General features: G+C 69.2%; 36 protein-coding genes and 1 pseudogene. 18 read left to right on the plus strand and 19 right to left on the minus strand.

Annotated features, from left to right (window positions below; all coding sequences use genetic code 11):
- Position 1: 1 nt before the first annotated feature.
- Complete coding sequence (locus tag AC07RM_RS35000; RefSeq protein ID WP_495337411.1) at positions 2–1,456, plus strand: esterase-like activity of phytase family protein; 1,455 nt, start codon at positions 2–4, stop codon at positions 1,454–1,456.
- 19 nt (positions 1,457–1,475) lie between these two features.
- Here AC07RM_RS35000 and AC07RM_RS35005 read toward each other — a convergent pair whose 3' ends face one another.
- The 12 genes from AC07RM_RS35005 to AC07RM_RS35060 form a co-directional block, all read right to left on the minus strand.
- On the minus strand, positions 1,476–2,399 hold the full coding sequence (locus tag AC07RM_RS35005; protein WP_495337412.1) for an SDR family oxidoreductase: 924 nt from the start codon (positions 2,397–2,399) through the stop codon (positions 1,476–1,478).
- Positions 2,400–2,445: 46 nt separating this feature from the next.
- Positions 2,446–3,333 carry a helix-turn-helix transcriptional regulator gene (locus tag AC07RM_RS35010; protein WP_495337413.1) on the minus strand — a complete coding sequence of 296 codons (888 nt, stop codon included), beginning with the start codon at positions 3,331–3,333 and terminating at the stop codon, positions 2,446–2,448.
- A gap of 47 nt (positions 3,334–3,380) precedes the next feature.
- Positions 3,381–4,388, minus strand: a complete 1,008-nt coding sequence (locus tag AC07RM_RS35015; protein WP_495337414.1) for a Bug family tripartite tricarboxylate transporter substrate binding protein — start codon at positions 4,386–4,388, stop codon at positions 3,381–3,383.
- 78 nt (positions 4,389–4,466) lie between these two features.
- The gene (locus tag AC07RM_RS35020; RefSeq protein ID WP_398499247.1) at positions 4,467–5,480 is read right to left on the minus strand and encodes a branched-chain amino acid ABC transporter permease; all 1,014 of its coding nucleotides are present in this window, start codon (positions 5,478–5,480) and stop codon (positions 4,467–4,469) included.
- 5 nt (positions 5,481–5,485) lie between these two features.
- The gene (locus AC07RM_RS35025) at positions 5,486–6,349 is read right to left on the minus strand and encodes a branched-chain amino acid ABC transporter permease (RefSeq protein ID WP_490877348.1); all 864 of its coding nucleotides are present in this window, start codon (positions 6,347–6,349) and stop codon (positions 5,486–5,488) included.
- Positions 6,342–7,061: an ABC transporter ATP-binding protein gene (locus AC07RM_RS35030; protein ID WP_495337415.1), complete on the minus strand. Its 720-nt coding sequence runs from the start codon at positions 7,059–7,061 to the stop codon at positions 6,342–6,344. The genes AC07RM_RS35025 and AC07RM_RS35030 overlap by 8 nt, the downstream gene beginning before the upstream one ends.
- The gene (locus tag AC07RM_RS35035; protein ID WP_495337416.1) at positions 7,058–7,777 is read right to left on the minus strand and encodes an ABC transporter ATP-binding protein; all 720 of its coding nucleotides are present in this window, start codon (positions 7,775–7,777) and stop codon (positions 7,058–7,060) included. Before AC07RM_RS35035 ends, AC07RM_RS35030 begins: the two co-directional genes overlap by 4 nt.
- Positions 7,778–7,782: 5 nt before the next feature.
- The gene (locus AC07RM_RS35040) at positions 7,783–9,036 is read right to left on the minus strand and encodes an ABC transporter substrate-binding protein (protein WP_495337417.1); all 1,254 of its coding nucleotides are present in this window, start codon (positions 9,034–9,036) and stop codon (positions 7,783–7,785) included.
- A 45-nt stretch (positions 9,037–9,081) separates the two neighbouring features.
- Positions 9,082–10,545 (minus strand): aldehyde dehydrogenase family protein, encoded by a 1,464-nt coding sequence (locus tag AC07RM_RS35045; protein ID WP_495337434.1) that lies wholly within the window; start codon positions 10,543–10,545, stop codon positions 9,082–9,084.
- Positions 10,546–10,625: 80 nt separating this feature from the next.
- Complete coding sequence (locus AC07RM_RS35050; RefSeq protein ID WP_495337418.1) at positions 10,626–11,633, minus strand: hydroxyquinol 1,2-dioxygenase; 1,008 nt, start codon at positions 11,631–11,633, stop codon at positions 10,626–10,628.
- A 25-nt stretch (positions 11,634–11,658) separates the two neighbouring features.
- Entirely contained in the window at positions 11,659–12,198 is a 540-nt protein-coding gene (locus AC07RM_RS35055; RefSeq protein ID WP_296797714.1) for a cupin domain-containing protein, read from the minus strand.
- A gap of 130 nt (positions 12,199–12,328) precedes the next feature.
- Positions 12,329–13,273 carry a LysR family transcriptional regulator gene (locus tag AC07RM_RS35060; protein ID WP_093347648.1) on the minus strand — a complete coding sequence of 315 codons (945 nt, stop codon included), beginning with the start codon at positions 13,271–13,273 and terminating at the stop codon, positions 12,329–12,331.
- Positions 13,274–13,409: 136 nt separating this feature from the next.
- On the opposite strand from AC07RM_RS35060, the gene AC07RM_RS35065 reads away from it, so the two are divergent.
- From AC07RM_RS35065 to AC07RM_RS35145, 17 genes are all read left to right on the plus strand, one after another.
- Positions 13,410–14,957, plus strand: coding sequence for an amino acid permease (locus tag AC07RM_RS35065; RefSeq protein ID WP_495322661.1), 1,548 nt, complete (start codon positions 13,410–13,412; stop codon positions 14,955–14,957).
- Positions 14,958–15,115: 158 nt separating this feature from the next.
- The gene (locus AC07RM_RS35070) at positions 15,116–16,261 is read left to right on the plus strand and encodes a YybH family protein (protein ID WP_495337419.1); all 1,146 of its coding nucleotides are present in this window, start codon (positions 15,116–15,118) and stop codon (positions 16,259–16,261) included.
- A 101-nt stretch (positions 16,262–16,362) separates the two neighbouring features.
- Positions 16,363–17,799 (plus strand): L,D-transpeptidase family protein, encoded by a 1,437-nt coding sequence (locus AC07RM_RS35075; RefSeq protein WP_495337420.1) that lies wholly within the window; start codon positions 16,363–16,365, stop codon positions 17,797–17,799.
- Between the two features lie 412 nt (positions 17,800–18,211).
- Complete coding sequence (locus tag AC07RM_RS35080; RefSeq protein ID WP_495322664.1) at positions 18,212–18,403, plus strand: Flp family type IVb pilin; 192 nt, start codon at positions 18,212–18,214, stop codon at positions 18,401–18,403.
- A 12-nt stretch (positions 18,404–18,415) separates the two neighbouring features.
- The gene (locus AC07RM_RS35085) at positions 18,416–18,928 is read left to right on the plus strand and encodes an A24 family peptidase (protein ID WP_495322665.1); all 513 of its coding nucleotides are present in this window, start codon (positions 18,416–18,418) and stop codon (positions 18,926–18,928) included.
- Positions 18,929–18,994: 66 nt separating this feature from the next.
- Entirely contained in the window at positions 18,995–19,978 is a 984-nt protein-coding gene (gene cpaB, locus AC07RM_RS35090) for a Flp pilus assembly protein CpaB (protein WP_495337421.1), read from the plus strand.
- Between the two features lie 124 nt (positions 19,979–20,102).
- Entirely contained in the window at positions 20,103–21,389 is a 1,287-nt protein-coding gene (locus tag AC07RM_RS35095) for a type II and III secretion system protein family protein (protein WP_495337435.1), read from the plus strand.
- 35 nt (positions 21,390–21,424) lie between these two features.
- Entirely contained in the window at positions 21,425–22,708 is a 1,284-nt protein-coding gene (locus AC07RM_RS35100) for a CpaE/TadZ family protein (protein ID WP_495337422.1), read from the plus strand.
- Positions 22,709–22,715: 7 nt separating this feature from the next.
- A complete protein-coding gene (locus AC07RM_RS35105; RefSeq protein WP_495322668.1) occupies positions 22,716–24,032 on the plus strand; it encodes a TadA family conjugal transfer-associated ATPase in 1,317 nt (438 codons plus the stop codon).
- Positions 24,025–25,035, plus strand: coding sequence for a type II secretion system F family protein (locus AC07RM_RS35110; protein WP_495337423.1), 1,011 nt, complete (start codon positions 24,025–24,027; stop codon positions 25,033–25,035). The genes AC07RM_RS35105 and AC07RM_RS35110 overlap by 8 nt, the downstream gene beginning before the upstream one ends.
- A complete protein-coding gene (locus AC07RM_RS35115) occupies positions 25,032–25,991 on the plus strand; it encodes a type II secretion system F family protein (RefSeq protein ID WP_495337424.1) in 960 nt (319 codons plus the stop codon). The genes AC07RM_RS35110 and AC07RM_RS35115 overlap by 4 nt, the downstream gene beginning before the upstream one ends.
- The gene (locus AC07RM_RS35120) at positions 25,988–27,022 is read left to right on the plus strand and encodes a hypothetical protein (protein ID WP_495337425.1); all 1,035 of its coding nucleotides are present in this window, start codon (positions 25,988–25,990) and stop codon (positions 27,020–27,022) included. The genes AC07RM_RS35115 and AC07RM_RS35120 overlap by 4 nt, the downstream gene beginning before the upstream one ends.
- On the plus strand, positions 27,019–27,483 hold the full coding sequence (locus tag AC07RM_RS35125; RefSeq protein WP_495337426.1) for a DUF3613 domain-containing protein: 465 nt from the start codon (positions 27,019–27,021) through the stop codon (positions 27,481–27,483). The genes AC07RM_RS35120 and AC07RM_RS35125 overlap by 4 nt, the downstream gene beginning before the upstream one ends.
- 37 nt (positions 27,484–27,520) lie before the next feature.
- Positions 27,521–28,015 (plus strand): TadE/TadG family type IV pilus assembly protein, encoded by a 495-nt coding sequence (locus AC07RM_RS35130; protein WP_495322673.1) that lies wholly within the window; start codon positions 27,521–27,523, stop codon positions 28,013–28,015.
- Entirely contained in the window at positions 28,012–28,506 is a 495-nt protein-coding gene (locus AC07RM_RS35135) for a TadE/TadG family type IV pilus assembly protein (protein WP_495337427.1), read from the plus strand. The genes AC07RM_RS35130 and AC07RM_RS35135 overlap by 4 nt, the downstream gene beginning before the upstream one ends.
- 8 nt (positions 28,507–28,514) lie before the next feature.
- Positions 28,515–30,650 (plus strand): TadG family pilus assembly protein, encoded by a 2,136-nt coding sequence (locus AC07RM_RS35140; protein WP_495337428.1) that lies wholly within the window; start codon positions 28,515–28,517, stop codon positions 30,648–30,650.
- A 48-nt stretch (positions 30,651–30,698) separates the two neighbouring features.
- Positions 30,699–32,138, plus strand: coding sequence for a sigma 54-interacting transcriptional regulator (locus AC07RM_RS35145; protein WP_208511241.1), 1,440 nt, complete (start codon positions 30,699–30,701; stop codon positions 32,136–32,138).
- 63 nt (positions 32,139–32,201) lie between these two features.
- Here AC07RM_RS35145 and AC07RM_RS35150 read toward each other — a convergent pair whose 3' ends face one another.
- The 7 genes and pseudogenes from AC07RM_RS35150 to AC07RM_RS35180 form a co-directional block, all read right to left on the minus strand.
- Positions 32,202–33,770 carry a TolC family protein gene (locus AC07RM_RS35150; protein WP_495337429.1) on the minus strand — a complete coding sequence of 523 codons (1,569 nt, stop codon included), beginning with the start codon at positions 33,768–33,770 and terminating at the stop codon, positions 32,202–32,204.
- Complete coding sequence (locus tag AC07RM_RS35155) at positions 33,767–35,083, minus strand: HlyD family type I secretion periplasmic adaptor subunit (protein ID WP_093347724.1); 1,317 nt, start codon at positions 35,081–35,083, stop codon at positions 33,767–33,769. The genes AC07RM_RS35150 and AC07RM_RS35155 overlap by 4 nt, the downstream gene beginning before the upstream one ends.
- A gap of 81 nt (positions 35,084–35,164) precedes the next feature.
- Positions 35,165–36,982 carry a peptidase domain-containing ABC transporter gene (locus AC07RM_RS35160; RefSeq protein WP_208511239.1) on the minus strand — a complete coding sequence of 606 codons (1,818 nt, stop codon included), beginning with the start codon at positions 36,980–36,982 and terminating at the stop codon, positions 35,165–35,167.
- An 83-nt stretch (positions 36,983–37,065) separates the two neighbouring features.
- Positions 37,066–37,368, minus strand: a complete 303-nt coding sequence (locus tag AC07RM_RS35165; protein WP_495337430.1) for a hypothetical protein — start codon at positions 37,366–37,368, stop codon at positions 37,066–37,068.
- Positions 37,365–40,478 carry a glutamate ligase domain-containing protein gene (locus AC07RM_RS35170; RefSeq protein WP_495337431.1) on the minus strand — a complete coding sequence of 1,038 codons (3,114 nt, stop codon included), beginning with the start codon at positions 40,476–40,478 and terminating at the stop codon, positions 37,365–37,367. Before AC07RM_RS35170 ends, AC07RM_RS35165 begins: the two co-directional genes overlap by 4 nt.
- Positions 40,479–40,580: 102 nt before the next feature.
- A complete protein-coding gene (gene pal / locus AC07RM_RS35175) occupies positions 40,581–41,087 on the minus strand; it encodes a peptidoglycan-associated lipoprotein Pal (RefSeq protein ID WP_398497638.1) in 507 nt (168 codons plus the stop codon).
- A gap of 88 nt (positions 41,088–41,175) precedes the next feature.
- Positions 41,176–42,105, minus strand: a pseudogene (locus AC07RM_RS35180) (hypothetical protein); the annotation flags it as partial.

Raw genomic sequence — 42,105 nt, forward strand, 5'->3', positions numbered from 1 at the left:
CATGTCCATCACGTCCGGCCGCTTCGCGCGGTCCGTCCTGTCGCGCCATCTCGCCGCGGCCCTGTCCACGATCGCGCTGCTCGCCGCCTGCGGTGGCGGCGATGGCGGCGGCATCGCCTTCCCGGTGCTGCCGCCCGCGCCGGCACCGGCCCCCGCGCCACCGACCCCGCCGCCCGTGGCCGAAGGCAAGGGCCTGCCGCACCAGCTCACGGGCTGGGCCTCGCTGTCCGACACGGCACGCTGGAGCGGCCCGACCTCGGGCCAGTTCATCACCGCCGCGCTCGGCGTGGCGCCGCCCTTCGTCAACGGCCAGCCGATCCCGGGCTTCTCGGCACTGCTGAAGAACGACGACGGCAGCTGGACCGCCCTGCCCGACAACGGCTATGGCAGCAAGGGCAACTCGGCCGACTTCGTGATCGGCTTCTACAACGTGAGCATCGCGTTGCGCACCACGGCCGACGGCAGCAGCCGCCCCGGCGCGATCACGGTCAACCGCCACGTGGCCTTCAACGATGCCAAGGGCTTCCTCAAGGACGGCAAGGGCGTGGACCTGAAGATCACGGCCGACTTCGCCAACTACCAGACGCTGTCGGGCAACACCCTGGTCGACAGCGGCATCGCGGTCGATGCGCGCATCCGCGGCGGCCGGCTGCTCACGGGCTTCGACCTCGACGTGGAATCGATCGCGCGCGCACCCGACGGCAGCTACTTCGTCGGCGAGGAGTTCGGCCCCTACATCCTGCATTTCGACAAGGACGGCACGCTGATGGCCGACCCGGTGCCGCATCCCTTCCTGCGCAGCCCCTCGCACCCCGAGGTGATGGCCGGCACCGTCAGCGCCACTTCGCTGTCGAGCCGCGGCTTCGAGAGCCTGGCCTTCAACGCCGACCGCAGCCGGCTCTACGCCGTGCCCGAGGCCGCGCCCTCGCTGGCGTCGCTGCGCCCGGTGGCCGACGACGAGCGCTACCTGAACTTCTTCGAGTTCGATCCGGCCGCGATGCTCTACACCGGCAAGACCCTGGTCTACAGGAAGGACGGGCCGGCCAAGGACAATCAGATCGTGATCGGCGACATGACGAACGTCGGCGGCAGCCGCTTCGTGCTGATCGAGCGCGACAGCCTGTTCGGCACCAAGGCGGTGGTCAAGCGCCTCTACCTCGTCGACCTCAACGTGAAGGATGCCGACGGCGCGCTCAAGAAGACGCTGCTGGTGGACCTGCTCGACATCGCCGACCCGAAGGGCATCGGCGGCCCGCTGCCCAACGTGGCGGCCGGCCGCTTCAGCATGCCCTTCGACTCGATCGAGAGCGTGGAGGTGGTGGACGCGCACACGCTCGCGGTGGCGATCGATTCGAACTTCCCGACCGAGGACGGACGCCTGCCGGGCAACCCCGACGACACCGAGGTGATCACGATCCGCTTCGACCAGGCGCTGTTCGACCGCGCCGCGAAGTGAGCCGAGGGACGGCGGCGTCTCAGGCGCCGCCGTCCTCCATCTCGAAGGGCGCGACCTGGCGGCCGTCGATGTCGGTGAAGCCGTACTCGCGCGCGAGGTCGCCCACGCGCAACGCGCGGCCGGTCTTGTGCATCACGTTCGCGTCGCCGGCCAGCGCCACGATGGCACGCCCGATGTAGCGCGGCGACTCGGTGCGCGCGAGCGCGGGACGCTCGTGCCAGTGCGCCTCGTCGGTCTGGTGGCCGGCCAGCACGAACTCGGTGCGCATCCAGCCCGGCGACACCGCCACCGAGGCCACGCCGTGCGCGCGCAGGTCCTGCGCCATGCCGAAGGCCAGCCGCGTCATCGCGGCCTTGGCGAGGTCGTAGAACAGGCTGCCGCGCAGGTAGCGGTCGCGGTCCCAGAAGGTGGTGGTGGCGATCAGGCCGTGGCCCTGGCGCACCAGCAGCGGCGCGGCGCAGCGGCTGGCCACGAGATGGTTGCGCACGCCGCGGTCGAACATGGCCTCCCAGTTCGACAGCGGATGCTCCCAGAACGGCGCCTCGAACACGCCGTTGAAGCTCTCGTGGCCGCCCCAGGCGTTGTTGACCAGCAGGTCGAGCCGGCCGGCCTCGCGCTCGACGCGCGCGAACAGCGCCTGCACCTGCGCTTCGTCGGCATGGTCGCAGCGCACCGCCACGCCCTGGCCGCCGAGGCGCGTGACCTCCTCGGCCGTGTCCTCGATGCTGCCGGGCACGCGCTGCATGCCGGACAGCGCGAGGATCTGGCCGTAGCTGTCCGCGGGCTCGGCGCGCGTGCTGCGGCCCGTGACGTAGACGGTGGCGCCGGCCGCGCCGAGTTCGAGCGCGATGCCGCGCCCCGCGCCGCGGCTCGCGCCCGTGACCACGGCCACGCGGCCTTGCAGGGAGGGCAGTGCATTCGCACCCGTGGGCTGGTCGGTCATCGTTCGGCTCGCTGAAAAGGAAAGAAGCGCCGAAGGTAGCGCCGCCTCACGCCGGCGTCTTGGAAGAACCCGCAATCGCGCGGCCCAGGAACTCGGTGGGCGTGACGCCGCACAGCGCGCGGAACTCGTTGACCATGTGCGACTGGTCGTAGAAGCCGCTGTCGACCGCGACCTCGGCCCAGGCCGGCATCGGCGTGGCACGCAGCGCGCGCAGGCAGCCATGCATGCGCGCGAGCCGGCGCCAGGCGCGCGGCGAGAGGCCGACCTGCGCGTGGAACAGCTGCTGCAGCCGGCGCTCGCCCAGGCCCACCGCCTCGGCCACCTCGCGCAGCGGACGCCGGCCGGCCGAGGCCGCGATCAGCTGCGCGGCCTGCAGCGCGCCCGGATGCAGGCCCAGCCTCGCCTGCGCGCGGCCGTCGGCCTCGGCGAGGCGGCGGCACAGCGCGGCATCGAGCAGCGCGACGCGCGCGGCATCGCTGGGGGCGTCGGCCATGCGTTCGAGCAGTTGCGCACCGGCGCCGCGCCAGAGTTCGTCGAGATGCAGCACGCGGCCCGCGAGCTCGCCCGCGGGCAGGCCGAGCAGCAGGGCCGCGGCACCGGGCCGCAGGGTGATCGACAGGCCTTCCATGCGCTTGCGCAGCCGCACCAGCACGGCCTCGGCCGAGGCGCCGATGGCCTCGACGGCCAGCCCCTCGGCGCCATTGGCCGAGGGCGCATCGCCGAGGTTGAAGACCAGCCGCGCGGCACCATCGGGCAGCACGCGCTCGAGCACCTCCTCGCCCTCGGCGAAGCGCTCGCGGTACACGAGGATGTGGGCGACATGCGGGCGCAGCGGCGCGCTGGCGGCGAAGGAGCGCACGGTGCCGCCGGGCGCGTCCATCGGCGGCCCGAGCAGGGGGCCGTCGTCGAGGTGGAGGAAAAGGCGCTCGCTCATGCCGGGTCGGTCCGGGAAAGGACCGGCCAGCATGCCACAGGCGCGGCTCAACCCTCGGCGTGGATGCCCTTCATCAGGATCACGCCGCCCAGCCGCGCAGTGTCGGCGCGCATGCGGCGCGCCAGCGCGTCGGGCGAGCCCGGCTGGGCCTGCCAGCCGGTCTTGAGCAGCGCCTCGCGCACCTCGTCCGTGCTGATCACCTCGACCAACGCGGCATTGAGCCTGGCCAGCGCGGTCTTGTTCATGCCCGCGGGCGCGGCCAGCGCGGTCCAGATCTCGAGGTCGGCGCCGCGCACGTCGGCATCGCGGATGGTCGGCAGCTCGGGCACCAGCGGGCTGCGCTCGGGCGAGGTCACGCCGATGGCCTTGAGCTTGCCCGAACGCACGTGCGGCATCGCGAGCGCGGGCGGCAGCAGCGCGAGCTGGATCTCGCCCGCGAGCAGGCCCGCGATCACCTGCGGATTGCCGGTGTAGGGCTTGTGCTGCGCGGTGATGGCCGAGCGGCTCTTGAGCAGCTCCATGCCCAGGTGGCCCACCGTGCCCACGCCCGGCGTGCCGTACTTGCCGCCGCTGCCGAGGTTGCGCACCCACAGCAGGTGGTCGGCCGCGGTCTTGCCGGTGGCATTGCCCGACACGGCCAGCACCAGAGGCGCGGTGCCGACCATGCCGACCGGCGCGAAGTCCTTCTCGGGGTCGAAGGGGAGCTTGGGATTGAGCAGCTTCGCGATCGTGAGGTTGCCGTTGATCAGCGCGCCGATGGTGTGGTCGTCGGTGGCCTTGGCGACCTGGTCGGCCACGATGTTGCCGCTCTCGCCGGGCTTGTTCTCCACCAGCACCGGCTGGCGCAGCAGCTTCGCGAGCGGCTCGGCGATGGCGCGCGCCAGCAGGTCGGGCGAGGCGCCGGTCGGGAAGCCGACCAGCAGTTTCACGGGCTTGGTGGGCCAGGCGGCTTCGCCGGCGCGTGGCTTGTCCTGGGCCCAGGCACCCTGGGGAAGGAGGGAGGCGGCCAGCGCTGCGGCGCCACCCTCGAGCAGGCGGCGTTTGGTGATCGTCACGGGAGGAACTCCGGATGTAAGCGGCGGAGCAACAATTGTAAACAGATCGTTACATGAATGCTGCGGCGCAACGCGAAATCACGGTTCCCTGGCGACCAGCCTGCGTTGCGTGGGAAACAGCGACCAGCCCCAGCGCTGTTGCGCGAAGCCCCACAGCCCCTGCTTGAAGAACAGCGTGGCCACGATCGCGAGCAGCCCGAGTCCCAGCAGGTACCAGGTGCCGTAGTCGCTGAGGAACTTGTTGAGCGCCCAGAAGACGAGCGCGCCGACCAGCGGCCCTTCGATGCGGCCGATGCCGCCGATCACCACCATGAAGATCGCGAACGCGCTCCAGTTGACGCTGAAGGCCGCGTCGGGGCTGATGCGCAGGTTGCCGACGAAGTACAGCGCGCCCGCGAGCCCCGCGCCGAAGGCAGCGACGCCGTACACGGCGAGCTTCATGCGCGCCACCGGCACGCCCTGCGACTCGGCCGCCACCTCGTTGTCGCGGATCGCCAGCAGTGCCAGGCCGCGCTTGCTGCGCAGGAACAGGTAGACCAGCGCCACCGCCGCCACCACGCAGCCCAGCGCCATCCAGTAGGTGACGCTCTCGCGCGTGGCCTTGTCGATGCCGCGCAGCGCCGTCAGCGTGGTGCCCGAGCCGCCGCCCACCGCCGACACGTTGGCGAAGCTCAGCCGGAACACCTCGGCGATGACCCAGGTGCCGATCGCGAAGTAGCCGCCCGAGAGCCGGAACGCGATGAAGGACACCGGAATCGCGACCAGCCCCGCGGCCAGCGCGCCGAGCGGGATCGCGACGAAGGGGTTGAGCCCCGCGAAGTTGCCGAGCACCAGCATCGCGTAGCCGCCGAAGCCGAAGAAGGCCTGCTGCCCGATGCTGACCATGCCGCCATAGCCCGCGAGCAGGTTCCACATCATCGCGAAGATGAAGTAGCAGGCGATCTCGACGAACTCGCGCATCCAGCTCGACTCGCCCCACAAGGGCAGGCTGGCGGCGACGAGCACCAGCACGATGCCGACGACGAGGGCGCCGCGGCTGGCGGCGGTGGCGCGCTCGACCGCGACGAAGGAAGGGGTGGCGGGGGTCGTCATCGGCGTCATCCGCGTGTCTTGGGAAGCAGGCCCTGCGGCCGGAACACGAGCACCGCGAGGAACACGATGTGCCCGAACCAGATGCCCCAGCCCGGATCGAGGCGGAAGCCGACTTGCTGCGCGATGCCGAGGATCATGGCGCCGGCCAGCGTGCCCCAGAACGAGCCCATGCCGCCGATGATCACGGCCTCGAAGGCGAACAGCAGCAGCAGCGGGCCGTCCGAGGGCGACACCGTGGTGCGCATGCCCTGCAGCGCGCCCGCCACCGCGATCAGCACGAAGGCGATGGCGGTCGCGAAGGCATAGACCTTCTTCGCATCGAGCCCCATGAGCTCGGCGATCTCGCGGTCGTCCGACACGGCGCGGAACGACCGGCCCAGCGCGGTGTGGGCGAACAGCCATTGCAGCGCGCCGGTGGCCGCGAGCGCCACGGCCAGCACGATCAGCGGCAGCACGCCGAGCGACAGCGATTCGCCGAGCGCCAGGCCGCGCGTGCCGAGGCCGCCGGTCTCGATGGCGCGCGGGTCGGCCGAGAACAGCTCGAGCAGCAGGTTCTGGATCACGATCGACAGGCCGAAGGTGACGACCAGCGAGGGCAGCGGGTCCTTGCCCAGCGTGCCGTTGAGCACCCAGCGCTGCAGCGCGTAGCCGAAGCCGAAGGCCACGGGCAGCACCGCGAGCGCGACCAGCCACGGCGCCGCAGCGCCGGCCAGCGACACGCCCGCGATCACCGCGAAGGCGCCGAGGATGATGAAGTCGCCCTGCGCCGTGTTCGTGAGCCGCATGACGCCGAACATCAGCGACTGGCCGAGCGCGAACAGCGTGTAGAGGCCGCCGAGCAGCACGCCCTGGAGCAGGGTCTCAAGCATGGGCCGCCTCGATGCCGAAATAGGCCTGTGCGATCCGTTCGCGCGTGAGATCGGCCGACAGGCCCTCGAGCGACACGCGGCCCTCCTGGAAGCAGTAGACGCGCCGCGAGACCTGGCGCGCCATCGTCACGTCCTGCTCGACGATCACCACCGTCATGCCCTCGGCCGTGATGCCGGGCATGGCCGCGTAGATCTCGCGGATGACGACCGGCGCGAGGCCCAGCGAGAGTTCGTCGCACAGCAGCACGTCGGGGTTGCTCATGAGCGCGCGGCCCAGCGCCACCATCTGCTGCTGGCCGCCCGACAGCGAGGTGCCGGGCTGGCGGCGCTTCTCGGCCAGGATGGGGAACAGCGCATAGAGCCGCTGCAGGTTCCACGGGCCCGGACGCCGGGCGGTGGCGCCCATCAGCAGGTTCTCTTCCACGCTGAGGCTGGGAAACAGCCGGCGGCCCTCGGGCACCAGCGCAAGGCCGCGCCGCACGATCTCGCCGGGCGGCAGGCCGCCGATGGGCTCGCCCCTGAAACGGATCGCCTCGCGCGGCGCGCGCACCAGGCCCGTGAGGCTCTTGAGGAAGGTCGACTTGCCCGCGCCGTTGGCGCCGATGATCGCGACGAGTTCGCCGGCGGCGAGCGCGAAGTCGATGCCGAACAGGGCCTGGGCATCGCCATAGAAGGCCTGCAGCCCATGGGTGCTGAGCAATGGCGCGCTCATGCCTCCATCCCCATGTACACGCGCCGCACCTCCGGATCGTTCATCACCGCGCGCGGTTCGCCCTCGGCCAGCTTCTGCCCGAAGTTGATGACGAACAGCCGGTCGGCCAGCGACAGCAGCGCATGCACCACGTGCTCGATCCAGATCATGGTCACGCCGCGCGCCTTGATGCGCCGCAGCTCGCCCACCAGCACCGCGGCCTCGGGCTCGGTGAGCCCGCCCGCGATCTCGTCGAGCAGCAGCAGCCGCGGCTTGGTCGCGAGGGCGCGCGCGAGTTCGAGCCGCTTGCGGTCGAGCAGCCGCAGCCCGCCGGCCGGCGCGTTCGCCTGCGCCATCAGCCCGGTCTGCGCCAGCACCTCGTGCGCGGTGTGCCAGGCCTCGCGCTCGGTCTGCTGCCCGCCGAAGCAGGCCGCGGTCACGAGGTTCTCGAACACGCTCATGTTCCCGAAGGGCTGCGGCACCTGGTAGCTGCGGCCGATGCCGGCGCGGCAGCGCTGGTGCGGACGCAGCCGCGTCACGTCGCGGCCGTCGTAGTCGACCCGGCCCGCGTCGGCGCGCACGTCGCCCGAGATCAGGTTGAACAGCGTGGTCTTGCCCGCCCCATTGGGGCCGAGGATGCCCAGCGTCTCGCCCTCGGCCACCGCGAGCGTGATGCCGTCGGTGACCTTGAGCGCGCCGTAGGACTTGCTCACGCCATGCAATGCCAGCAGCGCCATGGCGGTCAGAGCGCGCGCAGCTTGCCGCCGGTGGGAATGGCCGGCGCGGCCTCGTTGTTCACGATGGTGAGTTCCACCTTGTACTTCGTTCCCTTGCCCCACTGGCCGAGCACCAGCGGCGTCTTGCTGACGTTCCTGAACGGCCCCTGGCCGCCCCACTTGACCGGGCCGACCACCGACTGGATCGAGGTCGCGGCGACGGCATCGCGCACGTCGGCGGCCTTGAGCGACTTCGCGCGGCCCAGCGCGTTGGCCGCCACCTCGAACAGCGCATGCGCGAAGCCGATCGGCTGCGTCCACTGCTTCTTCGTGCCGGTCTCGTAGGCCTCGGCCAGCGCCTTCGCGCTCTGCTTCGTGAGGCTCGACGCGAAGGGATGCGAGGGGCTCCACCAGACCTCGGTCGAGAGGCCGTCGCCGAGCTCGCCCAGCGCCTCGATCGCGCCCGGGAACAGCAGCGCCTTGCCGAGCGTGATCACCTTCGGTTTGAAGCCCTGCTGCCGCGCCTGCGTGAGGAAGGTCTTGGCATCGGGCGGAATCACCACGCCGGTGACGATCTCCACGCCCTCCTTCTTGAAGGCCGCGATCTGCGCGCTGAAGTCCTGCGTGCCGTTCTGGAAGCGGCCCGGGTCGGTGAGCGTGAAGCCCATCTGCGCGAGCGGCTTCGGAAAGCCCAGCTCCTTGTCGCCCCAGGCGTTGCCGTCGCCGTCGTTCGGGAACAGGCCGCCCACCTTCTTGTTGGTGGCCAGCGTCTTCCAGCCGCTGGTGAAGTTGGCGATGACGTCCTCGAGCCCCCAGAACAGGTGGTAGGTCCAGTCGAAGCCCTTGGCCGGATCGCCCTTGCGGCCGAAGAACCAGGGCTGCCACGGCACCACGCTCGAGATGCACGGCACCTCGTTGAGCTCGCAGGCATCGCTGACCGGGTTCGCGGTCTCGGGCGTGCCGGCCGTGAGCACCAGCGCCACCTTGTCCTTGAGGATCAGGTCGTTCGCAACCTCGCCCGCGCGGTTCGGATTCGACTGGCTGTCCTTGAGCACGATCTGCACCGCGTACTTGCGGCCGCCGACCGCGATGCCGTCCTTGAAGGCGGCCTTCATCTGGTCGATGACCCACTTGTCGGCCTCGCCGAAGGGCGCAAGCGGGCCGGTCTGCGGCGACACGTAGCCGATCTTGAGCGTATCGGCCGCGAACGCCAGCGGTGTCGCGCCCGCGGCGACGAGGGCCGCGGTGGCCTGGGTGAATTGCCTGCGATTGAATGTCATGCCTGTCTCCTGTTCTTGTGTCTGCGGATGCCGCTCTGCCGAAACTCAGCGCGCGAAATGCGGCGGTATCCGCGCGTCGACGTTGACCCACACGCTCTTGACCTGCGTGTACTCGCGCATCGCGTCGAAGCCCATCTCGCGGCCGTAGCCGCTCTGGCCCACGCCGCCGAAGGGCGAGCCGGGGTTCACGCGCTTGTAGCTGTTGATCCAGACCATGCCGGCGTGCAGCTCGCGCGCCACCTTGTGGGCGCGCTGCAGGTCCTTCGTCCACAGGCCCGAGCCCAGGCCGTAGTCGGTGCCGTTGGCGATGCGCATCGCCTCCTCGTCGTCCTTGAAGGTCAGCACGGTGACGAAGGGGCCGAAGACCTCCTCCTGCGCGACGCGGTCGCGGTACGACTTCGCGCGCATCACGGTGGGCTCGACATAGCAGCCCTTGGCGAGATCGCCGCCCGGCGACCGGCCGCCCGCGAGCAGCTCGCCGCCCTCGCCCTGCGCGACCTCGACGTAGCCCAGCACGCGCTCGCGGTGCTGGGCGCTGGTCAACGGGCCCATCTCGGTGTTCTCGTCGAGCGGATTGCCGAGGCGGATCGACTTGGCGAGCGGAACGAACTGCGCGAGGAATTCGTCGGCGATCCGCTCGTGCAGCATCAGCCGCGAACCCGCGATGCAGGCCTGGCCCTGGTTGTGGAAGATGGCCCAGGCGCTGCCGTTGACGGCGGCCTGCAGGTTCGCGTCCTCGAACACGATGTTGGGCCCCTTGCCGCCGAGCTCGAGCTGCACCTTCTTGAGGTTGCCCGCGCTGGCCTGCACGATGCGCCGGCCCGTCGCCGTGCTGCCGGTGAAGGCAATCTTCGCGATCCCGGGATGCTCGGCGATGTACTGGCCCGCCACGCTGCCCAGGCCCGGCAGCATGTTGACCACGCCGGGCGGCAGGCCCGCCTCGGCCATCAGCTCGGCGATGCGCAGCGAACTCAGCGGCGTGATCTCGGCCGGCTTCATCACGATGCAGTTGCCGCCCGCGAGCGCGGGCGCCATCTTCCAGCTCGTGAACATCAGCGGGAAGTTCCACGGCACCACCTGGCCGACGATGCCCACGGGCTCGCGCAGCGTGTAGTTGAGGAAGCCTTCCTCGACGGGAATGGTCTCGCCCTGGAACTTGTCGGCCATGCCGCCGAAGTAGCGGAAGCACGCGGCGGTGCGCGGCACGTCGAGCCGGCGCGAATCGCGGATCGGATGGCCGGTGTCCAGCGATTCGAGGCGCGCGAGCTCCTCGGCGTTGGCCTCGATCAGGTCGGCGAGCCTGAGCAGGATGCGGCCGCGGTCGGCGGCGGCCATGCGGCTCCACGCCGGGAACGCGCGCTTCGCGGCGGCGACGGCCTTGTCGACGTCGGCCTTGCCCGCGAGCGCGACATCGACGATCGGCGTGTTGTCGTGCGGGTTCAGGGTGGCGAGGGTCTCGCCCGATTCGGCGTCGACGAAGCGGCCGTCGATGAAGAGCTGGTGGCGGATGGACGAAGCAGGCATGCGTTTCCTCTCCCTCCCCCGCGGGGGAGAGTTGGATGGGGCGTTGGGAAGGAAGAGAAACCCGGTCAGAACTGGACCGGGATCTCCGGGCTCTCGCCCTTCTGGATCTCGTACACCAGGCTCGGCGAGCCGTTCTCCCACACCAGCAGCATCGAGCGCTTGGGGCTGAAGCCCTGGTGGCGGCAGTAGGCGGGCATGGCGGCCATGTCGCCGGCCTTCATGATCACGCGCGCCATGGGCTTGCCGGTGTTCTTGTCGCCGCAGTCCCAGTGGATCTCGTCGGTCATCTGGAAGAACCACTCGACGCGGTCGTTGCCGTGGATGATCGGCAGGATGTGCTCCTCGGTCGTCGGGCACATGTAGCTGTGCTTCACCACCGAGGTGAAGCTCGGGTTCCAGGTCACCTGCGAGCGGCTCAGGAAGCCGAAGAGATTGAAGGCATGCACCTCGTTCTCGAAGCCGGGCTCGGGATGCAGCTCGGGCTGGTCCTGCGGCACGTCGGCGAAGGCGCGGTTGACCGGCGCGCCGCGCTCGTCGCTGCGCAGGTCGAGGTCGCCCTTCAGGCCCACGCAGCGCGTGGCGAGTTCGCGCGCCCGCGTGATCTTGGCCGTGTTGTTGCCGTTCTTGCGGCCGTAGGGCGAGCCGGTCTCCTGCGGCGCGGCGAAGGGATCGAAGCTCTCGTTGGTCCAGTCGTCGAGCATGGCCTCGAAGGTGGCGCGGATCTGGGCGCTCGGGAAGTTCTCGAGCAGGTCGATGCCCGCGTCCTTCATGGTGCCGTTGAAGCTGCCGGCATAGAGGTCGACCGAGTCGTAGTGGTTGACGGTGCCGAACACGCTGTCGAAGTTGACCCAGCCGTAGAAGAAGCCCCAGGCGACGTCGCGCATCAATGCGCGCAGGTAGTTGCCGGCATCCATGGTGTGGCTCATCGGGCGGCCGTCGCGGGTCTGCCAGCCGATGTGGACGAAATACTCGTCGCGGCGGAAGCGGAAGCTGCCGAGCGAGAAGTCCTTGTAGCCAAGCGTGGCGTCGGGTTGCGAGGCGATGACTCGGGCGAGTTCTGCGGGTGCGTTCATGGCGTGCGTTCCTCTTTCGATGCGATCAATGCGATTGGCAGATCTCGGCCCACTTCTCGACCGACAGCTCGCCCTTGCAGGTCTGCAGCACGATCACGCCGGGGCGTGCGCTGCGGAACTGGTAGGCGGTGTTCTTCGGCAGCAGGCCCTGATGGCCGCGCGAGAGCTTCATCCAGCCCATCTTCTTGCCGCGCGGCTCGCCCTCGACCTGCACGGCGCCGTTCTTCTCGGGGTCGGCCACCTTCTGGGCCGCGTCGAGTTGCACCAGGTGCACCTCGACCTCGCCGTCCATCACCAGCGCGAACTCGTCGTGCGCGCAGGTGAACCAGGGCGAGTGGCCCTCGGCGCGCAGGGTCTCGAGCACGTAGATCTGGTTCTGGCCGAACACCACCTTCTCGTAGGGCCGGCTGTTGTTCGCGATCTCGAAGCAATTGGAGAAGGCGTAGTGGCGCACGTCGTCGGCGATCGGCTCGACGTGGCCTTTCTCGTAGTGGGCGAGCGAACCGAAGCGGGTGCGGTAGGCGGGCCCTTCGTGGACTTGGTGGGTCTGGGCGGTCTGGGTCATGGCGGTCTCCTTGGTTCTGGCTTGGACCGAACTCTAGGAAACAACCGGGGGGGCCGGTAGGGACCAGATTGGAAGAGGATTATTCGCAGACTCCGAATAATCGCTCGGGTTTACCCGGGAACGCGCGCCCTCACTCGATCAGTTCGGCCGGGATCATTCCGCGCTCGATCAGCGTGGCGTCCCAGGGCGGCACGCGCGTGAAGCGGGTCGCGATGTGCTCGATGAACAGCCGCAGCTTGAGCGCGTTGCGCGAGGTGCCCGCATAGACCGCGCTCAGCGAGAACGACGAGAGCTGGTGCTCGGGCAGCACCACGCGCAGCTCGCCGCGCGCGATCGCGTCGCCCGCCACCAGCGTGGGCAGGCAGACGATGCCCGCATGCTCGAGCGCGTACTCGCGCAGCAGGTGCACGCTGTTGGTCAGCAGCGCGGCCGCGAGGTAGATGGTGGTCTGCTCGCCCTGATGGTGGAAGGTCCAGCGGTCGCGCGTGGGATAGCCCGAGTACAGGCCCAGCTTGTGGCGGTGCAGCTCGCGCGGGGTCGCGGGCGTGCCATGGCGCTCGAGGTACTCGGGCGTGGCGCACAGCAGCCGGCGCACCGGGAACAGCGGGCGCGACACCAGCTCCTCGGAGGCGGCCGGGAAGATCTGCAGCGCGCAGTCGACGCCGGCCTTGACCGGATCGACCACCGCGTCGCTCACGATCAGCTCGAGGTGGATGTCGGGATAGGTGGTGTGGAACTCGCGCAGCAGCGAGGCGAAGCGCCCGAGCACCATGCCCGTGAGCGCATGCACGCGCAGCACGCCCGAGGGGGTGCCGCGCGCATCGCGCATCTGGTCGACGATGTCGTTGGCGCGGCCCACGAGCTCCACGCAGTCGCGCAGGAAGGCCTGGCCCACGTCGCTGAGCCGCACCACGCGCGTGCTGCGGTGGAACAGCGGCGCGCCGAGGAACTCCTCGAGCTGCTTGACGCGCGTGGTGACCACCGAGTTCGCCACCCGGAGCTGGCGCGCCGCCTCCGCAAAACTCTGCGTCTGCGCGACGCGCACGAAGGCTTCGATGCTCTGGAGGCGGTCCATGGCGGGACTGTACTGTGCGGGCCTCGCTGCCGTACCCCGGGGCGACGCGGGGATGCGCGCAGGCCGCACTTATGATCGCCGCCACCTCGCGCGGGCCTCACGGTCCGCGCGGGCTCATACGGGAGAACACAACGACATGGCAACGGACTCCACCGCGCCCACCCTCGCCTCGCGCACCGCCGCCGAGGAACCCACGCTGCGCCGCGCGCTCGGCACGCGCCACCTGACCATGATCGCCATCGGCGGCTCGATCGGCACCGGCCTCTTCGTGGCCTCGGGCGCCACCGTGTCGCAGGCCGGCCCGGGCGGCGCGCTCGCGGCCTACCTGCTGATCGGCGCGATGGTCTATTTCCTCATGACCAGCCTCGGCGAGCTCGCGGCCTGCATGCCGGTGTCGGGCTCGTTCGCGACCTATGGCGCGCTCTACGTCGACGAGGGCTTCGGCTTCGCGCTCGGCTGGAACTATTGGTACAACTGGGCCGTGACCATCGCGGTCGAGCTCGCGGCCGCGCAGCTGGTGATGCAGTACTGGTTCCCGGGCACGCCGGCCATGCTGTGGAGCGCGCTGTTCCTCGGGCTGATGTTCCTGCTCAACGCGATCTCGGTGCGCGGCTTCGGCGAGGCCGAGTTCTGGTTCGCGCTGGTCAAGGTGGTGACGGTGATCGCCTTCGTGGTGGTCGGCGTGCTGATGATCTTCGGCATCCTGCGCGGCGACCGGCCCGCGGGCTTCGGCAACCTCACGCTCGGCGACGCGCCCTTCGTGGGCGGCCTGCCCGCGATGATCGGCGTGGCGATGATCGCGGGCTTCTCGTTCCAGGGCACCGAGCTGATCGGCGTGGCGGCCGGCGAATCGGCCAACCCCGCGAAGAACATCCCGCGCGCGGTGCGCCAGGTGTTCTGGCGCATCCTGCTGTTCTACGTGCTGGCGATCGGCGTGATCGGCGTGCTGATTCCCTACACCGACCCGAACCTGATCAAGACCGACCTCCATGCCATCGGCGTGAGCCCGTTCACGCTGGTGTTCCGCCACGCCGGGCTGGCCTTCGCGGCCAGCGTGATGAACGCGGTGATCCTCACGGCCGTGCTGTCGGCCGGCAACTCGGGCATGTATGCCTCGACCCGGATGCTGTTCAACCTCGCGAAGGACGGCCGCGCGCCGCGCTGCTTCGCGCGGCTCACGCGCGCGGGCGTGCCGCTCAACGCGCTGCTCGCGACCACCGCGGTCGGCGCGCTGTGCTTTTTGACCTCGCTGTCGGAGAGCCAGGGCGTGTACCTGTGGCTGCTGAACCTCTCGGGCATGACCGGCTTCGTGGCCTGGCTCGGCATCGCGGTGAGCCACTACCGCTTCCGCAAGGGAATGATGGCGCAGGGGCTGGACCTGTCGCTGCTGCCCTACCGCTCGCCCTTCTTCCCCTACGGGCCGCTGTTCGCCTTCGGCCTGTGCCTGGTGGTCACGCTGGGCCAGAACTACGCCGCCTTCACGGGCGGGCGCATCGACTGGATCGGCGTGTTCTCGACCTACATCGGGCTGGTGCTGTTCGTGGCGGTCTGGTGGGGCTACCGGCTGGCGCGCGGCAGCCGCTTCGTGGCCTATCGCGACATGCACTTTCCGGCGATGCTGCGGCCGGCGCCAGGGCATGGGCTGGCGCCGGCGGACAGTGGGCAGGAACGCGGCGCGGCGTGAAAGGCCCGGCACCACGGTTTCCGGTGGTCGATGCCGCAGGGAATGAAACGGCGTTGCAGGCACGCCGCAGCGGCGCCCTCGGTGTGTCTGAAGGTTAACCGCCCCACTTACAATCCCGGGCGCATCCCCTTTCCTCTCCCTCACGAGGCCTCGCCGCCATGCCCAAGAGCTCCCTGCGCACTCCTTTCAGCCTGACGCCCGTCGTGCGCGCCCTGTTCCTGGCCGCCGCGGTCGGCGCCACGGCCCTGCCCGCGCTGGCGGCGCCCGAGCACGAGGAAGTCGACCGCCTGATGCAGGCCGGCAAGCTCGAGGAAGCCTCGACCAAGGCCGACGCCTTCCTGAAGGACAAACCGCGCGACCCGCAGATGCGCTTCCTCAAGGGCGTGATCCAGCTCGACACCGGCAAGCGCGCCGAGGCGATCGCCGCCTTCACCCAGCTCACGCAGGACGCCCCCGAGCTGCCCGAGCCCTACAACAACCTCGCGGTCATCTACGCGAGCCAGAACCAGTTCGACAAGGCGCGCAACGCCCTCGAGAGCGCGATCCGTACCAATCCGAGCTACGCCACCGCCCAGGAAAACCTCGGCGATCTCTATGCGCGGCTCGCGAGCCAGGCCTACAGCAAGGCGCTGCAGCTCGACCAGAACAACACCGCGGTCGCACCCAAGCTGGCGGTGATCCGCACGCTGTTCGTGCCGGCCGCGCCCGGCGCCAAGCCGACCGTGCTGGCGGCGGCGGCGCCCGAGGCACCGCGCCCGGCACCTGCGGCCCCGGCTCCCGCCCCGGTCGCGAAGGCGCCCGCCCCTGCTCCAGCGCCCGTCGCGGCCCCCGTGCCGGCGCCGGCGCCCGCACCGGTGGCCAAGGCACCGGCGCCCGCTCCCGCACCGGCCCCGGCCGTGGTCGCCAAGGCACCCGAGGCTTCGCCGCCGGCCGCCGCACCGGCCGCGCCCGCCGCTTCGTCGAGTGCCAATGCGGAGGTCGAATCGGCCGTGCGCGGCTGGGCGGCCGCCTGGGCCAGCCAGGACATGGACCGCTACCTCGCCGCCTACGGCAGCGACTTCACGCCCGGCGGCGGCCAGAGCCGCAAGAACTGGGAAGAGGAACGCCGCGCGCGCATCGTGGGCAAGTCCAGCATCAGCGTGAACCTCGAGAACCTCGTGATCCAGGTCAACGGCCAGTCGGCCACCGCCAAGTTCCGCCAGGTCTACCGTGCCGACAACCTCAACATCTCCAGCCGCAAGACGCTGGAACTGCAACGCTCCGGCGGTCAGTGGCACATTCGCAAGGAAAGCGTCGGCGGCTAGTGGCAGACATCGTCCGGCGGGGCCGGCCTCAGATCCCAGAACTCCGGCGCGGCGGGAGCCTCCTTGCCGCGCTGATGGCCGCGTCGGCCCTCGTGCTCGCCATGCCTGCCGGCGCCGCCGGCAGCTCGGGCAAGACCGCGCATGCCAAGACAGCCGGCGCCAAGTCGGGCAAGAGCGCTGCAGGCAGCAGCCGCTCGGCGCAGAAGGAAAAGGCCGGCGCCAAGGAAGCACGCGGCACCCGCGAATCGCGCAGCGTGCGCGAAGCCCGGGAGGCACGCGAAGCCCGTGACGCCAAGGGCGGCAAGGCCCAGGCGCGCCTGAAGAAGGGTGCCGTGGCGACCGCGGCCGCCGCGGCGGCCGGCACCGCCGCCGCTTCTTCCGAAGCCCGCAGCGCGCGCAAGGCGCCGCCCGCGGGCGCGATCCAGGAAGCCGGCAACGCCGAGGCGCGGCTGATCGCGATCTACGAACTCTTCGGCCGCGGCCAGCCGCGGCCCGCACTGGCCAAGGCGCGCGAACTGGTGCGCGACTACCCGAACTTCCAGCTCGCGCAGCTCGTGTACGGCGACCTGCTCGCCTCGCAGGTGCCGGCCGTGCACAGCCTCTCGGACGCCGCCAGCGTGGCGCGCCTGAAGGGCAATCCGGCCATGGCCGAGCTGCAGGAAGAATCGCGCCGCCGCCTGCAGGCGCTGCGCGAACGGCCACCGCCGAACACCGTGCCCTCGCAGTTCCTCGAGCTGTCCACGCGCAGCCGCTACGCGATCGCCATCGATGCCTCGCGCTCGCGCCTGTACCTGCTCGAGAACGGCGACAAGGGCCTGAAGCTCGTGGCCGACTACTACATCTCGGTCGGCAAGTCGGGCATCGACAAGGCGATCGAGGGCGATGCGCGCACCCCGCTGGGCGTGTACTTCATCACCAGCAGCCTCGACCCGAAGTCACTCAAGGACTTCTACGGCGCCGGCGCGCTGCCGATCAACTACCCGAACGCCTACGACCAGCGCCGCGGCAAGACCGGCGGCGGCATCTGGCTGCACGGCACGCCCTCGCAGCAGTACGCGCGCGCGCCGCTGGCCAGCGACGGCTGCGTGGTCATGGCCAATCCCGACCTGCGCCAGCTGCTGCGCAAGGTGCAGATCGGCGCCACGCCGGTCGTCACCGCGCGCAGCCTGCAATGGATTTCCCAGCCCCAGGCCGAAAAGGATGCCCAGTCCTTTACCAGCGCGATCAATGCCTGGAAAGACGCCCGGACCCAGGGAAATGAAGCGCAATTGAAAAAATTCTATTTGCCCGATTTTCAGCGCCAAGCCAAAAAGTCGGCCGACGGAATTTCAATTGTTCGCGACGAAATGGAATACGCCCAAGGCCGGCGTATTCAGTTAAAAGATGTTTCCTACCTCCATTGGCGCGACAGCGACGACACCATGGTCGCCACTTTCGGCGAGGTGTTCGAGGGGGAACGCAGCGGTCGGATGCGCCGCCAGTACTGGCTGCGCCAAGGCGGCGAGTGGAAGCTCTTCCACGAGGAAATCCTGGGCTGATCCCCCTTCGCAGACAGGGTTGAGGCCCTGAACCTGTGATTTTTTGCGCACGGTCCAACCCTTTCTGGACTGTTACATCTGACCGTTTTCGGGTCGTGTCACGTAACACGTAACACACATGTACCCGTAACGCGCCCCTCTCGCGCACCCCTGTTCCGTAACACTCCCTCCCGTCTTCATGGGATGTCGGTGCACGCCTACAGAGGGAAAAATCGTTTCCGAACTGTTACTCAGCGTCTCTGACCGACCGGTCAACCGATGTCCGTGGGAGTTGGCAGCCATCGTGCTAGCAATCCTTGACTAGCACAGCGGAACTCCCTTCCATCGGGTTTGCCTTGTTGATACACAGAGTTACGCCGGATAACATTCGCACCGCCAGCCCTTGTTAACGACTTTTTCTGAAAGGTTAATCATGCTCAACGCTATTACTCGTTTTATTCGTGATGAAGAAGGCGCTACCGCGCTGGAATACGGAATCATTGCAGGCCTGATTTCCGTGGTGATCGTGGGCGTTCTGCCCGGAATTGGCGACAAGCTCAAGGTGATCTTCGAAAAGATTTCCACCGCGCTGACCACCGCCGGCACCGCTCCTACCACCCCCTAGTCCGATCCGAACGTGCGTGAAATTTCGGCGTCGATTTGTTTGTTCTGGCTTCTTCTTGTCGCCATGTATGACTTCAGACAACGCCGTGTACCGAACTGGCTCGTGCTTGCCGGAGCCGCCCTGGCTCTGGCAGCACTTGCGGTCGGCAGCAATCCCTTCGACATCGATTGGCGCTCCAGCCTCATCGGGGCAGCCGCCGGTTTCGGTTTTCTCCTCATCTTCTACGTCGCCCGGCTCATGGGCGCAGGCGACGTGAAATTCGCAGCAGCCCTCGGACTCTGGGTCGGCCATGCCGCCCTGTTCCCGATCTGGGTCATCGGCAGCATCCTCGCGGCCGCCCATGGACTGCTCTGGCTTTTCACGCAGCGTTGGCCGCTGTATCCGCGACTCGAGAACCTGCTCTTCGGTCAGCCGATGCGGACCGACGGCACGCCTTCCGTGCGGCGCATCAAGTTCATTCCCTACGCGGCCTATCTCTCGCTCGCCACCATCGTGTGGATGTTCTGGGGCCGACAGAACTTCTAGGAGTTCGATCCGACATCCCCGCCCGACAGCCTTTCCATCGTCCGCCCCTCTTCACGATCGCAGCACATGATCAATCTGACCAAAATAATTGCAGCCGTTCTCGTGCTCCTGGCAATCGCGCTCGGCGTGTACGCATGGATGCTCAGCCGGCAACCAGTCGCCCCCGTTCGCCCCGCCGCGACGGCCAGCGCCCCCGACAAGGCGGCGCAGGCGCAAACCTACCCGGTCGTGATCGCGACCCGGGCGCTTCCCGCGGGGCAGGTAATTCCCGCCGAAGCACTGCGCGTCGAGCGCCTCACCATCAACCCGGCCGGTGCCTTCCAGGAAACGGCACCGCTCGAAGGCCGGGTGCCGGTCATCGACCTCAGCGAAGGCACGCCGCTCATCGAAGGCCAGTTGGTGTCCGGGCTGGCGTTGCGCGTGGCCGAAGGCGAACGTGCGATCGCCATCAAGGCCGACGAAGTCATGGGCGTGGGCAACAAGGTCCAGCCCGGCGATTTCGTCGATGTCTTCGTGATGTTCAAGTCCGACGGCAGGGACGTCGACCGCAGCCAGGCGCGCCTGCTGCTGTCGCGCAAGCGGGTGCTGGCATTCGGCACGGCCTCGGTCGATGGCCTGCCGTCCAAGGCCGACAAGACGGCCGCCGCCCAGCAGCAACGCGGGGAAGCGGCCCGCACCGCCGTGCTCGCTGTGCCCGTCGATGACGTCAACCGCCTGACGCTGGGCGAGAACAGCGGCCGCCTGCTGCTGGCCCTGCGCAATCCCACCGACATGACGGAACCGGATCCGAAGCTCTTCGCCGAACTGCCGACGGCACTGCAACCAGCGCCGCCGAAGCCCGGCGAGCCGCGCCGCGCGCCGCTCGAAGGCCTCGATCGTGCACAGGCCGGCCTCACCGCCGCCGACTTCGTCACCGGCGGCAAGCCCGGCGCAATCCGCACCGCGACCGTCATCCCGCGCACGTCTGCGCCGCGCGCCGAGGGACAGCGCGGCGGTGGACTCAAGGTCGAAGTGATCCGCGGCGACCGCAGCGAAACCATCAATTACTAAATCGGCACCCAGCGCCAAGCCCATGCATCCCATGCAGGAAAAAAACACCATGACGCTCCAACCTCGCGCGACATCCGCAGGCCGTGCCCACCCCTTGCGCCTGACCGCGGTGGCGCTGTGCCTGATGGCACCGGGCGCATGGCCCCTGGCATCCGCGGCCGACGCGCAGGAAGTCACGCAGCGCGCGCCGATGCGCCTGCTGGTGGACGCCGGCACGCAGAAGGAACTGCTGATCCCCAAGGGCATCGAGCGCATGGCGATCGCCGACGAAACGGTGGCCGGCGTGGCGCTCACGCGCCAATCGCCGAATTCGGTGGCCGCGCGCCTGATCGTCACCGGCAAGGCGGCTGGCCGCACCACGCTGATGATCTGGGAGAAGGGCCAGTCGACCGCCACGGTCTACGCACTCGAGGTGCGTCGCCGCGCCTCCACGCTCACCGGTTCGCTCGACAGCCTGCCCGCGCACCAGGACGCGCGCGACACGGCATCGGCGGCCGGCGGCGAGAAGTCGGTGCTGGTCGACCGCTCGGTCGTCAACGTGCGCAGCAACACCGTGCAGGTCGAGGTCAAGGTCGTCGAGTTCAACCGCAGCGTGCTCAAGCAGGCCGGCCTCAACATCTTCAGCACGCGCGCCAACTCCAACGGCTTCAGCTTCGGCGTCTTCACGCCCGCGTCGCTGAGGTCGGTGACCTTCCCCGGGACCGGCGGCATCAACACCGAATACAACACCCCGCTCGCGCAAGCCTTCAACCTCCTGTTCGGCTTCAACAAGGCCGGCATCGGCCTGGATGTCGGCTTCCTCGAAGGCAACGGCATGGCGCGCGTGCTCGCCGAACCCACGCTGGTGGCCCTGTCGGGCCAGAGCGCCAGCTTCCTCGCCGGCGGCGAACTGCCAGTGCCCGCCCCTCAAGGACTGGGTACCACCAGCATCGAATACAAGCCCTTCGGCATCGGCCTCACGCTCACGCCCACCGTGCTGTCGAACGAACGCATCGTGCTCAAGGTGGCGCCCGAGGCCAGCGACCTCGACTACACCAATTCGTTGAGCATCGGAGGCGTGGCCGTGCCGGCGATCAGCACCCGCCGCGCCGACACCACGGTCGAGCTCGGCGATGGCGAGAGCTTCATCATCGGCGGCCTCGTGAGCCGCACCACGACCTCGAACGCGGACAAGGTGCCGCTGCTCGGCGACATCCCGGTGCTCGGTACCTTCTTCAAGCAGAACAAGTACCAGATGAACGAGAAGGAGCTGGTGATCCTCGTGACGCCGCACCTCGTGAAGCCCATCGCCCGCGACACCGACCTCACGCCCTACCTGCCCGGCGGTGCCGAGCAGCGTGACGGCCCCGTGTGGCGCGCGCACCTGCTGGGGCCGGCTTCCGGCACGGCGGTGCCGGGCTTCTCGCGTTGATGGAAACCAGCCACGCACGCCCTGTGGCAGACGCCATGAACGCCCCCCGCGACAGCCTCCCCGAGACCGGCGCAGAGACCTATCTCTTCGCCTCGCCGAACGTCGGCCACATCACGTGGCTGACCGACGCGCTCGGCAAGCTGGGCACGGTGGTGGTGCTGTCGCCCGACATCAAGTCGATCGACGAACGCATCGCCCTGCTCGGCCCGGTGGCGGTCTTTCTCGACTTCTCCGGCGACCACGCACAGGCCGCGAGCGAACTGCACCAACGCCTGAAGCGCGACTGGCAGACACTGCCGGTGCTGGCCACGGGCGTGTCGGCGGAACCGGCCTCGATGCTGGCCGCGCTGCGCGCCGGCGTGGACGACTTCGTCGACATGGCCGCGCCGCCCAGCGACGCGGTCAATACGCTGCGCAAGCTGCTGGACAGCCGCAGCAGCCTGCAGAGCGGCACGCGCGGCTGCACGCTCGCGTTGCTCGGCGCGCGGCCGGGCCTGGGCGTGACCACGCTCGCGACCAGCCTGTCGCTGATGCTCAACGACCTGCTGACGCAGGCGCCCGCCAAGGCGCCGGGACGCAGCGCGCGCCACGGCGTGGCCCTGCTCGACCTCGGCCTGCCCGCGCGCGACGGCCTGCTCTACCTCGACACGCAGAGCGGCTTCAGCTTCGTCGAAGGCGTGCGCAACCTGCGCCGCCTCGACCAGACCCTGCTGCACACGGCGCTCGCGCATCACACCAGCGGCGTGGCGGTCCTGCCGCTGCCCGCGAACCTCGCGCAGGTGCGCGAGATCTCGCACTCCGACTCGGTCGCGCTGATCAAGCGGCTCGGCGACTTCTTCGATTTCCAGATCGCCGACCTCGGCGGTTTCTCGACCATCGACTTCGTGGCGCAGACCGCGAAGGAAGCGCAGCGCTGCTGGGTCGTCTGCGACCAGAGCATCGGCGCCATCGTCTCCACCGCGAACATGCTCAAGGAACTGCGCACGCGCGGCCTCGAGACCGACCAGATGTCGCTGGTGGTCAACAAGTTCGACAGCCATGTCGGCCTCGCGGCCAAGGACATCGCCGAGCGGCTCGAACTGCCGCTGCGCCACGTGCTGCCCGCGCGCAGCACGCAACTGCTGGCGGCCTCGAGCCGCGGCGAGATGCTGGTGCGCACCGCGCGCAACGACCCGTACTCGCAAGCCATCGCGGGCCTCGCACGCGGCCTGCATCAGGAATACACCTCTGGCTCCAGCCAGCAGCCGGCGAAGGACCCACGCTGGACGGCGCTGATGTCGAAAGTCACCGGCTTCCGCAAGAGCCCCACCCAAGGTTGAACAGCCCATGTCCACCGATATCGAATTCGCCGACGACGACCAGGCGTTCATCACCTCCCAGCAGTTCCAGGACATCAAGAGCTGGACGCACGATCACCTGCTCAGCCGCATCGAGGAGCTGGGCGCGGAGTTCGGCCGCTGGTCGCGCGCCTCGATCCAGCAGTTCGTCGAGCTCGAGGTCGACAGCTTCGTGCGCCTGCGCCGCGTGCCGATCAACGACCGCGAGATGCAGCTCATCTCGGATGCGCTCACCAAGGAACTCGCGGGCTTCGGTCCGCTCGAGGACCTGCTCAACGACCCCGCGGTCGAAGATATCCTGATCAACGGCTACCAGAACGTCTACGTCTCGCGCCACGGCATCCTGGAGCGCGAGACGCTGCGCTTCGCCGACTCCGAACACGTGATGCGCATCGTGCGCCGCATCCTGGCGCCGCTGGGACGCCGGCTCGACGAAGCCAACCCGATGGTCGACGCGCGCCTGCCCGATGGCGGCCGCATCAACGTGATCATCGAGCCGCTCGCGATCGACGGCTTGTCGGTCTCGATCCGCAAGTTCCGCAAGGAGCCGCTCACGCCGGCCGACCTGGTCAAGCTCGGCACCTTCGACGCCGGCATGGCGCAACTGCTCGAGATCGCGGTGCGCGCGCGCTGCAACGTGCTCGTGAGCGGAGGCACCAGCTCGGGCAAGACCTCGCTGCTCAATGCGCTGGCGAGCTTCATCCCGGCCCGCGAGCGCGTGATCACCATCGAGGACACGGCCGAACTCTCGCTGAGCACCAGCCACGTGGTGCGGCTCGAGAGCCGTCCCGGCGGCTTCGACGGCCAGGGCGTGGTGTCGATCCGCGATCTGCTGCGCAACAGCCTGCGCATGCGGCCCGACCGCATCATCGTGGGCGAAGTGCGCGGCGCCGAGGTGATCGAGATGCTGCAGGCGATGAACACCGGCCACGAAGGCTCGATGGGCACGATCCACGCGAGCTCGCCGCGCGAATGCCTCTACCGGCTCGAGATGCTCGCGGGCTTCGCGGGCTACCAGGGCAGCGAAGTGAGCCTGCGCAGGCAGATCGCGAGCGCGATCGACTTCATCGTGCAGATCGGGCGGATGTCGAACGGGCAGCGCCGCATCATCTCGTTGAGCGAAGTGACGGGCGTGAACGACAACGTCGTCGCGATGCAGGAGCTGTATCGCTACGAGCCGGTCGTGGCACCGGACGGCGAGGAGCGCGACCGCTGGGTCAGCCTGGGCATCGCGCCGCACTCGCCGAAGATCACGCGCTTCCGCCAGGCCTTTGCGCGCGCGGGGCAGGGAGACTCCCGTGCGTGACGCGATATTGCTCGGCGTCGCGGTCGTCGCGCTGCTGCTGGCGGCGGGCGGCCTGATCCTTTGGCAATGGGCCAGGACGCGCCAGACGCGCCAGGCCGTGGGCCGGCACCTGTCGCAGCAGATCCAGGGCGGCGCGAGCGCCTCGATGCCCGCGCCGCTGGCGGCATCGGCCGCCGCGCGCAACCCGTCGCCCGTCGACAACCTGATCTCCGGCCTCACCACCGACCCCTGGCTCGAGACCGAGGCGACGCCTTCGGCGGCGCGGCCCAAGAACTGGCTGGAGAACGTCATGCCCGGGTGGCTGGAGGGCGTTCTGAAGCCTCGCACCCTTGCCTTCGTGGTGCTCGGCATCGTGCTGCTGTCGCTGATCACCGGAGCGTTCGGCGGCCTGGCCGTGGCCATCGTCGTCCTGCTGCTGGCAACGCTCGGTGCCACCTTCGCGATCTGGCTGCGCCTGCAGAAGATGCGGCGCACGCTCGTCGGCCAGTTGCCCGGCTACATCGACGCGATGGTGCGCCTGATCACGATCGGCAATTCGACCCAGGCCGCGTTCCAGCTCGCCATCGGCACCACGCAGGAGCCGCTGCGCGGCCACCTCGAGCGCTCCGCTTCGCTGGTTCGTGCGGGCGTCGACCTCGACAAGGCCCTGCACCAGACGGCGACCAACGTCCGCATCGAGGAGATGTTCCTGCTGGCCTCGATCCTCGGACTGGGCGTGCGCTACGGCGGGCGCGCCGACCTGCTGCTCGAGCGGGTCAGCAACTTCATGCGCGACCACGAGCAGGCCGAGCATGAACTGGTGGCGATGTCAGCGGAAACCCGGCTGTCCGGCTGGATCCTCGGACTGCTCCCGCTGGGCGTCGGCGCCTTCATCTTCATGAGCAACCCAAGCTACTTCCTGGGCATGTGGCAGGACGACACCGGCAAGCTGCTCGTCCTGTCCAGTGGTGGACTCCAGTTGCTCGGCGGCCTGCTGCTCTACAAGCTCGCGAGGATCGCATGACGCTGACACCCGGCACCTTGACCGCCATCAGCCTCGCGCTGCTGGCCCTCGGCCTGCTGATCGCGGCCGGCACCCTCGTCGTGTCGGAACTGCGGCGGGCACGCAGCGGACAGGCGATCGGCAAGGCGATCCAGCAGGGCACGGTGGCGCTCGCGGCCGGATCGGCCGACGCCGCCTCCGCGCTCGACCAGCCCTACAAGCCCGACGCCGACCTGCCGTTCCACTGGCTCGACTCGAAGCTCGGCCGCGCGCTGGTCGCGGACGAGGACCGCAACCTCATCGACCAGTGCGGCCTGAACTCGCGGCGCGCGCAGCTGATCTTTCTCGTCACCCGCATCCTGCTGGCCCTGCTGCTGCCCACGCTGACCTTGGTGCTGTGGGGCGAGGGACAGACCCGCGGCGTCGTGCTGTCGGTGTTCGCGGCACTGTTCGTGATCGGCTTCATGGGTCCCAAGTGGGTGCTCGGACGCATCGCCGCCAGCCGCCGGATGGCGGTCGCGCGCGAGCTTCCGCTGTTCGTCGACCTGCTGAGGCTGCTGCAGGGCGTGGGCCTGAGCCTCGACCAGAGCCTGCAGATCATGGCGACCGACTTCGCCCATGTCCTGCCGGTGCTGGGCTACGAGCTCACGCTGGCCAACCGCCAGTACACCCAGGGCCGCACGCGCGAGCATTCGCTGCAGCGCCTGGCCACCTTGCACCGCAACGAGAACCTCCGCAGCCTGGTCGGCCTGCTGGTGCAGGTCGATCGCCACGGCGGTGCGGTGCAGGAACCCATGCGCGTCTTCAGCGACCGGTTGCGCGAACACCGGCGCTCCGAGATGAAGGAACGCATCGGAAAGATCACCGTGAAGATGACCGCGGTCATGGTCACGACGCTGCTGCCGGCCCTGATGATCGTGACGGCGGGGCCGGGCGTCATTGCAATCTTCCGTTCGCTGGGGACTGTCATCAAATGAAGCACGCCGCTCTTTCCATGCGCACCCCGCAATTGCGCGCCGCCCTGCTGCTGCCCGTGGTCGTCGCGATCGCGCTGGCGGTCACGGGTTGCGCCGCCACCAAGGACCACTACGCCGCCGGCGAAGACGCGCAGCAGCGGCAGGCCTTCGAGACGGCGACCGAAGCGAAGGCCAGCGCCAACATCGACACCCAGGCGACCTATCTCAAGGTGGTCGACCAAATGCAGCAGCAGGGCCTGTGGTTCGCATCGCTCGCGCACATCGACGCGCTCGAACAGCGCTGGGGCGTGTCGCCGGATTCCACGCGCATGCGCGCCGACGCCCTGCGCCAGACCGGCCAGGCCGCGCCGGCCGAAGCCGCCTACAAGCGCCTGCTGGCCACGCCGCTGGAAAGCGCCGGCTACCGGGGACTGGGCCTGCTGGCAGGTGCACGGGGCAACTTTGCCGAAGCCACCCAACTGCTCAGGCAGGCACAGCGCCGCACACCGACCGACGCCCTGCTGCTCAGCGACCTCGGCTATGCCAGCCTGCGCGCGGGGCAGTTCGACGAAGCGCGGCTGCCGCTGATGCAGGCACTGCAGCTGCGGCCCGACAGCACGCAGGCCCAGGCCAATCTGGCGCTCTACTTCGAAGCGACCAACCAGCGGGAACAGGCCACGGCGCTGATGGACGCGAACCGCATGCCCGAGGCGACCCGCGCCGCCGTGCGCGACGCGGCGCAGCAGATGCGGGGAACCCGGGGCCCGGTGGCGCCCATCGCGACGGCACCTGCCGCGGACGCGGCACCCGTCGTTTCGGCGATACCCACGGCGCCTGCCGCACCCGTGGCTGTCGCACCTGCACCCGCACCCGACGCCGCTGCGGTTGCCACCCTCGCATCCGACGATGCCGCCGCGGTCATTCCGCTCGCGCTCAAGCCCTCGCGCTGGGCCGGCATGGGCGGCGTGCGCACCGCCAGCCAATTGAATCCTTCCGCCTCGGCCGCGGCCGCACCGCTCACACCGACCCCGATCACACAAGGCACACCATGAAGAACCAAGAATCCAACGGCGCCGTCTCCGCGCTGTCCGCCTGCGCGTTCGCCGCCGCGCTCCTGCTCGGCGCACCGAACGCATTCGCGCAATCCGATGCCGCCAAGCCCGAGGAAGCCGGTTCCAAGAGCGTGACCACGGTGAAGGTGCCGGACGCGGCGCAGGCCGCGCCCGCGCCCCAGGCCGCGGCGCCCTCGGCGCAAGACGCACCCGATGCGCAGATGGTCGAAGTGGAAGAGGAGGAATTCGACGTTCCTCCGCTCGAGGTCGGTGATGCCACCCTGAATCTGCTGGCATGGCAACGCAGCGGCGAGATCGCGTCGCGCACGCCGCGCCCGATCGCCGGCCCCGTGGCAGGCCGCAGCTACGAACGCTATCTCAAGAGCTTCGAATACCCGATCCCCGAGAAATTCAACTCGTCCGTCAAGTCGTCGGGCGACAGCGGTGCGGGCGGCAAGTAGGCGTCCATCATCGATCGCTTGATCCGAGGAGTTCGACATGAAATACATCCGCAGCCGACACTCGCCGTCCCGGGGGCAGCGCGGGATGTATGCGGTCGAGTTCGCCCTCGTGTTCCTGATCTTCTTCGCCGTGCTGTACGGGATCCTCAGCTACGGCATGCTGCTCGCGTTTCGCATGGGACTGCAGAACGCCGCGGAAGACGGTGCGCGCGCGGCGCTGCGCTATCAGCTGACGCTGCCAGCACGCGCGACCCGCGCCGTGGACATCGCCACGCAGCGCACCAGCTGGATGCCTGCGGCAATGAAGCCGCTGGCGGTGACGGCGGAGATATGCCGCGTCGAGGGTGCCGAAGCCACGCGCTGCGCACCGGACAACTGCGTGCTCGGCACCGACTGGACCCAGCGCTGCCAGATCGTCGTGACCGTGAAGGCGGACAAGGTCAATCAATTGCTCCCGCCCATCCTGAGTCTCGTGTTCCCGAGCCAGATCGTGGGCAAGGCCAGCATGCTGTTCGATGGGAGGCCGTCATGACAGATCGTCCTTGCGGAATCGGCACCAGGCACGCCCTGCGCAAGCGCCAGCGCGGCATCGCCGCGGTCGAGCTCGCCTTGGTCTTCACGCTGCTGTTCCTCGCGCTCTACGGAATCGTCACCTTCGGTGCGGTCCTGTACACGCAGCAGGTGGTGGCCCGCTCGGCCGAGGACGGCGCTCGCGCTGTGCTCCGGATCGGCAAGACCGTGGCGATGAACGACCCGCGCGTGCAGGAAGCCATCTACGACGCCCTGGCCTCCTCGCTGATCACGCCGGCCAGCACGGGCGCCAGCGTCGACCAGAAGAAGGCCTGGCTGCGCTCGAAGATGGTGGCGCCCGAGATCAATACCTCCTCGCCCGACCAGATCACCATCAAGGTGACCTATCCGTACAGCAAGAACCCGGTGCTTCCCAACATCGTCCCGTGGACGAGCAGCTGGATGCCGACCAATCTTCTGGGCAAGGCGACGGCGGCCCGTCCCGCCGTATAGAGGCCACCATGCAATCGATTCCCCACGGCCGCCGCCGGCAACGCGGCTCGGTCATCATCAACACCGCGATCGCGCTGAGCCTCATCGTCATCGCGCTGATCGGCACCGAGCTCGGCTACCTGTTCTTCATGAAGCGCGAGTTCCAGAAGACCGCGGATCTCTCGGCCCTGGCGGGCGCGCAGCGCCTGAGCGCCCTGGTCACGCCCAACGGATGCGCCGCCGCCATCGCGGCCGCGACCACCAATGCGGGGCAGAACCTTCCCGGCATCGCCATCAACACCCCCGAGTGCGGCAACTGGGCCCCTGCGAACACGCCACCGGCCAGCGCCACCGCCTGCCTGACCGGCGAGGAAAACCGCTTCATTCCGGGAGGCCTGCCCTACAACGCCGTGCGCGTGCGGATCACGAAGGCGCCACCGACGTTGCTGCCTTTCTTCTCCGGCAGCCGCAACATCTGCGTTCAGGCCGTCGGCGCTCTGGGCTCGCCCGTCGCCACCTTCTCCGTCGGCACGAAGCTGGTGACGATCCAGAACGACTCGCTGCTCGGCCGTTCGCTGAAGAGCATCGGTCTCGACCTGTCGGGCTCGCTGGCGGGATACGACGGCCTGGTCAACGCCAAGATCACCCCATCGGGCCTGCTCAAGGAACTGGGCGTCACGGTCACTGCGGACATGACCGTGGGCCAGATCAACGCCCTGATCGATGCAAAGACCGTCAATCTCGCGGACCTTCTGAATGCCACGGTGAAACTCGCGGGCTTGACCAATCTGCTCGACAGCAACCTGACCTTGCTCAATGCCATCAAGGCCAAGCTCGGCTTGAACAGCCTGGACGTTTCCCTGGGCAAGCTGCTGAAGATCGTGGCGCCGGATTCCGCCGTGGGGTCCGCGCTGAACGTCGGCCTGAACGCCTTCGATGTCCTGTTCGCAGGGATCGGCGTCGCCACGCAGAAGCATGCGATCGAGGTCACCGGCCTGAACGTCGCCAACCTCGTGAAAGCCAAGGTCGCGTTGATCGAGCCACCGTCGATCGCGGTCGGCGGCGTCGGTGCCACCGCCTACACCGGCCAGGTCCGGACCTTCGTCCAGATCGATACGGGCAGCATTCCCGTGGTGGGAAGCCTCGTGCGCCTGAATCTTCCCATCATGCTCGATGCCGTGACCGGCACCGGCACCGCCGCGGAGATGTGCACCGCCAGCCTGCGGACCTCGAGCGGTGTCGACCAGGCGCGGATCGCGGTGAAGGCCTCGGTACTCAAGCTGTGCGTGGGACGTCCCGGCGCAGACCCCACGAAAGAGGACGAAATCTTCTCGACCAGCGCGAGCTGCGACGCGAACCTGACGAACGATCAACTGCTCAAGGTCAGTCTCCTGGGCATCAATCTGATCTCGCTGAACACGAAGCTGAAGGTCGACCCACTTCCGATCGACACCTCCGTGACCCTCGCCGCGGGCGAAACGAAGACCGTCGGCAACGACCTGCTGCTGGGCACCACGCTCAAGAACCTGACGAATGCACTGCTCGCGGCACTGCTGGCCAACTCGCTCAGCACGGGCGTAACCCCCACCCCGGCGCAGCGCGCCGAGATGGCCAAGGCGCTCTGGGGAACGCCCGCCTGCACCACGCGCGATTGCAGGCAGACCCGCCTGGGACAGGTCAACGACAAGATCACCGCGGCCGCGAACGGATTGAGCGGTTTCCTCGGCGGTGTGGTCAACAACACGCTGGACCTCCTGAACCAGCTCGTGACGCTGAACGTGATCGGCCTCCTGCAGAGCATCGGCAACCTGGTCGGCAACCTGCTGGGCGCCGTCGGCGACGTGCTCGGCGGCATCCTGGGCGGCTTGCTCGGCAATCAATGCACGGGGGGCGGCCTGTTCGGCGGCTCGGGCACGGACGCGGGATGCATCAACGAGATCGCGGACAGCCTGAAGAACACTTCGAGCGGCGGCTCCTCCAGTCCACCCAACGCGATCCTCTCGCTTGTCTCGTTCCTGCTCAGCGCGCTGCAACCGGTGCTGGACAGTCTCGGCAAAGATGTCCTGACCCCGATCCTGCAAAAGATCCTGGGCCTCCATCTGGGCCAGGTCGACGTCAACCTGCGCGCGCTGGATTGCAATGCGGCGCCCATCCTCGTCTACTGAAGAAGAAGTGCAATATCTCCAGCCCCCCGCTTCGTTTCTCTCGAGCCAATGAGCGCCTCCCCCAATTTCGACGAACTCGACCTCTTTGTCTGGGAAGGAAAGGCCGACATCCTCGACCGCATCGCCCGCTGCATGGCGAGCTTCGATGTCGAGGTGATCCGGGCCGACGGCATGCCCCCGCCTTCGCAGGACCGCACGGCGGCGATGCGGCCGTCGGTGGCGATCATCAGCGTCACGGTCATCGATGGCGGCGGGCTGCCGCAGGCGACCGAGCTGCTGCAGGGCATGCCGGTGATCTGGGTCGCGGCGGCTTCGCGCGAGCGCGACTCGCGCACCTATCCGCCCGAGTACCTGCACGTGCTGCCCTACGACTTCACCTGCGCCGAACTGCGCACGATGGTCGCGAAGCTGGTGCGGCAACTGCGCGCGCGCGACGTGGCGCCGCAGCCGCTCGACGAGCTGGTGGCGCACTCCGAAGCGATGAAGTCGCTGCTGGCCGAGGTCAATGCCTTCGCCGATTGCGACCACAGCGTGCTGGTGCGCGGCGAGACCGGGGTGGGCAAGGAACGCATCGCGCAACAGCTGCACCTGGGCCACCAGAACTACAGCAAGGGCGCGTTCGTGGCGGTGAACTGCGGCGCGATTCCCGACGGGCTGTTCGAGTCGCTGTTCTTCGGCCATGCCAAGGGCTCGTTCACGGGCGCGGTGCATGCGCACCGCGGCTACTTCGAGCAGGCCACGGGCGGCACGCTGTTCCTCGACGAGATCGGCGACCTGCCGAAGTACCAGCAGGTGAAGCTGCTGCGCGTGCTCGAGGACGGCGCGGTCACGCGGCTCGGCGCGACCTCGCCGATCCGGGTCGACTTCCGGCTGGTGGCGGCGACCAACCGCAACCTGCGCGAGATGGTGGCCAGCGGCGAATTCCGCGCCGACCTGTTCTACCGCCTCGCGGTGATCGAGCTGCACGTGCCCAGCCTCGAGGAGCGCGGCGAGATCGACAAGATCGCGATCTTCAAGGCACTGCTGGCCAACGTGCTGGGCGACCAGCTCGAGGTGCTCGGCGAAACGCCGCACTGGCTCAGCGACGCGGTGGCCGAGACCTACTTCCCCGGTAACGTGCGCCAGCTGCGCAACCTCGCGGAACGCGTGGGCGTGATCGCGCGGCAGCTGCACAGCTGGGACCAGCACCTGATCCAGCGCGCGATCGCGCTGACCCGTGGCACGCCCGCGGCCACCGGGCCGGGCGGCGGCATGGGCCTGGGCGCGAACGCGGTGGGCACGAGCAGCGCCTTCGATGCCGCCGGCGGCGATCAGCGCAAGGGCTGGAACGGCAGCGAACGCAACCGCATCATCGCGGCGCTCGAGATCAACGACTGGAAGCGCCAGGACACGGCGCAGCACCTGGGCATCAGCCGCAAGGTGCTGTGGGAGAAGATGCGCAAGTACCAGATCCTCGACGGCGAACCGGGCATTCCGGAAGACGCCTGAGCGGCCACGCGGCCACGCGGCCGCGCGCTGATGCGCCGGCCGCCCGCCCGCCTTTTCTCTTCGTCAGTTGGTGGTCGGCAGGCGCTCGGCGCGCCGCAGGGTCACGGGCTGCGCGTTCTGCGAGCGGTCCACCGACGCCTCGGTCGCGCAGGTCGAATTGCTCGCCAGGCACGGGCCGCTCAGCAAGCCGTCCTCGGTCAGCACGGTGCGGCTCGGCGCGCCGAAGACGCGGTCGACCCATTCGTTGCTGCCCTCGGCATCGATGCGCAGCTCGCCGGTGGTGCGCGCCAGGCGCAGCTCATTGACGCGCAGGTCGAACACGGCATCGACGTAGTCGAACAGCAGGTTGTAGTACTCGAGCTGGGCATCGAGCACCTGCGGCAGGGTGTCGCGGCCGAACTCGAGCAGGCGGCGGCGGCCGCGGAAGGCCTGGCCCGAAGTGCTCACGGCCTCCATCAGCTGGCGCTCGCGCTCGCGGCCCGAGACGGTGCGCGACCACGAGGCACTGGTGAGCTCGAACAGGTTGAGCTTCACGCCCTCGAGCTTGGCCTCCTGGTTCTCGACCTCGGCCATGGCGGTGCGCACGCGCAGCTGCCGGTCGAAGCCGCTGCCGAAATTCCAGCTCAGCTCGAGCGCGGTGCGCGTGGGATCCTGCGGCGACACGCCGCGCGGGTCCTTGCTCTTCACGATCACGGCATCGACGGTGGGCCAGATGCTGGCCTCCTGCTGCTCGACCAGCGCCTTGGCCTTGTTGATGCGGCCCTGGGCCTCGGCGATCTCGGTGCTGCGGTCCTCGGCGCGGCGCAGCGCCTCGGCCTGCGAATCGATGCGCCACTGCGGCGGCGCGGCCAGAACCGGCAGGTTGCGCGTGATGGGCGTGAACTTGAAATAGCTGCGGAACTTGGCGATGGCCTCGTCGCGCTGGGCCTCGAAGTCGGCCTCGCGCGCGGCCACGCTGGCGCGGCGCGCGCTGGCCATGTTGAGGTCGTTCTCGCCGGTGGCGCCGAGCGCGACGCGGCGCGCCTCGGCCTTCGAGAGCTCGGCCACGATCTCGGTGGAGCGGTGCGCGATCTCCTTCTTGAGGTCGAAGCGCTGCACCTGCAGGTAGGCGGTCAGGGCATCGAGCACCACTTTCTGCGAGGTGGTGGTGACGGCCTGGCCGTCGGCCTCGTTGCCGGCCTCGGCGGCACGGATCGAGGCGCTGATCGCGCCGCCGTCGAGCAGGCTCATGCGCGCCTCGGCGGTGATCACGTTGTAGCTCTGGGTCTGCGCGTTGGCGGCGCCGCTGTTGTAGTTGCCCGAGGAGGTGCCGACCTTGAAGCGCGGATAGCGCGCCTTCTTGGCCTGGTCGATCTGGAAGCCGCTGGTGTTGGCGGCCGCCTGCGCGGTCTGCACCTCGGGGTATTCCTGCGACAGCACGACCAGCGCCTGCTTCACGCGCTGCACGTAGCCGGCGGTGCCGATCGAGGGCGCGGTCAGGCGCCGCGCGAGCATCAGCGAGGGCGGCGGATCCTGGGGGCCCTGCGTCTCTTGCGACATCGCGGTGTGCGGCAGCGCGAAGCTGGCGCACAGCGCCGCGCACAGCACGCCGGTGCCCGCCGGGCGCCGGCTGTTGGTCGGGCGGCGCTTCATGGTTCGCGGAAGGCTTCGCGCCGCAGCTTGAGCACGGGACGCAGGATGTACCAGATGAAGGGATCGGTGCCGACCTTGAGGTCGACCTCGGACTCCATGCCGACGGTGATGCGGTTTTCCTTGTGGCCGACGAAGGACTTGTCGGTGCTGATCAGGAGCCGGTAGTACGGTGCGCCGTTGGCGATCGCGGGGTCGCGGTCGGCATCGGCCGCCACCAGCGTGACCTTGCCCTCGACGGCGCCGTAGCGCAGGTAGTCGTAGGCGGTGATCTTGACCGTGGACTGCTGGCCGACCTCGACGAAGCCGCGGTCGTTCGGATTGAGCCGCGCCTCGATCATGATCTCGTCCTTGTCGGGCACGACCTCGAGGATGGCCTCGCCAGGCTTCACCACCCAGCCGGGGCTGCCGCTGCGCAGGCCCTTGACGATGCCGTCCGACGGCGCCTTGACCTCGGTGCGCGAACGCTGCGTGCGGGCGCGCGCGAGGTCCTCGCTCAGGCTCGCGAACTGGCGCTCGACGGTGGCGAGCTCGTCCGAGGCGCGGCGCCGGAAGCGCCCCTCGGCCTCGGCCATCTTGGCCTGCGCCTCGGTGATCGCGGCGTTGGCCGAGATCACGCCCTGGCGCGCCACCGCGAGTTCGCTGCGCGCGGCCTCGGCCTGGCGGCGCTTCTCGAGCACCTCGACCTGGCCGACCAGCTTCTCCTTGAGCAGCTGCTCGGACACCTCGAGCTCCTTCTGCATCAGGTCGAGCCGATCGCTCAGGCCCTTGACCTTGGCCTGCTGCTCGAGCTGCCGGCTGCGCGCGGCCTCGAGGCCGGAGATCGCGCCGGCCATCACGCCGCGCTGCTCGAGCGCGCGCGCGTCGTAGGCGCCGGTCTCGCCGGCGTACACGCCTTCATCGATGTCCTTGGCGAAGGTGTCGCGCTTGAGCGGCTGGCCGCGGCTCTCGGCCAGCAGGCGCACGCGCGTGGCCTGGGTGGCGGCATAGCGCGCGGTCAGTTCCTCGAGGTTGAGGCCGCTGCCGCCGAGGTCGATCTCGACCAGCGACTGGCCCTGCTTGACGTGGTCGCCTTCCTTCACGAGCACGGCGCTGACGATGCCGCCTTCCAGATGCTGGATCGACTTCACGCGGTCGGAGGGAATCACGCGCCCGGGCGCGACCACGACGGTCTCCATCGGGAAGCCCAGGCCGACCACCGCGAACACGCCGATCAGGCCGCCGAGCAGCCACTGGCGCCGGCGGCCCTCGGGCGTGATCTGGGCGGCGCGCTTCTGGTCTTCGGTCTGCAGGACCTGCGGCAGATCGGCTTTCAAGATCTCGTCTCCCCTGCGGGCACTCGGTCGTCGCACTCGGTCATCGGTCGATCGGTCCAATCCATAAACAAATTCAGCGCATCAGGCGATCGAGCGGGCGGCGGATTCGCCATCCTCGCCACCGCCTTCGGGCAGTGCCACCAGCGCCTTCTTCACGCCGAACAGCTTCGGCACCATCACCGCGGCCGTGCCCTGTTCGACCGAGCCTTCGCCGGTCACGTGGTAGACATGGCTGGCGGCCGAGACGATGCGCAGCGAGTGCGTGACCACCACCACGGTGCGCACCTTGGCCACCGCCAGCAGCGTAGCCAGCAGCGCGCGCTCGCTCTGGAAGTCGAGGTCGTTGCTGGGCTCGTCGAGCACCAGCACCGAGGGCTTGCGCAGGAAGCTCATGGCCAGCGCGAGCTTGCGGCGTTCGCCCACCGACAGGCCGGTGCCGCCCTCGCCCACCATCGAGCGGTAGCCATCGGGCAGCCGCGAGATGAAGTCGTGCGCGCCCGAGAGCTTGCAGGCGGCGACGATCTGCTCGTCGCTCTGGCCCGGCGCGGTGCGGCGCATGACGTCGATCAGCGAACCGCCGAACCAGTAGACCTCCTGCGAGAGGTAGCTGATCCAGCGCGACAGCTCCTCGCGGCCGAACTGCGAGAGGTCGTACTCGCCGATGCTGACGACGCCGTGCGTGGGCGTGTACAGGCCCGAGAGCAGCTTGACCAGCGTGGACTTGCCCGCGCCGTTGCGCCCGACGATGACGTGCAGGCCGCCCGGGCCGATGTCGAGGTCGAGGTTCTCGATGACCGCCTTCTGCGCGTTCTCGGTGAAGCTGAAGCTCACGTCCTTGAGCGTGATGCGGCCCAGCGGCTGCGGCAGGGCCATGCCCACCGGCGGCTTCTCCACCGGCTCGCCGAGCACGGTCTCGAGGCGCTTGGCGGCTTCCTTGGCGGTGGCCAGCGAGCGCCAGTTCGAGACCAGGCCGGCGATCGGCTGCAGTGCGCGCAGCGCGAGCATGTTGGAGGCCACGAGGCCGCCGACCGTCATCCACTGCTCCATCACCGAGATCGCGCCCACCGTGACCACGATCACCGAGAACACCGTCAGCAGCACCGTGGTGCCGTCGCGCGCGGTCTCGATCTGGCCGTTCTTGGTGAAGCTCTCGGTGAGCCAGTCGTTGTAGGTCTTCTGCCACATCTCGATGATGGGGCCGTCGTTGGCCTGCGACTTGAGCGTCTCGCGCGCATGGCAGATCTCGGCCGTCATGCGGTCGAGGCCGCGGCCGCGCTGCACCTCCTCGACGCGGCCGGCGCGCACCTCGTCGGCCCACCACCAGGCGAGGAACGAGAGGATCGCGAGGAAGGCCACCACCACCGGCAGCACCGGCAGCGCGACGATGCCGATCACCACCAGCCCGAACACCGCCATCGGCAGGTCGAAGATCGATTGCGCGAGACCGCCGGTGACGGTGCCGCGCACCGAGCCGACGTCGCGGAAGTACAGGTGCCACACCGAGGCCGGCCGCGCCTCGAGCGCGCGCAGCGGACGACCGAGCATGGAGCCCATCAACGCGCCCGAGACGCCGTGGTCGATGATCGCGCCCGCGTTGCGCAGCAGGCGCGAACGGCGCGTGCGCAGCCAGAACTCGATGCACAGGAAGAACAGGATGCCGCTGACCAGCGCCGCCAGCGTCGAGACGCCGCTGCGCGAGAGCACGCGGTCGTAGACCTGCAGCAGGAAGATCGAAGGCAGCAGCCCGAACAGGCTGATCGGAATGGAGCGCCAGGCCGCGCTCTTGATCAGCGGGTAGGCATCACGAAACGCGGTGTGGAGGGCGCCCGCATAGGGACTGGCACCGGGCTCCACGGGCCGCTCGGCGACCAGTTGAGTGGGCAGGAGAAACTTGATCATGGGCGAAAGCCGATCCCGTCAGGCGATGACGCAACGGCTTCATTATCAACTGTTACCCGACTGTTACAAGGCAATATTTCACTCTAGAAAGCAGTGCAATTCGAGGCTTTGGTCAGGGGTCGGTCAGACCCTGTCGCGGCTCGATGCGAGACGATTTCGGTGGGCAGGACGACGGTGCTGCAAGCGACCGTCTTCCGAGTATTCGCGGCCTGTGCGGGTTCGTCGTCTCCGGGCAAACCCCGGTCCAGCAGGATCGCGACATTGACGCACAGCAGCATGCAGACGACCCACGCGCACAGCAGCTGGGCCCAGCGGGTCCACCAGCGGCGCGCCGGGGCGGTCTCCTGCTGCGCGGGCAGATGAAGGAGTGCATCCAGTCTGGTCATGGCAGTGCTTTCAAAACCCGGGCGAGCCGGGACAGACCCACGCCCGCGGAGCTTTTCGCGAGCACCCAGTCGCCCGGCTGGAGCAGGCTGCCCAGCGCGGTCGACAAATCGGAGACGTCGACGAACCAGTGCGAACGCACCTTCGAGCTGATGCGCGCATGCAGGGCCCGCATCAGCGGTCCGCACAGCAGCACGCGGTCGGCCTGCGTGGCCAGCAGCTCGGGCTCGAGATCGAGGTGATGGCGCTGGGCCGCCGGACCCAGCTCCTGCATGTCGCCGAGGATCGCCACGCGGCGCGCGGGCTCGCACGGGGCCTGCGCCAGCAGTTCGAGCGCGGCGCGCATCGAGCTCGGGTTGGCGTCGTAGGTCTCGTCGATCAGCTTGAAGCTGCCGCCGCCGATGTGGATGGTGTGCAGCGCGCCGCGCCCGCCGGGCGGCTCGAACTGCGCGAAGGGTTCGACCGCCGCGGTCAGCGGCAGCCGCAGCGCGGTCAGCGCGGCCAGGCCGGCGACGGCGCTCATGCCCATGTGGCGGCCGGGCGCGTTCAGGCGCAGCTGCAGCGGCTCGCCGGCCACCATCGCCTTCACCTCGCCATGGTCGAAGGAGACCAGCCGCACGTCGGCCGCGCGGTGCTCGCCGTAGCTCACCACCTGCAGCTGGCGTTCGGCCGCGGCCTCGGCGAACACCGGGTACTCGACCATGTCGCGGTTCAGCACCACGCTGTCGCCGGCGGTCATGCCGAGGAAGATGCGCGCGTCCTGCCGCGCGGCGGCCTCGGCCGGGCCACGGTGCTTCTGCGCCGCGGCCGACAGGCCGGTGATCACCGCGAGCGTCGGGCGCACCAGCTGCGTCGACGCGGGCAGCTGCGACTGACTCATGTCGAGCACCCAGTACGCGGCGTGGCGCGGCAGGCAGGTGAGGTTCCATGCGATGCCCGACGGCAGGCTGATGCTGCCTTCGGGCTGGCCGACCTCGCCCCACACGGTGAGCGCGCTGGCCATCATGGCCGCCACGGTCGAGCCGGCGACGCCCTGCCCCACCACCGCGCAGACGCCGCCGTTGAACTCGGCGCGTGCATGGGTGCCGAGCTGCAGCACGGCCTGCGGCAGGTCGGCCACCTTGAGCACCGGCACGCGCTTGTCGAGATGCGGCTTGGGATCGACGCACAGCACGGCGGCCGCGGGCTGCAGCACGCCCTTGAGCGCGACGGCCGCGAGCGGCGCCTTGGCGTTGCGGGTCTGGTTCTCGAACACCACGCGGCCCTTGCGCAGGAAGGAGCGCTGCGCGACGCCGCTGGCGCGCCAGCCGTCCTCGGGCTTCACCACCCATTCGCCGCCGGTCACGCGCGCCATCTCGCTCGCGGTCCAGGTGCCGCCGTCGTCGCGCGGTCCGCCCTGGCCGACCGAGATGCCGCCGCCGGCCACCGCGCCGGCGCCCGCGCCATGCAGCGTGCGGCGCTCCACCAGGTAGCGGTGGAAGGCCACGAAGCCCGAGACGTACTGCTCGACGTCGTCGATGCGCACGCGGAACGCGTGGTGGCGGATGAAGAACGAGCCGACGATGGTCGAGGGACGGCGGAAGTACATCGCCATCTCGGGCCAGAAGTAGCCGTTGAGCAGGTAGTGCGCGCGGTAGTCGAGCGCGCGGTAGAACTTCTCGACGTCGAGCTCGTCGAGCAGGTGCCGCATCGCGGGCATGCCCTCGAGCCGCTGCAGCATCTGCTGCGCGGCGAGCATCAGCTCGAGCAGCGTCGGGAAGGTGGTCTTGCGGTCGAGCACGAAGTCGAGGTAGCCCGCGACGTTCTGCAGCCCGAAGCGGAAGTAGCGCTCCTGCGGGCTCCAGCGCGCGAGCTCGTTGACGCAGCAGCTCAACCAGTGGTCGTGCGCCTGCCAGTGCTGGCTGGCGATGAAGTGGTCGAAGGCCTTCTCCACCACCGCGAGCCATTGGGGATCGCGCGTGAGGCCGTAGAGGCGCAGCAGGCCGTAGGAGGCCTGGCCGTCGTAGTAGATGATCCGCGAGGCCTGCTTGAGCGTCAGGTCGTTCGCATGGATGACGTGGTTGAAGCGGCCCGTCGCCGGGTCCTGCAGCGAGGAGATGCCCAGCGCGAGCTTGTCGAGCAGCGGCAGCCAGCGCCGCGTGTCCATGGCCTCGCAGTACTTCACGAGCGCCAGCACGCAGGCCGCGTTGCCGCCGAGTCGGATCTCGCCGCCGGTGTCGACCAGGAACGAGATGTCGCGGCCGTCGGCGAGCTTGTAGTCGCGGATCAGGTGATGCACCAGGCGATCGAGCGCGCGCTCGATGGCCGCGCGCAGCGTCTCGTCGCGCGTGATCTCCCACGCCTCGATCATGGCGTAGAGCGCGCTCGCATGGCGCATCGCGTCGTAGGTCGGGATGCGCCGGTCGAAGCAGGGGAAGTAGCCGTAGACGAACAGGCCGTCGGCCTGCACCTGGCGCGCCAGGTACGAGGCGCCGCTGCGCACCAGGTCGAGCGTGGACTGCGGATTGAGCGCGGGCAGCTGGCGCCGGCCGGCATCGAGCCCCGTGCCCACGAGCTTGTGCACCACGCCGTCGGGCTGGCAGAACAGGCCCACGGTCGCCAGCAGGAACACCGGCTGGTCGCCCGGCAGGTCGAGCGAGAGCCGGCGGCCGAAGCGCGCATCGGCATAGAGCTCGAAGTTGCGCGGGTTCACCACCGCGTGCGCGATGGTCGAGTCGCCGCTGAGCATCGCGTTCGCATTGAGCTCCTGCTCGGTGAACGCGAGCTCGAAGTCCTTGTCGAAGGCCAGGCCGAGGCGGAAGTAGTTACGCTTGACCGACGCCAGCTGTCCCTTGAACTGGACCCAGTCGATCGGGCTCGCGCCCTCGACCCAGTCGATGCGCAGCCAGGGCGAGACGATGCCGTGCTCGTGCACCCAGCGCTCGACCTGCTCGGCGCCTTCGCGCCAGGCGGTCTCGAGCACGGCCGCGCGGGTGTGCACCACGTGCGCCCGCTGCGTGCCGTCGCTCACCGAGAAGAACAGCGTGAAGGCCGGGTATGGCGCCGGCAGCGCCGCGCACACCGAGACGAGTCGCTCGTGGCAGGCGTGGAGCTGATCGGAAAAGGACATCATTCGGCCCCGGTCGAAAACGGGCAACCGGCCCTCTTCGTCATGCGTTGCCGCGATGACTCGGAAGACCGGGAGCTGCCATCGAAGGCATCGCAGTTCCCTGGTTCAGCGGTAGCTGAATTCGGCGCGGCGATTGAGCTGGTAGCCCTCCTCGGTGTTGGCAAGCGATGCGGGTTTTTCCATGCCCCAGCTGATGGCTTCGAGCCGTTCGGCGGGCACGCCCAGCTGCGTCAGGGCGCGCTGCACGGCTTCGGCACGGCGCTGGCCCAGCGCGAGGTTGTATTCGCGGCCACCGCGCGAGTCGGTGTGGCCTTCGAGCACGACGCGGCTCGTCGGGCGATTGCGCAGGAAGCTGGCGTGCGCCTCGACGATGTTGCGGTACTCGGGCTTGATGTCGTATTTGTCGAAGTCGAAGTACACGATCTTCGACACGCCGGCCGGGCCGTTCTGCACCGGCGGCGGGGGCGGCGGTTCGACCTTGGCGACCGCGCTCGCCCCCTTGTTGGAGTAGTAGTAGGTCGCGTCGTCGCGGCCCTGCTTGGGCCCGGTGCCGCAGGCGACCAGGCTGGCGCCCAGTGCCGCGATGGCCAGTATCCGGAAACTCGTCTTCATACCGTTCCTTTCAGAGGACGGACCGTTGCCGGTCCGTCCTTTCTTCTGCTGCTCGTTCTCTTTTTTCCGTCCACTGTCCGTGACCGGATCAGCCCAGCAGGCCGTGCAGGATGTTGGCGACCGGGGTCACCACGTTGCCGACCGTGTGCTCGACCTGGCTGGTGATCGGGGTCACGACCTGGGTCAGGTTGGTACCCAGGGCGTGGTCCACGCCGTCCAGCACGTTGGCCACCGTGTCGACCACCGGCGCCGCGGCACCGGAGGCGCCCGCCAGGATGTCGGTCACCGGGGCCAGCGCACCGGCGCTGGTGCCGGTCAGCGAATCGACCACCGGCGTCGCGCCACCCGTCAGGCCGCCGAGGATGTCGGTGACCGGCTGCAGGATGTTGGCCAACGGGCCGTCGCCGCCGAGCGAGCCGAGCAGGCTGCCGACGAGGCCGTCGTTGCCCAGCAGGCCGCCGACCAGGCCGTCGTTGCCGAGCAGGCCGCCGACCAGGCCGTCGTCGCCGAGGACGCCGCCGAGCAGGCCGCCTTCGCCGCCGCCGAGCACGCCACCCAGCACGCCGCCGTCGCCCAGCACACCGCCGAGCAGACCGCCGTCACCGCCGAGGACACCGCCCAGCAGGCCGTCGTCACCCAGGATGCCGCCGAGCAGGCCGCCTTCGCCACCGCCGAGCACGCCACCCAGCAGACCGTCGTCACCCAGCACACCGCCGAGCAGACCACCGTCGCCACCGAGCACACCGCCCAGCAGGCCGTCGTCGCCCAGGATGCCGCCGAGCAGGCCGCCGTCACCGCCGAGCACGCCACCCAGAAGGCCGTCGTCGCCCAGGATGCCGCCGAGCAGGCCACCGTCACCGCCGAGCACGCCGCCCAGCAGGCCGTCGTCGCCCAGGATGCCACCGAGCAGGCCGCCGTCACCGCCGAGCACGCCGCCCAGAAGGCCGTCGTCGCCCAGGATGCCGCCGAGCAGGCCGCCGTCACCGCCGAGCACGCCGCCCAGCAGGCCGTCGTCACC

Source organism: Variovorax sp. GW821-FHT09B05 (genome assembly GCF_059418265.1).

Bases quoted from the DNA above. Each gene is read 5' to 3' on its own strand.
- AC07RM_RS35000 (WP_495337411.1), top strand. From the start codon at position 2: ATGTCCATCACGTCCGGCCGCTTCGCGCGGTCCGTCCTGTCGCGCCAT.
- AC07RM_RS35005 (WP_495337412.1), bottom strand. From the start codon at position 2,399: ATGACCGACCAGCCCACGGGTGCGAATGCACTGCCCTCCCTGCAAGGC.
- AC07RM_RS35010 (WP_495337413.1), bottom strand. From the start codon at position 3,333: ATGAGCGAGCGCCTTTTCCTCCACCTCGACGACGGCCCCCTGCTCGGG.
- AC07RM_RS35020 (WP_398499247.1), bottom strand. From the start codon at position 5,480: ATGACGACCCCCGCCACCCCTTCCTTCGTCGCGGTCGAGCGCGCCACC.
- AC07RM_RS35025 (WP_490877348.1), bottom strand. From the start codon at position 6,349: ATGCTTGAGACCCTGCTCCAGGGCGTGCTGCTCGGCGGCCTCTACACG.
- AC07RM_RS35030 (WP_495337415.1), bottom strand. From the start codon at position 7,061: ATGAGCGCGCCATTGCTCAGCACCCATGGGCTGCAGGCCTTCTATGGC.
- AC07RM_RS35035 (WP_495337416.1), bottom strand. From the start codon at position 7,777: ATGGCGCTGCTGGCATTGCATGGCGTGAGCAAGTCCTACGGCGCGCTC.
- AC07RM_RS35040 (WP_495337417.1), bottom strand. From the start codon at position 9,036: ATGACATTCAATCGCAGGCAATTCACCCAGGCCACCGCGGCCCTCGTC.
- AC07RM_RS35050 (WP_495337418.1), bottom strand. From the start codon at position 11,633: ATGAACGCACCCGCAGAACTCGCCCGAGTCATCGCCTCGCAACCCGAC.
- AC07RM_RS35055 (WP_296797714.1), bottom strand. From the start codon at position 12,198: ATGACCCAGACCGCCCAGACCCACCAAGTCCACGAAGGGCCCGCCTAC.
- AC07RM_RS35060 (WP_093347648.1), bottom strand. From the start codon at position 13,273: ATGGACCGCCTCCAGAGCATCGAAGCCTTCGTGCGCGTCGCGCAGACG.
- AC07RM_RS35065 (WP_495322661.1), top strand. From the start codon at position 13,410: ATGGCAACGGACTCCACCGCGCCCACCCTCGCCTCGCGCACCGCCGCC.
- AC07RM_RS35070 (WP_495337419.1), top strand. From the start codon at position 15,116: ATGCCCAAGAGCTCCCTGCGCACTCCTTTCAGCCTGACGCCCGTCGTG.
- AC07RM_RS35075 (WP_495337420.1), top strand. From the start codon at position 16,363: ATGCCTGCCGGCGCCGCCGGCAGCTCGGGCAAGACCGCGCATGCCAAG.
- AC07RM_RS35080 (WP_495322664.1), top strand. From the start codon at position 18,212: ATGCTCAACGCTATTACTCGTTTTATTCGTGATGAAGAAGGCGCTACC.
- cpaB (WP_495337421.1), top strand. From the start codon at position 18,995: ATGATCAATCTGACCAAAATAATTGCAGCCGTTCTCGTGCTCCTGGCA.
- AC07RM_RS35095 (WP_495337435.1), top strand. From the start codon at position 20,103: ATGGCACCGGGCGCATGGCCCCTGGCATCCGCGGCCGACGCGCAGGAA.
- AC07RM_RS35100 (WP_495337422.1), top strand. From the start codon at position 21,425: ATGAACGCCCCCCGCGACAGCCTCCCCGAGACCGGCGCAGAGACCTAT.
- AC07RM_RS35105 (WP_495322668.1), top strand. From the start codon at position 22,716: ATGTCCACCGATATCGAATTCGCCGACGACGACCAGGCGTTCATCACC.
- AC07RM_RS35115 (WP_495337424.1), top strand. From the start codon at position 25,032: ATGACGCTGACACCCGGCACCTTGACCGCCATCAGCCTCGCGCTGCTG.
- AC07RM_RS35120 (WP_495337425.1), top strand. From the start codon at position 25,988: ATGAAGCACGCCGCTCTTTCCATGCGCACCCCGCAATTGCGCGCCGCC.
- AC07RM_RS35125 (WP_495337426.1), top strand. From the start codon at position 27,019: ATGAAGAACCAAGAATCCAACGGCGCCGTCTCCGCGCTGTCCGCCTGC.
- AC07RM_RS35130 (WP_495322673.1), top strand. From the start codon at position 27,521: ATGAAATACATCCGCAGCCGACACTCGCCGTCCCGGGGGCAGCGCGGG.
- AC07RM_RS35135 (WP_495337427.1), top strand. From the start codon at position 28,012: ATGACAGATCGTCCTTGCGGAATCGGCACCAGGCACGCCCTGCGCAAG.
- AC07RM_RS35140 (WP_495337428.1), top strand. From the start codon at position 28,515: ATGCAATCGATTCCCCACGGCCGCCGCCGGCAACGCGGCTCGGTCATC.
- AC07RM_RS35145 (WP_208511241.1), top strand. From the start codon at position 30,699: ATGAGCGCCTCCCCCAATTTCGACGAACTCGACCTCTTTGTCTGGGAA.
- AC07RM_RS35150 (WP_495337429.1), bottom strand. From the start codon at position 33,770: ATGAAGCGCCGCCCGACCAACAGCCGGCGCCCGGCGGGCACCGGCGTG.
- AC07RM_RS35160 (WP_208511239.1), bottom strand. From the start codon at position 36,982: ATGATCAAGTTTCTCCTGCCCACTCAACTGGTCGCCGAGCGGCCCGTG.
- AC07RM_RS35165 (WP_495337430.1), bottom strand. From the start codon at position 37,368: ATGACCAGACTGGATGCACTCCTTCATCTGCCCGCGCAGCAGGAGACC.
- AC07RM_RS35170 (WP_495337431.1), bottom strand. From the start codon at position 40,478: ATGATGTCCTTTTCCGATCAGCTCCACGCCTGCCACGAGCGACTCGTC.
- pal (WP_398497638.1), bottom strand. From the start codon at position 41,087: ATGAAGACGAGTTTCCGGATACTGGCCATCGCGGCACTGGGCGCCAGC.